Here is a 55,833-nt window from a genome sequence, read left to right on the forward strand (position 1 = left end):
CTCTTGCCCGTTTCCGCTTTTGATGGTACGAAAATTGCGCATGGATAGCATTCCCATTTTATGACGCCGAGGCTTCCTCGTCTATGCAGAAAAAAAGAACGACAAAGCGCTGCGGAGCTCGAGCCCCGCGGCGCCTTGTCGTCCTCCTTCGGTTCAGCCGATGACCGGCTCGTGGCCGACTCGGGCCCCTTCGGTCGGGAACCCTTCCCGCTGCCAATACTCGAAGCCGCCGATCATCTCCTTGACCCGAAAGCCGAGCTCGGAGAAGCGGAAGCCGGCCTTGGCCGCTCCGTTGCAGGCGGGACTCCAGCAGTAGAGGACGAGCAGCCGATCCTTCGGCCACCCGGCCGTCGTCTCCGGGCTGATGTCGGCGTACGGCAGGCTGACGGCTCCGGCGGCGTGGCGGTCCGCATAGGCGGAAGCGGCGCGCACGTCGACCAGCAGGAACGAGTCGGCGCCGGCCAGCTGGTCGCGGCGCACGTCGGACGGGTCCGTCTCGACGGACAGCTTGCCGAGGAAATGGCGGCGAGCTTCCTCCGGCGATGCTGCCGGCGTTTCATGGACGAGCGAAATCGGGCTATTCATGGATCATGTCCTCCTTGGATGGTCATCGTGCTCCTTGGGAATGATCCTATCACGATTCAGCCCGCCGCCGTTATCGATCGGTTTCGATGGCGATCATCGGCACGGCCGATGGATCTACGCCTTCGGCGCCTGCTCCGGCGGATCGGCTCGGTCCTGAACGCCGAAGCTCGCCAGGAATGAAGCGAACGCCGGCGACGAACGCCGCTTCGGCAGGTGGATGAGCTGAATCTGAAAATCGAACGTCGGCTCCTCGAGCAAGACGGCGGCAAGCTTTCCCTCTTCGACTTCTTGCCGCACGGCGATCGACGGCAGCAGCGAGACGCCCAGTCCTTGGCGGACGCAGCGCTTGATCGCCTCGATGCTGCCGAGCTCGCAGGCGATCCGCGCTTCCGCTCCGATCTCCCGAAGCCTGCGCAGCAGCGCCGCCCGGTAGGAGCAGCCGTTTTCCGTCAGCACGAGCGTCTCCCCGTCGAGCTCCGTGGCCGCGACTGCCTTCTCCGTCGCCAGCCGATGGCTCGGCCGGCAGACGAGCAGGAGCGGCTCTCGCCGCAGCGGATGCACGTCAAGCTCCGGATCCCGCAGCGGAGGATCGAGGATGAGGGCTGCGTCGAGCGTGCCGGACTTGACGCCGCGGAGCAGCTCGGGCTCGTTGCCGGGCAGCAGCGACAGCGATGCCGCCGGCCGCATTTCCCGGAACGCCTGCAGATGGGGCGGCAGGAAGTAGGAAGCGAGCGATTCGATCGAGCCGATCGTCAGGCTGCCCCCTTGCGCCGCTCCGACCGCCTCCAGCGATTCGGCATGCAGGCGCAGCATCTCCTTGGCATAGACGAGCAGCCGCTCGCCTGCCGTAGTCAGCTCCATCCTCCTGCCTCTGCGCTCCAGCAGCTCGGCTCCGTACGTTTCCTCCAGCTTCTGCAGCTGCGCCGTCACGCTCGACTGGGCGTAGCCGAGCCGTTCGGCGGCCTTTGTGATGCTGCCGCAGGCGGCGACCTCGCGGAAGCTTCGCAGGCAGATCAGGTCCATCGGCGTTCCTCCCCCTTTTGGATGCGATCATGATATGGATGGGATAAAAAAAGAGACCCGCGCAAAAGCGCGAGTCCGACGTTGCGGTCAGTCGGCGTACTCGACGTTGTGGTACACCTGCTGGACATCCTCGAGATCCTCCAGCGTGTCGATGATCTTGTCGAATTGCTTCTGGGCGTCTTCGGGCAGCTCGACGAAATTCTGGGCGAGCATCGTCAGCTCGGCGACGCTGAACTCCTCGATGCCCGATGCGCGAAGCGCCTCCTGCACGGCATGGAACTGATCCGGCTCCGCGTACACGAGCACGTCCTCGTCCTCTTCCACGATGTCGCGCACGTCGACATCCGCCTCCAGCATCAGCTCCATGATCTCGTCGAGCGACCTGCCGGATACGCCGATGACGGCCGTGGCGTCGAACATGTAGGCCACCGAGCCGTTGACGCCCATGTTGCCGCCGTTCTTGCTGAAGGCGGCGCGCACGGCGGACGCGGTGCGGTTGACGTTGTTCGTCAGGGCGTCCACGATGACCATCGAGCCGTTCGGACCGAAGCCCTCGTAGCGCAGCTCCTCGTAAATCTCGTCCGAGCTGCCTTTGGCCTTCTCGATCGCGCGGTCGATGATCGCCTTCGGCACGTTGTACGTCTTGGCGCGCTCGAGCACGACCCGGAGGGCGCGGTTCGATTCGGGATCCGGCTCCCCTTTGCGGGCGGCGACATAGATCTCCAGGCCGAATTTAGCGTAGATACGGCTTGTATTGGCGTCCTTGGACGCTTTCTTTTCCTTGATGTTGTTCCATTTGCGACCCATGCTGAACCAACTTTCCGCTTGAATTACCCTCGGCTTGCATCCACGGCGGAGCAAGGGGGGCGTCATGAACTCTTTCCCTATTATACTAATCGCGGGCCGCGATGGACAAGTCGGAGCCAAGGCGCATCCTGTCGTATGCTCTTGCCGCTATCTCTTGGAAAAGAGGACGCAGCACTCCACATGGCTCGTCTGCGGGAACATGTCCACCGGCTGAGCCCACTCGAGGCGGTAGCCTCCGGCGAGCAGCGCCTTGGCGTCCTTGGCGAGCGTGGCCGGATTGCAGCTCACATAGACGAGCCGCTGCGGCCGGGCGGTCAGCACGGCGTCCAGCAGCTCGCGGCCGCAGCCGGTGCGCGGAGGGTCGACGACGACGACATCCGGGCGCACGCCTTGGCGCACCCACTCCGGCAGCAGCTCCTCCGCCCGTCCCTCGTAGAAGCGGGCGTTGTCGATGCCGCTCGCCCGCGCGTTGTCGCGCGCGTCCAGCACCGCCTCCGGCAGCAGCTCGATGCCGCGCACTTCCCTCGCCCCGGATGCGAGCCAGAGGCCGATCGTGCCGGTGCCGCAATACGCATCGACGACGAGCTCGCCGCCGCTCAGCGCGGCAGCCTCCTGCACCGCTCCGTACAGCTTGACCGTCTGCTCCGGGTTCAGCTGGAAAAACGCGCGCGGAGAAAGCGAGAACCGTAGCCCGCCCAGCGTCTCCTCCAGCTTGTCCTCTCCCCATAGATGAACCGTCTTGTCTCCGAAAACGAGCGGACTGCCGCCCTTGTGGATGTTGTGCGAGATCGAGCCGACCTGCGGCAGCTCGCGCCGCACCGCCTGCACGAACCGCCGCGCGTCCGGAAAGCGGTCCCCGGCGGTGACGAGCGTCAGCTGCAGCTTGCCCGTGCGGCGGCTGACGCGCACGGCGATCGTCTTGACGATGCCTTGGCGCTTCTTCTCCTCGTAAACAGGAAGGTCCAGCTCCTCCAGCACCCGCTTCGTCCGCTCGACCGCCTCGTTCAGCCGCGGGTCATGGACGGCGCAGCCGCTGATGTCCACGAGCTGGCGCGTGCCGAGCGAGTACAGACCGGCGACGAGTCCGCTCTCGCCTCGTCCGGCCTGCAGCTGCGCCTTGTTGCGGTACCCCCAGGGGTCGTCCATGCCGAGGATCGGCCGCAGCGGCAAGCGGTCGATGCCGGCATAGCGCTGGAACGCTTCCCGCACGATCTCCTCCTTGGCCCGCAGCTGCGCTTCGTACGTCATGTGCTGCAGCTGGCAGCCGCCGCAGCTGGCATAGACCGGACATGGCGGCTCCTGACGCTCCGGCGACTTCTTTTCGATCTTGATGGCAGCGGCTTGCAGGTATCCCGGCTCGACCTTCGCCACTTTCGCCTTGACGACCTCGCCCGGCAGCACGCCGTCGACGAAGACCGCTTTGCGCTTGTAATATCCGACGCCCTCGCCGTTGATGCCGATCCGCTTGACGGTGACGACGATGTCGTCTCCGGCACGCACGTCCTCGGCCGTGGCGGGACGCGCAGGGCGCTGCCGGGGCTTTTCCTCCTGGCTCCACCCTCCCCGCTTCGTATCTTTCCGGCTTGGGCCGGTTTGCCGGCCCGGATGATCGGCTCCGCGCCGATTCGTTTCGCTTTTCATGCGGTTTCCCTCGTTCCTGCCTTCATTCTTCATTCTCGCATTATAGCATATCCGCCACGTCCCGCTCCTCTCCCAGCCTGGGCTCGAGCCGCTTCCGCATAGAAAAAAATGGATTGCCCATACTATACCCGATTTAGGGAGAGAAAGCGGGTGCCAATTGGGATGAGTCGAGTGATGAACGTTTTTCAGGCTTTCCTCCTCCTCCTGCTCTCGAACGGGCTGGCCTGCCACGTCATCGTCAATCCGATGCTGCTCGACGCATCCGGACGGGATGCCTGGATTACCGCGCTCGTCACCGGGAGCATCTTCATTCCCTGGAGCCTCCTGATCGTATACGTCATGAAAAAAAGCGGGCAGCAGCATTGGCGGGAATGGCTCGGCAAGCATACGCATCCGGCCTTCTCCTGGATTCTCGTCGCTCCGGTGCTGCTGCTGCTGTTCCTGCAGGCGATGGAGACCGTCACGCAGACGGTGAGCTGGCACATCACGAATTATCTTCCTGCCAGCAGTCCGCTGCAGCTCGGTTTCCTGCTTCTCCTCATCTGCCTCATGCTCTGCTGGTGGGGCTTCCGCGCCGTCGCCGTCGCCGCCGGAATTCTGCTGCCCATCGTCGTGGCTCTCGGCATATTCGTCGCCACGGGCAACAGCGAGATCAAGGACATGTCGCTGCTCATGCCCGTGCTCGAGCATGGCTGGGACCCGGTGCTGCGAGGCATGATCTATGCCGGGTCCGCCTACGTGGAGGTCATCCTCATCCTGCTCCTCCAGCACCGCATCCGCGGGCAGGTGAAGACTTGGCACATGCTCGTCTACTCCTGCTTCGTCGTCGTCATCATGGTCGGGCCGATCATCGGAGCGATCACCGAGTTCGGCCCGGAAGAAGCCGCCAACCAGATCACCTCGCCCTACGAGCAGTGGAGGATGCTCCGCATCGGGCAATACATCGAGCATGTCGACTTCTTCTCGATCTTCCAGTGGCTGTCCGGCGCCTCCGTGCGGATCGCGCTGCCGGTGCTCGTGCTGGCCGAGACGTTCGCCAGCCGGAGCGAGAACGCCAGGCGCATCTTCATCCTGGCGCTGCTGCTCCTGTACGGAGCGGCGACACTCGTCCCGCTGGACGAATACGACATGTACGTGTTCATGTATGTCTACTTCATGCCGGGGGCTCTGCTCGTCGTGCTTCCGACTTCGCTGATCTGGTTCGTCGTAGCCGCATGCATCAAGCCGGATAGGAGGAACGATACCGATGGAGGACAACCGCAAGACGGATCGGCCGGACCAGCCGGCGGAGCCCGAGCAGCAGGAGGCCAAGGACCAGCCGGGGAAAAACCGCAATCCGAACGAAGATCCGCAGGCGCCTCCGAGTCCGGACGGCCCGCCGGACAGCCCCAATCCACGGGAGGAAACGCCTCGACCGGGTCCGGCAGCGCAGGAGGCGCCAGCTAAGGGCTGGTCGAAGGAGGAGCTGACGCGCGTTTTCGAGCATTCGGCCGACGTCATTCTCAAAAGCTCGTACTTCGGACCGGACCATGCCAAGGAAGTCGTGCTCGCTTACTCCGTCGGCCTCTGCGATACGATGATGATCAATCGCCACGTCCTGCCGTCGCTCAGCGTCCACTATGCCCAGAACGGCGCCTTGAACCGGCCGCTGCTCCGCCTGTCGGACGCCTTGACGATCGAAGGCTTCGACAAGACCCCGACCCCGTCCGAGCTGGAGGAGGCCGTCTATTCGGGCTCGCTGCTGCTCTTTTTCGTCCGGGAGGGACTGCTGGCCACCGTCGATCTGTGCAATTCGCCTAGGCGGACTCCGGACGAATCCAGCACGGAGATTTCGATCAAGGGCCCGCGCGACTGCTTCATCGAGGACCTGGACACGAACATCGCGCTGATCCGCAAGCGGATGCGCTCCAGCTCGCTCTATGTCGAGAACTTTACGGTCGGCCGGCGGACGCGCACGAGGGTCTCCCTGCTCTACATCCACGATATCGCCGATCCCAAGCCGATCGAGGACGTGCGCAAGCGGCTGAACGAGATCGATATCGATGGCCTGTACTCGATCAACCAGCTGGAAGACCTGCTGCTTCAGAACCGGTTCAAAATCCTGCCGCTCATCGATTTCACCGGCCGGCCCGATTATGTCATCAGCAGCCTGCTGGCGGGACGGTTCACGATCATCGTGGACGGGAACCCGATGGTGCTGATCGCGCCGGCTACGCTTTCGTTCATCATGAAGTCGCCGGAGGACGTCCATTTCAACTACTCGTATGTATCGTTTTCCCGAATCATCCGCATTCTCAGCCTGTTCCTCTCCATATTCCTGCCGGGCATCTGGATCGCGCTGATGGCATTCCATCAGGACCAGATTCCGTTCCGGCTGATGGCTACGATCTCCGTCTCACGGCTCGGCCTGCCGCTGTCCGCGCAGATGGAAATGCTGCTGCTGCTGCTCTTGCTGGAAATATTCAAGGAGGCGGGCGTTCGGCTGCCGAACCCGATCGGTCAGACGCTGACCTCGATCGGCGGCCTCATCATCGGCGACGCGGCCATTCGGGCCGGCCTGGTCTCGCCGTCGGTCGTCGTGGTCGGAGCGATCACCGCCGTGTCCGGCGTCACGCTGGTCAATCAGATGCTCAGCACGGTCATCAGCATCTTCCGCATGTTCTTCTTTTTCCTGGCTTCATTTTTCGGCATGTACGGGGTCATCCTCGGCATCGTGCTGATGGTCGCCTACATGGCGAGGCTGCAGTCGTTCGGGGTGAACTATTTGGTTCCGCTGTCGCCGCTGATGCCGAAGGACGCGCTCATGTCCTACCTGCGGCTGCCCTTCGCCTATATCCGCAAGCGGCCGGACAGCATTACCAAAGCCGGACAGGATGCGGACCATGAGGGAGGCGACATGGCATGAGGAGGCTGCTCCTCGCCGCGATGGCGGCGCTGCTGCTGACCGTCCAAGGCTGCGGCAACTCGAAGGACATCCAGTCGCTCGCGTATGTGACGGCGATCGGGCTGGATTTCAAGGATGGAAAATACATCGCTTACGTGCAGGTGCTCAACTTCATCAATATTGCCCGCAGCGATGCCGTCGAGCTGGGCAAGCCGGTCCCGATCTGGATCGGCCGCGGGGACGGCGAGACGATTTCGGGGGCGATCGCCGAGACGAACGCCACCTCTCAGTCCCGGCTCTTTTGGGGCCATGTGAAAGCGGTCGTCGTCACCGAGGCCGTCATGAAGCGAGGGCTGTCCGGGTTGAGCTCCTCCCTCCTGCGGGATCGGCAAGCCCGCTATACCCTGCTCGTTTATGGAACGAAGGAACGGATGGAGGACATCCTCACCCAGAAGTCGATCTTCAATCTGTCCCCGCTGGATACGATGATGTATACGGCGGTGCAGCTCAATACGCAGAAGGCCTATCTCCTGCCGGTCTACGCCAACAAGGCGTTCGCCTACCTGAACGAGCCTGGAGCCGGAGGCATGATTCCGGAGATCGGCATTCAGAACCGGACCTGGCACGAGGATTACAAAAAGAAGCCGATGTTCATCATCCGGGGCGCCTTTTTCTTTGACGGCTATAAATACAAGAACCATATGGCCATGGAGCCGCTCAAAGGCATGCGCTGGAGGGACGAGAAGCTCGACCTCACCCCGCTCAAGCTGCTTCGGAACGATCGCCCCTCCGCCGTCGTCATGCTGGGACATCCCAAGTTCGCCATCAAAACCCGCTTCGAGCAGGGCAAGCCGCGCTTCGACGTGTCGATCAGGACGACGGGCTTTATCGCGGAGCAGATCCAGCCGGCATCGATCCAGCAGCTGCAGAAGGAAGCCGCTCTTGCCGTCGTCAAGGAGGTGCAGAATACGTATCGCCTCGCGGCCGCGGAGAAGACGGACTGCTACCGGCTGCAGCTCGAGCTGTACCGCAAGCATCCGCGCCCGTTCCGCCAGCTCGCGGAGGCCGGCTCCTTTTTCCTCGACGAGGATTCCCTCGCTTCGGTCAAGGTGAAGGTATATATTAGGACGACGGGCAAGTTCAAAGGCAGCGTGTATTCGGAAAAGCAAGACGGAAAGGAAACGTAACGTAACGTAATCGGGGCCCTGACGGGCCCTTTTACAAGAATTTTTTAATATGCGCTCTTATTGGTTTACATAATTATCTATACAAATTAAAATGCTCGAAAGACGGCTGGCCGCGAAGGGAGCTTCCCTCCAAGCTAGCCGCGCTGGCCTCCCTCTTCCTCCTCGACCGGCTTGAAGCGCTGCTTTGCAAAAAAGTAGCCGAACAGCAGCGCGATCAGCGTGTAGATGACGGCGGTTACCGTGAACGCTCTCGCATAGCCGTGATAAGCTCCATATCGCGCCACGAGCCCCGTGCTGATCGGCGCGGCGATGAACCAGCCCAGATTGAACATCGCCTCCCCCGAGCTCGCCGCAAGCCCCCGCAGAGACCGATGGACGTACCGCATCTTGATCGTGCTGTAGAACGGGTTGGCGGCGTTCATGAGCGCCTGCCGGAACAGGTAGCCGACGCTCGCCAGCCAGAACTGATGCGTATAGGCGGTCAGCACGAGGAACGGGATCGAGCTGAGCTGCAGCCATACGACCGCCCTCACCTCTCCCATCCTGCGGGCGATGGCCGGCCCCAGCAGGAACGCGATCGCCGTCGCCCCCTGTCCGAGCGCCACGACAAGCCCGATGCTCGAATGCGAGGCCTGGAAGCGGTCCTCGAAATAGACGTTCAAATAAGGCACGACCATGCCGCCCGCCATCGAGGACAGCAGGCTGAGCAGCGTGAAGGCCGCGATCGCCGCATAGGAGGAGCGATGGAGCCGAAAGCGCTCGCGAAAGCTCCGCTTGGGCTCGGGCAGCGCGGACGGCTGCCCACCGCCGAGGGCGGACGGACCGCCGAACTTCAGGATCGGCACGAGCCCCGCCGCCGCGATCGCCACCCCGACGAGCAGCGTCGCCCTCAGGCTGGCGATCTCGCTCCATCCCGCAAGCGCTCTCAATGCGTCGCTGACCAGCCCTCCGCCGAGATTGCCTGCGACGTTCGCCGCCATCACGAGCGCCATGTTGAAGCTGAACAGGTGGACGCGCTCCCGGGGCGACGAGTTGTCGGCCATGAACGGCAGAATCGTGGCGGAAACGATCGCCTGAGCCATCCCGGCGACGAAGGCGAGCGAGGTCAGCTGCCCGCTGCCGACCGCCCAGGTGCGGGCGGCGAGCACGGCGACGACGGCGACGGCGCCGATGCCGATCATCCGCTTGGCGCCGAACCGGTCGTTGGCGAGGCCGGCCGGGATGAGGATGAGCGCGGCGGCAAGCGCCGTCGCCCCGACGATGTCTCCGACCATCGTCGGCGGATGGCCGAGCGCCTTGACATAAAGATTGTAGATCAGGCTGTACATGCCGAGTCCGATGTTCCACAACAGGTTGAACACGAAGAACAGCCGGATGTTGCGGCTGTAGCCGCCCAGCTGCTCGCGCCACTCTTGGATGAAGGTAGACATGTTCCCCATCGTATCGCAAAAAAAGAATTCCTACAACGGCAGCCGCCGCAAAAATCGGGCCGTCAGCGGATATCGGCTCCGAGGCAGCTCCGGAAATGCTGCAGCGCCCAGTCATGGCCCGCGGCGTTGAAGCTCGCCACCGCCCGTTCATGGATGACGAGCCGGTAGCCGAGATTGTAAGCGTCGACGGCCGTATGCAGGATGCAGATATCCGTGCAGTCGCCGACGAGATGCAGCTCCCGGACGCCTCGCTCGCGAAGCCGGAGATCCAGATCCGTGCCGGCGAACGCCGAATAGCGGGTCTTGTCCCGATACAGCACGTTCGGCAGTCCGCGGATCCGCTCGTACAGCTCGCCGAGCTTGCCGTACAGCTCCCTGCCCTTGGTGCCCCGCAGATTATGCGGCGGAAACAGCTTCGTCTCCGGATGATGCGCGTCCTCCGGCTCATGCACGTCGACGGCGAAGACGACCCAGTCGCCCGCCTCGGCGAACTGCTGCGTCAAGCGCACGATTTCCCCTTCGATCGCCCGGCCGGGCTCGCCGCAGCTCAGCGCGCCGTCTTCCGCGATGAAATCGTTCGTATAGTCGATGTTGAGGAGAGCTCTTGCCATCGTTCATCCCTCCGGATTCGTATTTCCCCCATCCTACCGAATCGAGGCGTTCTCTGCAAATCGGGTCGGGGATTGACGGAAGCGCTCGCGGCCGCTAGCATACGGAAGTGGAAGGAGCGTGTCCCCATGCAAACCGCTTTTGTGCTCGGAGCGGCATTTCTGTTTCTCGGCGTCGCGGTCGGAGCGTTCGGCGCGCATGCGCTGAAAGCCCGGCTGGCCGGCGATGCCGGCAAGAACTATCAGACCGGCGTGCTCTACCATCTGCTGCACGGCGTCGGCATCGTCGCCGTAGGCGCTACGCCGCTGGCCGCAACGTCGTCGCTGCTGCAGGCCGCGGTATGGCTATTCGCCGCCGGCATCGTGCTGTTCTCCGGCAGCCTGTACGCGCTCAGCCTGAGCGGAGTGAAAAAGCTCGGCGCGATTACGCCGCTCGGCGGCCTCGCCTTTCTCGCCGGCTGGGCGCTCGTGGCGATCGCCTATATCGGGTAGCCGACGGCCGCTTCCGTGCCGTTCCGACGGAACGAGCCGGGATCGGCTACCGGACGGCGGACTGCCGCTCGTCCATCGCCGCGCAGCAAAAAGGCTTCCCCCTCCGACGGACGTCGGTTCGGGAAGCCTTTTTTTTGCTTGTCACGTGGTCCTCATGGAACCCCGCGTCCGCTCAAGGCTGAAGCATCCCGAGCATCGGCGACAGCTCCAGCGGAAGCACGCGATGCGCCGGCACGAGCTCTCCCGACGCCTTCAGGCCGAACAGGCTGACGGCGACCTCCGACAGGTCGTCGACATTGTTGACCTGCACCTCGTATGCCGTGTTGCCGCCGACATAGTACGTCTGCGAGATGGCGGAATCGGGCGGAACGATAAAGCCCGATACGTAGATCGGCACGAGACCCGTCCCGCTCCAAGGCACGCCGAACAGCTGTACGATGATAAGCGCCTGATCCGGTCCGAGATTGCGGGCGTTGACCGCCACGTTCACCGCCTGTTCCTCTTCGTTCTGGGGATTGGTCATCAATCCCGATGTGTAGGTCGACATGTTGCCGTCACCTCTCCTCTCTCGCTTGTCCTCCATCCTATGCCGCTGTTGAGGCGAGCGCGAGGGACAGCGGCGGAGATGCGGACAGGCCGGGGCTAGAGGCGGTCGAGCTTGCGGGAGCTGAGCTTCGGCTTGCAGGCTTTGCAGACGCCGAGGACTTGTCCGTTCTCATCGGCGTAAAAGGCGAGCCGCGCGGACGGCTGCCGGCAGAGCGAGCAAGGCTGCGTCTTGCCGCGGCCATCGGCGCGGCTCGGCTTGCCCTTGCGTCGGCGCGCCTCATCCAGAGCCACGACATTCGAACGCGGACGCGAGCCTGTCTGGCGGCGATGAAGCCAGAAGGCGATCGCGCAGGCCGCGGCCGCCGCCAAGATCAGAACCGGCACGAGCATGGGCCTCTCTCCTTTCGGGGCAGCATGGCTTTCGTCCTCCTTATTCTGCCTCTTCCGGCCGCTTTCGCGCAAGTGCCCGCAGATGGCGGCCGAACAGCCGCATCACGAGCAGATGGGCCTTGGCTTGGCCGTACTTGTACAGAAACCACGGCAAGGCCGGCCTGTAGTCGTGGATCGCCGCCAGACAGTCGCGGGACTCCGGCAGCTGCAGGAATTCGAGCCGCCCGTCGTCTCCCTCCTCCGCATGCGCGAAGCGTCCGCCCGCGATCCGGTAGGTGGAGCGATGCGGCGTGCTGCGGGCTTCGGCGTGACGCAGCTCCAGCAGCGGTCGCCGCAAGGGGAACAGCCGCATGCTCACTTCTCCCCTCTCTCCCCGCTCGGCCCGGATGAGCGGCTGGAACGCGCTCCCCAGCCATGTCAGGTAATGCTCTCCGGCCCAATGGGCATCCTGTCCGGGCTGCAGCCGGAACCGCTGCACGGAGCGGACGTCGGCTTTCGCAGCCGGCTTTCGGCTGGCGCCGCTCTTGCCCGCGCCCTTCCCCTTCTGCCGCTTGAGCTCCTCCTCCTGCCTCAGCGCGTCGGCCGCCGCCTCGCGGTAGGAGATCCGGCCGTCGCTCAGTCCCGCGATCTCATGCCGCCGCTGCGACACCATCGGATGGGCGAGGCTCTCCACGAGCGGATAGGCGATCTCCTTGGGAGCGCCGGCAACGAGCGATATCCAGAGGCGCGAGAGCTTGACGGTCGGGAACGGAAACGGAATCATCCAGCGCCGGAGGCCCATCACCGCCGCGGTCTCGCGCAGCAGGTCCTGGTAGCTCATCCGGTCCGGGCCCCCGGCATCGACGGCTCGCCCCATCGCCTCCGGCTTGCCGATGGCCGCCGTGATCGAGTTCAGGATGTCGGACAAGGCGATCGGGTGGGTCGGCGTGCGCGTCCAGCTCGGCAGGATCATGACCGGCAGCCGGCGCACGAGCTTGGAGAGGATCGGGAACGACGAGCCTTCCGGCCCGACGATCAGCCCCGCGCGGATCGTCGTCACCGGCACGCCGTACGAGCCGAGGATGCGCTCCACCTCGAGGCGGCTGCGCAGATGCCGGGAGAGCTTCTCCGGCGGCACGTCCGGCGGAATCATTCCGCTCAGATAGACGATCTGCCGCACGCCGCAGCCGGCGGCCGCGCGCGCGAAGTGAACGGCCAATATCGCATCCATGTCCTCGAAGCTGCCCTGGGTCAGCTTGGCCGAAGGCATCATGGAGTGGATGAGGTAGATCGCGACATCCGCGCCGCGAAGCGCTTCTGCCGCCTGCTCTTGGGAGAAGAAGTCGCCGCGCCGCCATTCGACGCCGGGCTCGCTGCGGGACGGATCCGCTTGGCGGGATAACGCGATCAAGCTGAAGTCAGGCCGCAGCTTCTCCAGCAGGTGTCTTCCGATATAACCGCTCGCCCCGGTCAGCGCGACGACGGGCCGCGAGCGGGACGCTTGCAAGCCGGTTTGCTCGGCAGTTGTCATGGCAGTTCCAGTCTCCTTCCGAATCTCGCCCTCGTTCAGAGTTCCATACCCGCTGCGCGCGGGAGGCAAGCAGTCCGTCCGGGAAAGCCGCCTTGCGGATGCCCGGGCGGATATGCGATGATAGGGCGAGCAAGAACATTTGACCCCTAAAGGAGTGGCCTTCCATGCGCAGGCAAATGGAACGTTTCAAGCAGCAGCTGAGCGACCAGGGAAAGCTGCAGGGGCGCGAATCGGTGCTGATCGCCTTCGACCATCTGCTCGATCTGCTCGATGAGCATGAGGAAAAGCACCGGCTGGAAATCGGCGCCCGCAGCACGAACGGCGAGAAGTCCAACGGCGAGGTCGAAGCGGCGATCCGGGCCGAGACGGAGTTTTTCCGCGATGCCGTCCGGACGGTCATCGAGCGCACGATCGCGGATCTCGTCCATCGGGGCGACAAGGAATGGAAAAAGTTCTACGACCGCATCGATTAGCTCTCCGTCCGCCCCTCTTGCCGAGGGGCGTTTTTCTTCTTCATTGCGCGCGGAAGCTTCTTGGGACGCGGAGAATGGCCGCATCCGCCCTTCGTCGGCGGCGGCCCACCCCCCTCGTCCACCGGCTGAATACTCTATTCTATCTTAGTCCGCAAAGGAGTGATAGATAGATGGCGATCGCAAAAACCTCGATCCTCGGCCAGCCGGCCGTGTCCGCGGAGGTGATGACCGCTTACGTCCGAACGGTCAATCCATCGTTCAATCCGGATATTGCCCGCCAGTTCCGGCTCGTCGGCAGCCGTCTCGGCATCCGGGGCGAAATCGCGCTGTGCCAGTCGATCCATGAGACGAACTGGTTCCGCTTCGGCGGAGACGTCAAGCCCGAGCAGAACAACTTCGCCGGCATCGGCGCTACCGGAGGCGGCAATCCCGGCGCCAGCTTCGCCACGATCGCGGAGGGCGTGACCGCTCAGATCCAGCATCTGTACGCCTACGCGACGACGGCGCCGCTGCCTGCCGGCGAAACGGTCGTCGATCCGCGCTTCGCGCTCGTCGCCCGCGGCAGCGCCCCCGCCTGGGAGGATCTCGCCGGCAAATGGGCCGTGCCCGGCTACGATCGGACGAAGTATGCTTCGCTGCAAGCCGCGCTCGAGGCCGGCGATACGTACGGCCAAAAAATCGTGCGGCTGTACGGAACGATGGCGGCGACCGTGCCCGCAGCAGTGCCGCAAGCGCCGCTGCCGATCGTGGCGCTCGACGCCGGGCATGGCGGCACGGACCCCGGCGCCCAAGGCTTCGGCATCGTCGAGAAGGACAGCGCGCTTGAGCTGGCGCTGCGCGTCGCATCGCTGCTGCGCGCCGGATACAGCGTCGACGTGCGGCTTACGCGCAGCACGGACGTCTTCGTCCCGCTCGGCGAACGGGCAACGATGGCGAACGGCTGGAAGGCGGATTATTTCGTCTCCCTGCATCACAACGCGGCCGGCGGCGAAGGCTTCGAGTCGTATGTCTACCCCGGCACGCGCTCCGGCGCGTCGGGCGTCCGCCAGGATGCCGTGCATGCGGCGATCATGAAGGTCCTCGCTCCGCTCGGCGTGGCGGACCGGGGCAAGAAGGAAGCCAACTTCGCTGTGCTGCGCCAGACGACGATGCCGGCGGTGCTGCTGGAGAACCTGTTCGTCGACCAAGCGCTCGACGCCGGCTTGCTCAAGGACTCTGCCGTGCGCCAGAACCTGGCGGCGGCGATCGCGGAAGGAGTGGCAAAAGCGATGGCATTGACCCCGAACTATCCGGCAGGCACGCCGGACTACAAGATTCAGGCGATCGAATGGCTGTACGCGCAAGGTTATCTCACCGATCCGATCTGGAAGCAGCAGCCGGACGCGCCCCTGCCCCTGTGGGCGGAAGCGCTCATCCTGCAGCGGATGTACGAGCAGCTCCAGGGCTCTTAAACGATGCGAAAGGCAGCTCCCGAGGCCATCTGCCGGCCTTGAGAGCTGCCTTTTTTCCGGTTCCGCCTGCCGTCGCGCCGCCTAGGCTAGGCGTCCAGGCTCCCCACGTACTCCTGGATGTAGTCCATGAACCGCTTCGCCGCAGGCGAAAGCAGCTTGAACGAGGCGGCGGCGATGCCGAGCGTCCGGTACCGCCCGTCCTCGAGCTCCACCATGCTCGCCCGGTGGTCGCGCCCCCGTAGGACTAGCTCGGGCAGGATGCTGATGCCGAGCCCGTGCTCCACCATCGCGATGATGGCATAATCGTCATGCGTCTCGTATTTGATGCGCGGACGGCGGATCGACTCTTCGAGAATGCGCCGGACGTCGTAGTCCGAGCCTTCCTTCGGAATGATGAACACCTCGTCCTCGAGCTGGCTGAGGGACAGCCTGGGCTCTGCGGCCAGAGGATGGTCCGGCGGGAGCACGAACAGCATCCGGTCCTTCTTGAGCGGCAGCGTGTCGAGTCCTTCGCGCGACGGCAAGGAAAGGAAGCCGAGATCCATGCTGCCGTCCGCGATGCCTTCCTCGATGTCGCGGTAGTCGCCCTCGATCAGCTTGAGCTCGATGCCGGGATAGTCGCGGTCGAACGCCTTGATCATGGCCGGCAGCCAGTGCACGGAGACGCTCGTGAACGTGCCGAGCCGGACGGTGCCGGACTGCAGCCCTTTGAGCAGCGCGATCTCCTGCTTGAGCTGCTCCTGGGCGGCCAGCAGCTCGCGCATCGGACGGAGCAGCCGCTCGCCGCTTTCGGTCAGCCGGATGCCGGAGCGGCTGCGGGTAAGGAGCGCGAGCCCGAACTCCTTTTCCAGGCTGCTGATCGCATGGCTGACGCCCGACTGCGTAAGGCCCAGCGTCTCTCCTGCGCGCGTCAGGCTGCCGAGCTCGACGACCGTGCTCAGCACCTCGTATTTGAACAGGCTCATGGCCGATCTCCCCCGCCGTTTTCATTCATTTTTCTCATATTGTCCATGACAAACATTCAATTCCCTTATGCTTCGGTCATTAGTATACTTTACCACGGATGATAGCTTCAAGAAGGAATGGAGAATGGAACGAAGATGAAGAAATCGGAATGGCTGCTGCTTGTCGTCACGTTGTGCTGGGGGTCCGCCTACCTGCTGCTGAAGGCGGCGATGGAGGCGGTCGAGCCGCTCATGCTGATCGGACTGCGCTTTATGATCGGCTTCCTGATCGCCGGCGCGATCCTGTATCCCCGTCTGAGGAAGGCCACACGCCGGACGGTCGCGCTCGCCGCGACGCAAGGCGCGCTGCTGTTCCTCATCTCCGTGACGGTCACCTTCGCGCTCAAGTCGACGTCGACCGCGAACGCCAGCTTCCTGCTCAGCCTGACGGTCATCTTCGTCCCGCTCCTGTCCGCGCTGTTCCTGCGTCAGAAGCTGACGCCGCAGCTGACGGCGGGCATCGGCTTCGCGATCGCCGGCATCGGCCTGATGACGCTGAAGATGCCGCTGTCGATGCAGCCCGGAGACCTGCTCTGCATGCTCGCCGCTCTCATCAACGCAACATACGTGCTGCTGACGTCCAGGGCGGCCAAGGAAGTGGACACGATCAATCTCGGCGTCCTGCAGCTCGGCTTCGCCGGCTTGTTCGGACTGATCTTCGCCGGCTTCATGGGCCAGCTGTCGCTCCCGTCGACCGGCGGCGGCTGGGGAGCGATCCTCGCGCTCGCAGTCGTCTGCAGCGCCTTCTGCTACATCGCCCAGCCGGCCGCGCAAAAGTTCACGACCGCCTCGCGAGCGGGTCTCATCTTCTCGATGGAGCCGGTGTTCGCGGCGATGTTCGGCTTCCTCTTCGCCCGGGAGATGCTCTCCCCGCAAGGCTATGCCGGCGCCGCGCTCGTCCTCTGCGGCGTGCTCGTCTCGGAGTATGGAGCCCGCTGGCTGCATGCGCTGCGCCGCCGCAGCCGCCCGCAGGCGCAGCCGGACCCCGGCATGCTGCCCTAAGCGCGCAGCAGATCCGGCCGCGATGAGCCGCGCGCGGCGAGCTTGACCGCATGGCGCATCGCGGCGGCGCGTACCCGCTCGGGCCCGTAGGCGCCGTCCTCGCTGCGGAACAGCTCGCACAGCGCTTGCTGCGCCGCTTGCACGGCGAGCTGCTCGTCGCCAAGCAGGTAATAGCAGACGGAGTAGCATTCCTGCTCCGACTGCCGCAGCCTCAGGATTCTCTCCTCGGTTCGCTTGCTCATGCCGCACTCTCCCTTGCCTCGTTCTCTATCTAAGACGGATTATACCTGCTAATTGTATCCGGAGTATGTCCAAGGATAAGTATAGTGGGCTTTGACCTGAAAAAAAGAAACAAAACCATAGCAATTGCTGAAGATTTTCTTAAACGAGCAAGCCTCCCTTTTCCCTGTCCGGGAATCGGGAGGCTTGCTTGTTTGTCGCTGAGGGCGGTTCAGGCATCCGCGCGGCGCAGCGATTCGACCGGCGTTCCCCGCAGCGCGGAACGGGCAGGGCCTGCCTGCAGCAGTACGGCGAGCACGGCGAGCGTCAGCAGGATGCCGCCGAGCAGCAGGCCGTCGAAGTCGACCGGCAGCGGCTTTTCCAACGGGCGCAAATCCGATTGCAGGACACGGGCGAACGCGATCGCGCCGCTCCAGCCGGCCGCCACGCCGGCGAGCAGGCCGAGCAGGCCGAGCAGGCTTCCTTCGAGCATGAGCGCCCGCTTCAGCGCCTTGGCGGACACGCCGGCGCAGCGGAGCATCGCGAGCTCGCGCTCGCGGTCAAGCATCGACCGCCGCTGAAGGACGGCAAGGCCAAGCAGCCCGATTGCCGCCGACAGCGCCGTGAACCCCAGGAAACCGTTCACGAGCCGCGTCGAGGACGCATGCTCCTTTACCGTATCAAGATAAGGAATGGCAGCGGCGGAGGCCCCTCCGGAGAGGAGACGGGAGACGATCTCCTCGTCCCGCTTGAGGTCGGAAGGGTCGAGCTGCAGCAGGATGAGCCCTTGGAATTTCTGCGTATCCCACGGCCGATGGTAGCCCTCGCGCAGCTGCCTCCAAATGTCGGGATGCACGTAGGTCGTGTCGTACACGTACGCGGCATTCAAGCTGTTCGACGTATTCGGCTCGGCGAAGCCCGCGATCGTGAACGACAGCTTCAGATCGGGCGGCTGCCCCGCGGGCAGGAACGCGTCCCGGTAGAAGCCGAGCTCGATCGTATCCCCGACACGGTAGCGCTTCTCCGGATAGGCGAACGTTCCGGACGGCTCGACGCCGTAGTCCTTGAAGCTGCGCGGCAGGATGATGGACCGCTTGTCCGCCATGACCTTGGCCCAAGCCTCTTGATCGGAGGCGAACGCCGAGGCGCGCTCCAGCAGCTTCCAGTCTCCTCCCTGGACGAGCTCGGGGCGGACCGGTACGAACGTTTGGCCGCTTCTCGCCGAGCTATCGGACAGAGTGGCGGAGGCCATCGCAGGCTGGACGAGGACATGCCCGTCTACCGCCTCCCGCAGCGTCTCGTCGGTTCGCAGCAGCTCCAGCATGTCCTGCTTCTCGCGCTCGCTCTCGTACGCGGCGAAGCCGCTGTAGCCGAGAAGACCCTGCGGACCGTTCGCCGGACTCGTATTGGACAGGATCAGGCTCGACAGCCCCGAGGTGAAGGTAATCGTCATCATGGCGACCGCGAACAGCAGCATGACCGCGAACGTGCGTCCCGGCCGCTGGCCGGAGTAGCGCAAGGCGAGCAGCACGCTCGTGCCGGCGCGCGGTCCAAGCCGCGCGCCGGCCGCCTGCAGCAGCAGCTGCAGAAGAAGCGTGAGCGCAGCGGCGGAGGCGATCCAGACGATCGCCAGGCGCAGCATGACCAGCCCATCCGGAGCCGCCGGCTCCCAGCTCCACGTCTGGTGCGCTTGCAGCGCGAGGATGACGCAAGCCGCCGCGCCGGCCAGGGCTCGGCGGACAGAGCGGCCGGCCTTCCCGCTTGCGGCCGCGCCCTCCCGCGCCGAGCCCCGCATCGCGCCGACGATCGGGCCCGAGCCGGCCAGCCGGCTCGCCGCCAGGACGAGCAGCATCTGAAGCAGCAGCACCGACGCCGCTCCGACAAGCAGCACCGGCAGCGGCAGATGGGGCTCGATCGGGATGCCCGCCGCTTCGGCCGTCCGGCCAAGCTCCGAGCCGTAGATCGCCTTCACCAGCCCCCAGCCCGCAGCCAGTCCTGCCGCGATGCCGGTCAAGCCCGACAGCAGCCCGAGCAGCAGCGCCTCCGCCCGGAACAGGCTGCGCGCCTGCTTGCGGCTGAGGCCGATGGCGCGCAGCACGCCGTACAGCTCTGCCCGCGAGTCGGCGAGCATGAGCACGATCTGCCGCAGCAGGAACGCGCTGGAGAAGATCGCCGTCAGGCTGATGACGCCGATCAGCACGACGAGATTGCTGCGCGTCATGCCGAGCGCTTCCTGCTTCACGTGGCGCGTCTGATACCAGCCATCCTGCCCGGAAGGCATGCTCATGCCGAGCACCGAGTCCGCCGGATTCATCCGCGTGGCGAGGATCGCCGAGAAGCTGCCTTCGGGCAGTCCCGCGAGCCGCCGCGCGTCATCCGGATGGAGCACGAGCGTCCCGCTCTGGCGGGCCGCCTCGCCCCGGTAGCCGGACAAGCCGGACGGAGGAGGCGCATCGCGCAGCTTGAAGCCGTGGCGCGTGCCGTCCGGAGCGTCCGCATACACGACATCGCCGGCCACTAGTCCGAGCGCTTCCGCCGCTTCCGCGTCAAGCAGCGCCTCGCCCGGCCGCAGCGGATCGTCCCACAGCCGCGATCCCGGCTCGAACGAGGCGGCCGCAGCCGTCTCGAAGCCGATGGCGAGCGCCTGCGGCAGCGAAGCGGATTGCGCGTCGTTTGCCGGGGAAGCGAACAGCGTCGCCGGGACCGATGCGACGGGCAAGTACCGATAAGGCATCGCCCCGGCGCCGCCCCCCTCGGCCGCTATGGCCTGGGCCCGCTCCGCCGTAAAGCCGTTTCCCTTGCCCGACGGCGCGAGCGCAAAGTCGACCGGCCCGAAATGCCGGCTCAGCCATTGCTGCCCGCTTTCCCGGACGGAGCCGTAATGGAACATCGACATCGCCAGCAGCATCGCGCCGATCGCTCCCGCCAGCACGGCAAGCGCCGTCTGCCGCCCCTGGCGGCGCAAGTAGCGCGCGCCCATCGTCCAGGAGATGCCGCGCTTCAGCATGTCGCGCCCTCCCGATCCTCGACGATGCGGCCGTTGAACATGCGGATCTGGCGCGGCAGGCGCTGCGCCAAGCGGTCGTCATGCGTGACGAGCAGCAGCGTCATGCCGTACTGGCGGTTCATCAGCTCCAGCAGTCCCATCACCTGGTCGGCGGCTTCGGAATCGAGCGCTCCGGTCGGCTCGTCGGCGAACAGGATGTCCGGCTTGCCGGCGACCGCACGGGCGATCGCCACGCGCTGGCTCTGTCCGCCGGACAGCGCCGACGGCCGCGAGCGGCGCTTGCCGGCGAGGCCGACCAGCTCAAGCGCCTCGAGCGCCTTGCGCTCCGCCTCGCGGCGGGTCATGCCGGCGGCGAGCAGCGGCAGCTGCACGTTCTCCTCCGCGCTCAGCACCGGCACGAGATGATACGCCTGGAATACGAAGCCCATGCGCTTCAGCCGCAGTGCCGCGAGCTCCTTCTCGCGCCGCCGGTGGACCGCCTCGTCCCCGATCCAGATTTCCCCGCCGTCGGCCGGCTCGAGGCCGCCCAGCACATGCAGCAGCGTCGACTTGCCGCAGCCGGACGGTCCCGTCACCGCCGCCATCTCTCCTTTGCCCAGCGTCAATCCGACCTCGCGGAGCGCTCGCGTCGCTTCGTTCCCGGTTCCATAGGTCTTGCTCAGTTGGCTCGCTCTCAACATCGACTGCCGTCTCCTTTCGCATCCCGCGCTTTCGGGGATGCCTTCACCTTAGCAGGCCGGGATGCAGTCTTCGCCGAGATGATGTGCAGAACCCGTGCAGGCGTCCCAGGTCCGGATGCCCGAAGCTCACTCGCGAAACAGCGGGAGACGCGCCGTGAATGCCGCTCCCTCGCCGACGCGGCTCTCCACCTCGACCGAGCCGTCATGCGCCTGGGCGATGCCCCGGACGACAGCCAGGCCGAGACCCAGGCCGCGCGGCGCAGGGCTCCCGTCGGCGTACGTCGGCTTGCGGTAGTAGCGCTGAAACAGCTGCTCCGCTTCCTCCGGCTCGAACCCCCAGCCGTCGTCGCGGACGCGCAGCACGAGCTCCGCTCCGCTGGCGGAAGCGCTGACCGTCACGCGGCTGCGGGCATGGCGGATCGCGTTGCCGAGCAGGTTGAGCAGCAGCTGCGAGAATCGCTTCTCGTCTCCGTACAGCAGCAGCTTGACGTCGAGCTCGGCGACGAGCTCGACGCCCCGATCGTCGGCTTCCGGCTGCAGCAGCTCGATCGCCGACGCCGCTGCGGCCGCCGGCTCGAACCATTCCTTCTCGATCCGCAGGCGACCGCTCTCGGACAAGCTCAAATCCTGCAGATCCTGCACGAGCCGGCTCATCGCGGCGGCTTGCTCGGACAGCACGGCCAGCCGCTCGGGCGGAAGGGGGCGCTGCTCGTACAGCGCATTGTCCAGGGAAGCGCGGATGACGGCGAGCGGCGAGCGCAGCTCATGCGCGACCTCAGCGACCATCAGGCGCCGAGTCGTCCGCAGCTGACGAATCATCCCGGCGCCGCGCCGGAGCGCGTCCGCCATCAATTGCTCCTCGAGCGTGGCGGGACTGCGGTCCGGCCCAGGCGCTGCGCTCGCCGCCTCCGGGCCTTCTTCCTCCCGCTCCGGCCCCTCCGCCAGCTTGCCGGCCTGGACAATCCACGCCGACACGCGCCGACGCCAGCGCCGCCGCTCCAGCCACGCCCCGCCTGCCGCCAGCGCCGCCGCTCCCGCTCCGGCCAGCAGGCAGCGCGCCAGCTCGGCGGCTCCCGCATCCTGATCGGAGCCGGGCCACAGCGCCGCGAGCAGCGCCGCCGCTGCCCCGCCTGCTAGCGGCAGCGCCGCAGCGGCTGCGATCCGCTTGATCCGATCCGCGGCGGCAGGGGCGCTCATCGGCCTCCTCCTGCATCCGGATTGAATTTATAGCCGACCCCATAGACAGTCAGCACGAAGCGCGGGTCGGCCGGATCGTCGCCGAGCTTGCGCCGCAGGTTGCGGATATGGCTGTCGATCGTCCGCTCATAGCCCGCAAAGGCGTCGCCGAGCGCCTCCTCCAGCAGATGCGTGCGCGTGAATACGCGCCCCGGCCGCGAAGCGAGCCGCAGCAGCAGGGCGAACTCGGTCCGAGTCAGGTCGAGCGCGCGTCCCTCGAGCTCCGCCTCATGCGACTGCGGGCGGATCGTCAGCGCCCCTCGCTCCAGGACCGCAGCCTCCTCGTCCGCGGCATGCTGACCGCTTGCGCCTACCGCCTGCCTCCCCGTCCGCCTGAGCACCGCCTTCATGCGGGCGTGCAGCTCGCGCAGGCTGAACGGCTTTTGGATGAAATCATCCGCGCCGAGCTCCAGCGCGAGCACGCGGTCGAACTCGTCTCCTTTGGCCGTCACCATGAGCAGCGGCAGCTGCCAGCTGCGGTCGTTGAGCCGACATAGGTCCAGCCCCGTCCTGCCGCCTTCGAGCGTCCAGTCGACGAGCAGCAGGTCGGGCTTTTCCCGCCCGATGAGCGCCTCCGCCACCTCCGCCGATGCCGCTCCCGCCACTTCCCAGCCCTCCTGCCGCAAGAAACGCGCTCCCTCCTCCAGCAGCTCCCGCTCATCCTCGACCCACACGACCTTCATCCCGCATCCCCCCGTACCGTTCGTTGCGATGATTCGCCTTGGCTCCCTATTATATCGATCTCCGCTCCGCACGGACAAGCTCCCCGCCCGGCTCGGCTTCCGGAAGAGCGTTCAGCCGCTTTTGCCCGGACGCGCCAAAAAGGACGCGGCGAACCGAAGTTCGCAAGCGTCCTTTTTGGGCATGCAAGGAGCCGCCGGCTGACGCGGCGCGCCGCGTCAGCCGGGCTAGCGGGCTCGTCCGGACCGATCAGCCGACCTGGAACTCGTTGCGCTTGATGATGTGGATGTCGTCGCCGGAATAAATATGAATGTAGATCACGTACTTGCCCGGAGCGGGGAACTCGTGCTCCACCTCGAATTCCTTGTCCGACTTCTGCGTCGAGGTAAGCAGCACCGGAAGCTCCTGCTCCGTCTCCTCGCGGATGTCGAAGTCGATCTTGAGATCGTCCTTCTGCAAGAGCTCCTCAATGCCTTCGATCTCCACCGTCAGCTTGAGCGGCGTGGCGGCGACCGCTGCCGGCTCGCTCGTGATGCGCGCCTCGATGGCGGACTCGTCCACGCCGCCGCTGCGCGAGGAACAGCCGACAACTGCGAGCAGCAGCGCGGCCATAAGAATCAGTCCGAATTTCTTCACGTCGTTCAGCCTCCTTGGCGTCTTCCCTATCCTTTCCCATTATACCCGCTTGTCCCGGCTTTGGCTCCGCCGAACCATGAACTTTTCTTGTCGAGCGCTGCCGAATTGTGCTACAATTCGGTCTAACTGAATCTGAACCTTCGGGGCAGGGTGGAATTCCCTACCGGCGGTGACGGCGCCTGCATGGCGCCGAAGCCCGCGACTCCCGCTGCCGCTTCGCGGCGGCGGGACTGACTTGGTGCGAGTCCAAGGCCGACGGTATAGTCCGGATGAGAGAAGGTCAAACCCTGCTTGGCGCCATTTGGCGGCAGGCGGGTTCTTCATGCCCCCGTCCTGATCCTTCAGGCGGGGGCATGCTGCTTCTAACGAGGTTCAATTCAAATTCCGTTTCATGGGGGTTTTTGAATTGAGTACGACCGCTGCCGCATCGAGTCCGCTTCAAGCGGACCGCGGCGGACTGCTTTCCCGCGGGCGTGGCATCTGGTATGTCGCGCTCGGAGCGACGCTCTGGGGAGTCGATCCGCTGTTCCGCATCCTGCTTCTCCAGCACTTCACGTCCGCGCAGATCGTCTTTCTCGAGCATCTGCTGCTGGCGCTGTATTCCGTTCCCGTCCTGATCCATTATCGTCATCAGCTGTCCGGCAAGCTGACGCTCGGCATCGTCGGCGCGATGCTGTTCATCTCCTGGGGAGGCTCGGCGATCGCCACCGTCCTGTTCACCGCGGCGTTCAGCTACGGCAACTTCAACGCCGTCCTGCTGCTGCAGAAGCTTCAGCCTCTGTTCGCCATCGTGCTCGCCCGAATCGTGCTCCGCGAAGCTCTCCCGCGCCGATTCGGCTGGTTCCTGCTGCTGGCGCTGGCCGGCACCTACCTGCTCACGTTCGGCTTCGCCTCGCCGGCGCTCGGCCTGCATGACCTGGCTACGCTGGGCTGCCTGCTCTCCATCGGAGCGGCGGCGCTGTGGGGCGGCTCCACCGTCATGGGCAAGTACCTGCTCACCAAGGGCATGGGCTTCCACTTCGTGACGGCGCTGCGCTTCCTGCTCGCCATCCCGCTGCTCGGCCTGCTCGTCCTCGCCGCAGGCGACGGCTGGCAGGCGATCGGCGGCGGCGGCGCAGCGGCGCTCGTGCTCGTGAACCTGCTGTTCCAGGCGTTCATTCCGGGCCTGCTGAGCATGCTTCTCTATTACAAGGGGCTGTCCGGCACCAAAGCCTCGCTCGCCACGCTGGCGGAGCTGGCCTTTCCCGCCGTCGGCGTGCTCATCAACTGGATCGTCTTCGACGAGGCGCTCACCGCCGGCCAAGTCGCCGGCTTCGTCCTCATCTGGACCGTGCTCGTGCTGCTGAGCCGCAGCGCAGCCCGCTCCCCTCAGCCCGCCGCTCCCGCGAGCTGACTCTCCCTTCGCCCATGACGCCAAAAGGACGGCTGCCCGGATCATCCCCTTCGGAGGATCCGGTCAACCGTCCTTTTTTGCCGCTCTAGGCTCTCGCCTGATCGGCGCGCATGAACCGAGATTCGTCGAAGCATCCGTCCAGCCCCGGCTCCGTGCCCTCCGCGGCCAGCAGCGCCAGCTGCAGCTCGCCCCCGTCGCCGGGCAGGCTGATACGGCGCCCGGCGTTCATGACCCGGTGCCAGGGCAAGCCGCGGGACTCGCCCATGCTGTGCAGCACCCGCACGACTTGCCGGGCCGCGCGTGGCTGTCCGGCTGCCGCCGCCACCGCGCCGTATGTCATCAGCTTCCCCTCGGGGATGGAACGAACGACTTCGACGATGCTTGCCGTGAACGGCGTCATCGCCCTCGCCTCCTTCTTCCCGACACGATCAGGCGTTTTCGGCCTCGCCCGCATGGGCGGCGCAGAACGCCGCCGCCTCCGCCAGCTCGTCCTCCTCCAGCTCGAAGTCGAGCAGCTGGTCGGTGCCGCGCTCGCGGATCTCGTGCGAGACGACGCGGCCTTCCCCGCCTGGCGCGAGCGCATAGACGACGCGCACGTACAGGCCCGCCGGCCGGTAAAGCTCGTCCTCCTCGTCGACCTCGATCAGCAGCGTGAACTCGTACCGCTCGCCGTTCAGGATGCCGAACGGATCCTTGAGCTTATCGACCGTGTATTCGCTGATTTCCAAAAGCTCCAGCTCCATCAGATTCCCTCCTCTCCTCGAAGCGTGCCCTCCGGCACGAGCTCCAGCACCGCTTGCCGCACGGCCGGCTCGTCCAGCCGGTCCGACATCACGACGATCTCGCCGCGGTCCTCGCGCGTCCGGATGAGCCGTCCGAATCCTTGCCGCAGCCGCAGCTGCATGAACGGCTTCTCCACCTCGGCGAAAGCGTCCTGCGCTTCCGACCGCCGGGCGTTGTAGACCGGATCGGCGGGCGGCCACGGCAGCTCCCAGACGACGACGAGCGACAGCGAAGGCCCCGGTATGTCCAGTCCTTCCCACAGCGTCGCGGCGGCCAGCACGCTTTCCTCGTCGTTTTGGAAGCGCCCGATCAGATGGCTGATCTCCGCGTCGCCTTCGTACAGCATCCGGTAGCCGTCCAGCTCCCCGTCCGCCGCCCAGGCGCGGAATTCCGCCAGCTGCCGGCGGTCCGGGAACAGCAGCAGCGCGCGGCCGCCGCTGCGCCGGAGCGCCTCCAGCACGGCGGCGCGCTTGTCGGCGAGCCCGGCCGTGCGCACCGTCCGCACCTGCATCTGCTCGGCGTAGTCGTACGGGCTCGGCGTGCTGAACTGCAGGTAGTCCCGGATGCCGAGCGAATCGGCCACGTACTGGAACGAGCCGCCCGCCGACAGCGTCGCCGACGAGAAGATGACCGGCATCGGACGGGCGAACACACGCTCGGCCAGCACCTCCTTGACGAGCCGCGGCATGAGCACGAGCGACAGGCCGTCCGCTTCCTCGGCCAGCCAGGCGATCAGCCCGTCCGGACGGTCGAACAGCGCGAGCGCGGTGCCGATCATGTCCAGATGCTCCTCGACGATCGTCCGATGATAGGCGTCAAGGGTGAACAAGCCGCTTTCAAAAACGAGCTGCTCCTCGATCTCCTCCAGCTGCGAGCGGAAAGCGCGAACCTCGCGGGCCAGCTCCGGCGTCACGCGGAATTCGAGCCGGTCCGAGCCGGCCACCGGCCTCGCCTCGCGCCGCAGCAGCCGGAACAGCGACTCGCTGCGCGCGATCGCGTCCTCGATGCCGTAGGCGAGCGATTCGCGGATGTCGTTCTGCAGCAGGCGGCTGACGATCGACTCGAACATCGCGTGCTGCAGCTTGTAGGTGAGCGCGTTCTGCGCGGCCGCCTCCAGCAGATGGCCCTCGTCGAAGACGACCGAGCTGTGCTCCGGCAGCAGCGGCAGCTGCCCTTCGCGCTTGCGCGCCTCCGCCGTCCAAACATGCTCCATATAGAAGTCATGCGAGCAGATGAGCACGTCCGGCGCCTTGCGGTAATGGTCGCGCGAGAGCGTCATGCCGCAGCGATGCCGCTGCGGGCAGATCAGGCAGTCCTGGAACACGTCCCAGCCGATGCGGGACCAGTCGGCGTCGCCGAGCTCGGGATAGTCCTTGCGGCTGCCGTAGGGATGGAACGCCTGCATCGTCGCGGGTCGATGGACGAACTCCGGCAGCGAGCGGTGAAGCTCGTCGAACCGCTCCCCGTCCTCGCCGCCGCGAGCCGCGTCGAGCTTGTTCAGGCATAGATACTGGCCTTGCGTCTTGGCGACGCGCGCGTCGACGGCAAGGCCGAGATGGCGGGCGATCTTGGCCAGGTCGCCCTCCGGCTTCGTCAACTGCTCGATGAGCGACTCGTCGGCGCAGGCGATGACGGCCGGTTTTTGCGTGTATCGGGCATAAGCAGCGGCGTACAGCAGGTAGACGAGCGTCTTGCCGGTGCCGACGCCGGCTTCGGCGAACAGCGTCTTGCGCTCCTGATAGGCGCGCTCGAGCTGGAACGCCATGAAAATCTGCTCGTCCCGCACCTCGAAGCCGGCCTCGGGAAGAATGTCGTAGAACACGTCGGCGATCCAATCGCTCGCCTGGCCGATGAACGGCAGCGACGGATCGTAGACGAACGGATAGCGGGTCTGGGTCAAGCGGGTATAGCCTCCCCTTGCAGGTTGAAGATCAGGAGAGCGAACGGGCTCGAGGCGTCGCCTCGCAGCCGTCCGCTGCCCATGTCGAAGTTTCATCATAATCCGCCGGGTAGTCCATGTAAAGGGGTCATGCGTCCATCCGGCGTCCGCTCAATGTCCGCCGGCTACCTTTACGAAGGGATGCGGTTAGCTCCGCTGCTTCAGCTTGCGCGCCTCCGCCGGGAGCGCCTCCGACTCCAGCACCGTCCGTCCGTCGGGCGCATGCAAGGCAGCGGCCAGCATCGCGGACGCGATCACGCCCGCCTCGATCGGCCGGTAGCGGGCAAGCGGCCCTCGCATCAGCGGGCCGAACGCCTTGCCTACCGCCCCGGCGACATGTTCGAGCGGGCGCTTTTCGGCACGTTCGCCCAAAATCTGGGACGGCCGCACCAAGACGAGCTTACGCAGCCCGAGCTTGCCGAGCTCCTGCTCCAGCTCGCCCTTGACGCGCAAGTAAAACGCGCCTGACGACGCGGAGGCGCCGATCGACGAGACGATGACGAGCGCTGCGGCGCCCTCCGCAGCGGCCTGGCGGGCGAGCCGCAGCGGCAGCTCGTAGTCGACCTCCCGGAAAGCCGCCTGGCTGCCGGCCTTGCGGATCGTCGTGCCGGTCGCGATGAACAGGTCGGCCCCTTTCAGCCGGCCCGCAAGTGAAGCTTCCGGCTGCTCCTGGTCCCAGACTAGCTGCTGCAGCTTGGGATGCGCCGCCCCTGTGCTCCTGCGTCCTGCGGCGATCACCTCGTCGTAGGCTCCGCTTTCCAGCAGCCGCTTCAGCAGCTCTCCGCCGACGAGTCCGGTCGCACCGGCGATGACGGCCGTTCGAGTCATGCCCATCTCCTCCTTCGCTTCTCTGTCTTCCATTATTCCATGCCGGAGAGAACATGGCAAAACGGACGAGGGCAAGCGGGGCCGCAGCGGCCCGCTTCGCGGAGCGGGGATTCGTTCCGATCTCCCTGGAGCCCAGATTCCTTTGATCCGCGCAACTCCCTCCATTCAGCCGCCTGCCTACCAGAGTTGCTCGGTTTTTCCGCGCAACTCTCCCCGTTCCGCCGCCTGCCTACCAGGGTTGCTCGGGTTTTCCGCGCAACTCGCCCCGTTCCGCACCCGCCAACCGAAATTACTCGGTTTTTCCGCGCAACTCCCTCCGTTCCGCCGCCTGCCTACCGGAGTTGCTCGGTTTTTCCGCGCAACTCTCCCCGTTCATCCACCTGCCTACCGGAGTTGCTCGGGTTTTCCGCGCAACTCCCTCCGTTCCGCACCCGCCAACCAAAGTTACTCGGTTTTTCCGCGCAACTCTCCCCGTTCCGCCGCCTGCCTACCGGAGTTGCTCGGTTTTTCCGCGCAACTCCCTCCGTTCTCGCACCCGCCAACCAAAGTTACTCGGTTTTTCCGCGCAACTCTCCCCGTACCGCCGCTTGCCTACGGAAGTTGCTCGGTTTTTCCGCGCAACTCCATTTGTTCCGCCTGACAGCACAAGTTAAGTAACTCGATTTTTTCGACTTAATGCCTCAACTTCGTGCCCCCAGCCACCCCGTAACTCGATTTTTTCGACTTAGCGCTCAACTTCGGGCCTCCAGCCACCCTGTAACTCGATTTTTTCGACTTAATGCCGCAACTTCGGGCCTCCAGCCACCCCGTAACTCGATTTTTTCGACTTAATGCCTCAACTTCGGGCCTCCAGCCACCCTGTAACTCGATTTTTTCGACTTAATGCCTCAACTTCGGGCCTCCAGCGACCCTGTAACTCGATTTTTTCGACTTAATGCCTCAACTTCGGGCCTCCAGCCACCCTGTAACTCGATTTTTTCGACTTAGCGCTCAACTTCGGGCCTCCAATCACCTCGTAACTCGATTTTTTCGACTTAGCGCTCAACTCCGTGCCTCTAAAGCGATCAAGTTCAAGCTAGAACAAGGAACGTCAGCTCCGATTCTTCCGGACGGGATAGGAGAACATATCTGCCGTCTCCGAAGCGATTCCTTGTGGGACACTACCTGCATCTACGGCTTACCCCAGGAACGCTCGGCTCGCGCAGCGGGCTCCTTAGCGGACCCAGCCTGCTTCTCCGGCTCGTTCCGGAGACGAAAAGCAAAAAGCCGTCTCCCGAAACGGCCCGAAAGCCTACCGGGAAACGGCTTGAAGCGCGCGCATGCTTGGCATCCATCCAGACCGCGCTATGAAGCCTCGCGTCCTCCGCATGCCAGCGCCGCGCCGCGCTCCGCTCCGCTAGGAGCCGAGCACGCGGAACGTGCCCGTGCCGAAGGCGCACAGCTCGCCCGACTCGGTGCGGGCATACGACTGCGTGCTCACCATCTTGCGCGACTGATGGACGATCTCGGCGCTGACGATCAGCCGTCCCTCCTTGATCGGAGAGACGTAGTTGAGGTTCAGGTTCGTCGTCACGACAGCCCGGTCGGGATGGGCAGCCATCGCCACGAGGCCCATCGCGGAGTCGATCAGCGTCGCGTAGACGCCGCCGTGCAGGATGCCGATCAGGTTCATGTGATGCGGCTTGATGTCGAGGTACACCTCCGCGTAGCCGTCGCGGATAACCTTCATCTCCGCTCCGAGGAAGCCCCAGAACGACTGGTCGGCGGCGGCGGACCACTGCTCCAGCAGCTTTTTGCCTTCTTCGGATGAATCCGCTTCCAAGTTCAGGTTCATTTCGTCTCCTCCTGCTTCTGCAGCTCCTCGTCCAGCAGCTTGCGGCGCAGCACCTTGCCGACGAGCGTCTTGGGCAAGCTGTCGCGGAATTCATACGCCTTGGGCACCTTGTAGGCGGCCAGCCTTTCCTTGCACCACGCCTTCAGCTCCGCGGCATCCGGCTCGGCGCCGCTGCGCAGCACGATGAACGCCTTCACCGTCTCGCCCCGGTACGGATCGTTGACGCCGGCGACGATCGCCTCCTCGACGTCGGGATGCTCGAACAGCACCTCCTCCACCTCGCGCGGATAGATGTTGTACCCGCCGGCGATGATGAGGTCCTTGCGGCGGTCAAGGATGTAGAAGAAGCCGTCGGCGTCCATGCGCCCGAGGTCGCCGGTGTAGAGCCAGCCGTCCTTCAGCGTCTGCGCCGTCTCCTCCGGCCGCTTCCAGTAGCCGGCCATCACCTGCGGCCCGCGCACGATCAGCTCGCCGATCTCGCCCGGCCGCACGTCCTCGCCCGATTCCGGATGCACGATCCGGGCCTCGGTGTCGGGGAACGGGATGCCGATCGAACCGCTCTTGCGCTGCTCCCAGATATTGTTCGCATGCGTCACCGGCGACGCCTCCGTGAGGCCGTAGCCCTCGATGAGCTTGCCGCCCGTCAGCCGCTCGAAGCGCTCCTGCACCTCCAGCGGCAGCGCGGCCGCGCCGCTGATGCACACATTGATCGAGCTGAGGTCGTACTTGCCGACGTCCGGATGGTTGATGATCGCGATATACATCGTCGGCGCTCCCGGGAACACGGTCGGCTTGTGCTTGTGGATCGCCTTCAGCACGGCGTTGATCTCGAAGCGCGGCATCAGATAGAGCGTCGCTCCGAGCCGGATGCCCTGGTTGAGCAGCACCGTCATGCCGAAAACATGGAAAAAGGGCAGAGCGGCGAAATACCGCTCCTTGCTGCCCTCGTTGCGATAGTTCCACAGCTGGCTCTGGATCGTGTTGGCGATCAGGTTGCGATGCGTCAGCATGACCCCTTTGGCGAAGCCCGTCGTGCCCCCGGTGTACTGGATGAGCGCCAGATCATGCCGGGACTCGACCGGCGCGCGGCAAGGATCGGACATCGACTCGCGCAGCAGCTTGACGAAGCTCAGCAGCTGGCGGTCGCCGTAGTCGAGCTTCGGCAGCGGCGTGCCGTCCTTTTTCGCCTTGATCGGGTAGAGCAGGTTTTTGGGAAAAGGCAGGTAGTCGGCGACGGAGGCGACGATGATCCGCTCCATCGGCTGCTCTCGGGTCGCCTGCCGCACCCTTCCGACGAGCAGGTCGAGCGCCACGATGAAGCGGGCTCCCGCGTCGAGCAGCTGATGCTCCAGCTCCCGCGGCATGTAGAGCGGATTCGTCATGACGACGACGCCCCCGGCGAGCAGCGTGCCGTAGTAGGCGATGACCGCCTGCGGGCAGTTGGGCAGCATGACCGCGACCCGGTCTCCTTTGCGGAGACCGAGGCTGATCATGGCGTTGGCGTAGCGGTAGGCCGAATCGAGCAGCGTGCCGTAGGACATGCGGGCGCCCATGAACTCGAGCGCCGTCTGGTTCGGACTTCTCTCCGCCGTACGGACGAGGAACTCGGCCAGGTTCTGGTCGGGATAATCGTATGTCGGCGGTACTTCATGCGGGTAGTGACTGAGCCAAGGTCTGTTCGACATGCCGTCCACCCCAATCTGTGCTTATGGCACGTATCGTTCGGCCTCGATGACGCGGGAGGCGATGCGGCGCTTGAGCTTCACCGTATCGAGGGCGCCGTTTTTCGTCAGCTTCTTGAGCACGGACAGCTGCGTCTTGAGCATGTCGCCCGTCTCCATCGCCGCCAGCGTCTCCTTCGCCAGCTCGGCGATGCGGCTGAACTCCTCCTGCACGAACACGCTCGTCATGTCGACGCCGAGCTGCGCCTTCGCCCCGCCTTGCAGGGAGATGCGCTTCTGCGTCCGCAGCAGCGCGCTTTCCATCGCGAACACGCCGATCATGATGTCCGCGAGGTTGCTCAGCACCTCCTGCTCCTGCTCGAGCTTCGTCTGGTACTTCTGCACGGCCGACGCGCCGGCCATGAGGAAGATTTTCTTGGCGCTGGCGAGCAGATGCGCCTCCAGCTCCAGCGGCTGCTCGAACTGCAGGTTCGAGGCGCGCAGCTCCATGAGCTCCGTCTGCAGCTTCATCGCCTTTTGCAGCAGAGGCAGCTCGCCCTTCATCGCGCGCTTGATGAGCGTGCCCGGGATGAGCAGGCGGTTGATCTCGTTCGTGCCCTCGAAAATGCGGTTGATGCGCGAGTCGCGGTAGATGCGCTCGATGCGGTATTCCTGCGTGAAGCCGTAGCCGCCGTGGATCTGCACGCCTTCGTCGGCGACGAAGTCGAGCCCCTCGGAGGCGAACACCTTGTTGATCGAGCATTCGAGCTGGTACTCCGCGATCGCCTTGGCGGACTGGTAGCCGACGTCCGCCGCGGCATAGTCCACGTCGGCGAGGCCGACGTCGAACAGGCCGGCGGTGCGGTACACCATGCTCTCCATGACGTAAGTGCGGATGTTCATCTCGGCCAGCTTCTTGCCGACGAGCGGGAAGCTGCTGATCGGACGGCCGAACTGCGTGCGCTCGTTGGCGTACTTGGCGGAATACTCGATCGCGTCCTTGGCGGAGCCGACGCAGCCGACGGCGAGCTTGTAGCGGCCGATGTTGAGGATGTTGAAGGCGATCAGATGGCCCTTGCCGACTTCCCACAGCAGGTTCTCGACCGGCACCTTGACGTCCTCGAGGATGAGCGGGCAGGTCGACGAGCCCTTGATGCCCATCTTCTTCTCCTCCGGCCCGATGCTCACGCCGTCCATCGTACGCTCGACGATGAACGTGCTGAAGTCGGTGCCGTTCACCTTGGCGTAGACGATGAACACGTCGGCGAAGCCGGCGTTCGTGATGAACTGCTTCGTGCCGTTCAGCACGTAGTGGCTGCCGTCCTCGCTCAGCACCGCCGTCGCCTTCGCGCCGAGCGCGTCGGAGCCGGAGGACGGCTCGGTCAGGCAGTACGCCGCGATCAGCTCGGCGCTCGCCAGCTTCGGCAGGTACTTCTGCTTCTGCGCCTCGTTGCCAAAATAGACGATCGGCAGCGTGCCGATGCCGACATGCGCGCCGGCCGACAAGGCGAACGCGCTCGCCTTCGTCATCTTCTCGCTGATGAGCGTGCTGCTCACCTTGTCGAGGCCGAGGCCGCCGTAGGCCTCCGGCACGTCAGCGCCGAGCAGGCCGAGCTCGCCGGCCTTGCGCAGCTTCTCGACCGTCAGCTCATAGTTCAGCTTCTCGATCTTCTCGTCGGCCGGCTCGATCTCGCCGGCGACGAAGTCCTCGGTCGTCTCGGCGATCATGCGCTGCTCCTCGGTCAGCTCCTCCGGAATGACGATGGAGTTGAAGTCCAGGTCGTCGATGATGAAGCTGCCTCCGAGCACTTTGCTTTTTGTTGTCATAGTTCGTCGCTCCTTTGAATGGTGGACTCGAGATTCGGAATCTGGATCGTGACGCCATCCCGCCGTCAGGCCGGATGGACCTCGAACACGCCGGCGGCTCCCATGCCGCCGCCGATGCACATGCTGACGACGCCGTAGCCGCCGCCTCGACGCTGAAGCTCGTTGATGAGCGAGACGCTGATCTTCGTGCCGGTGCAGCCGAGCGGATGGCCGAGCGCGATCGCGCCGCCGTTGACGTTGACCTTCTCCTCGTCGAGGCCGAGCTCGCGGATGATATGCAGGCACTGGGACGCGAACGCCTCGTTGATCTCGTACAGATCGACCTGGTCCTGGTGGATGCCGGCGCGCTGCAGCGCCTTGGGAATCGCTTGGACCGGTCCGACGCCCATGATTTCCGGCTCGACGCCCGCCAGGGCGAACGAGCGGAACGTCGCCAGCGGCTTCAGGCCGAGCTCGTCGGCTTTCTCGCGGCTCATGATGACGACCGCCGCCGCTCCGTCGCTCACCTGCGACGAGTTGCCCGCCGTCACCGAGCCGCCCAGCTTGAACGCCGGGCGCAGCTTCGCCAGCGTCTCGACCGTCGTCTCCGCGCGCACGCCTTCGTCCGTGCGGAACGTGAACCGCTCCGTCTTGACCTTGCCGTTCTCGCCGAGCTCCTTGAGCTCCGCCTCGACCGGCACGATCTCGTCGTCGAACTTGCCGGCCGCGATCGCGGCCGCCGCCTTTTCATGCGAGCGGGTGGCGAACCGGTCCTGATCCTCGCGGGAGACCCCGAACCGCTCGGCGACGCGCTCGGCCGTATGGCCCATGCCGATGTACACCTCCGGCATCTCGTCGACGATGCGCGGGTTCGGCGAAATCTTGAATCCCGTCATCGGCACATGGCTCATGCTCTCGACGCCGCCGGCGATCAGCACGTCCGCGCCGCCGGTCATGATGCGCTCCGCGGCGAAGGCGATCGACTGCAGCCCCGACGAGCAGAACCGGTTGATCGTCAGCGCCGGCACCGTCACCGGGAAGCCCGCGTACAGCGACATGATGCGGGCGAAGTTCAGCCCCTGCTCGCCCTCCGGCATCGCGCAGCCGATGATGATGTCCTCGACATCCTCCTTGTTCAAGCCCGGCGCGCGGCGGACGACCTCGTCCAGCACGATGCGCCCGAGGTCGTCGGCGCGCGTCTGCCGCAGGCTGCCCTTCTTGCCCCGGCCAATCGCCGTTCTAGCCATCGATACGATTACCGCTTCTCTCATCTCTATGCTCACGCTCCTCTTCGCTTGGAACCTCGATTCGACTAATTGCGCAGCGGACGGCCCTTGGACAGCATGTGCTGCATGCGCGCCTGCGTCTTGGGCTCGCCGGTCAGGCTCAGGAACGCCTCGCGCTCCAGATCGAGCATGTACTGCTCGGTCACGAGCGTGCCGGCCGGCAGATCGCCGCCCGCCAGCACGTGGGCGAGCTTCTTGGCGATGAGCAGGTCGTGGTCGCTGATGTAGCCCCCCTCGTGCATGCCGATCGCCGCCAGCTGCAGCGCCGCCTTGCCCTCGGAGCCGGCGATGCGGATCTTCTCCTCGGCCGGCAGCCGGTAGCCGTCCGCCGCGAGCTGAAGCACGGCCTGCTTGGCCTCGTAGATGAGATGGTCCTGATTCGGTACGATCCGGTCGACGCCGCGCAGGTAGCCCAGACGCTTGGCGTCATGGCCGCTCGACGACACCTTGGCCTGCCCGACCGTCTCGAACACGCGGCCCAGCTGCGGCAGCAGGTCCGCCTCCGGGTGGCCGGCCTGCTGGCTGACGCGCAGCGCGAACTCCTTGCAGCCGCCGCCTGCCGGGATGAGGCCGACGCCGACCTCGACCAGCCCGTAGTACGTCTCCGCCGCCGCGACGACCTGATCGGCCGGCATGCACGCCTCGACGCCCCCGCCGAGCGTCATCCGATGCGGCGCCGCCACGACCGGCTTGTCGAGCCGCTTGAGCTTCAGCATGCTCTGCTGGAACAGATGGATGATGTCGTCGACTTCATCCCACTCCTCGTCCTGCGCCTCCATCAGCAGCAGCATCAGGTTCGCGCCGACGCAGAAATTCCGGCCCTGGTTGGCCACGACGAGTCCGGTCCAGTTCTGACGCACCTCCTGCACGCTCTGCTGGATCATCGTCAGGATGTCTCCGCCGATCGCATTGTTCGGAGAGTGGAACTCCAGGCAGGCGACGCCGTCGCCGAGATCGATCAGGCTGGCTCCGCTGTTGCCCTGGATCACCTTGTTCTGCTCCTTGAGGGCGCGCAGGTCGATCAGCTCCGGTGCCTGATCGACCTGCCGGAACTCGCCGCGACTCGCGTAGAAGCGCTTGCCGTCCTCCTTGCGGTAGAAGCTGGCGTTGCCTGCGGCGATCCATTCCTTGACCCAGTCCGGCACCGCCGTGCCTTCCTTCTCCATGCGCTCGACCGAGCGCGAGAGGCCGATCGCGTCCCAGGTCTCGAACGGGCCGAGCTCCCAGTTGAAGCCCCATTTCATCGCCTCGTCGATCTCTTGGATCGAGTCCGCGATCTCGCCGACCTTTTCGGCGGCGTAGACGAGCACCTGCTTGAGCACGTTCCAGGCGAGCTCGGAGTAGCGGTCGCCGGCGCCGATCAGCGCCTTCGTCTTCTCGCGCGCGCCTTTGGCGAGCTTTGCCGCTTCGAGCGAGCTGGAGGCCGCTTTTTTCTGCGGGCCGTACTCCATCGTCTTCAGGTCGAGCGAGAGGATCTCACTTTTGCCGCCCGCTCCCTTGACCTTCTTGTAGAAGCCTTGGCCGCTCTTCTCCCCGAGCCAGCCGCGCTCGACGAGCCCCGTGAGCGCCGCCGGCGGCGTGAACGCCTGCCGCTCGGCCTCGCTCCCTGCGTTCAGGCGGACGTTGTCGGCGACATGGAGGAACGTGTCGAGGCCGACGAGGTCGAGCGTGCGGAACGTCGCGCTTTTCGGCCGTCCGAGCGTTGGGCCCGTCGCGGCGTCCACCTCTTCGACCGTGTAGCCGCCCCGCTCCATCTCCTGGAGCGTGACGAGCAGCCCGTACGTGCCGATCCGATTGGCGATGAAGTTCGGCGTATCCTTGGCGATGACGACGCCCTTGCCGAGTACCGATTCGCCGAACTGCTTCATGTCCTGCACGAGCTGCGGATCGGTGCCTTCCGCCGGGATGATCTCGAGCAGCTTCATGTAGCGCGGCGGATTGAAGAAATGCGTGCCCATGAAGCTGCGGCGGAACGCCTCGCTGCGGCCTTCGGCCATCGCGTTGATCGAGATGCCCGACGTGTTGGAGCTGACGATCGTGCCGGGCTTCCAGACCGACTCGATGCGCTCCAGCAGGCTGCGCTTGGCGTCGAGGTTCTCGACGATGACCTCGATGATCCAGTCGACGTCCGCGAGGCCGTCCAGATGATCCTCCAGGTTGCCGGGGGTGATGCGCTCCGCGAATGCGGGATCGTAGAGCGGAGCCGGATTCGTCTTGGCGAGCTTGGCGACGGCGCCTGCGGCCAGGCGGCTGCGCACGGCGGGATGGTCGAGCGACCGGCCCTTCTTCTCTTCCTCTGCGGTCAGCTGCTTCGGCACGATGTCGAGCAGCAGCGTCGGGATGCCGACGTTGGCCAGATGGGCGGCGATGCCGGAGCCCATGATGCCGGAGCCGATGACGGCTGCCTTGCGGATCGTTATGCTCATCGTAATGTTGCCTCCTTGGACATGGTTGGACCTGCATCAGTGACGGCGGTTCGGTGCTTCGGTCGATAAAGCCGCTGCCTCGGACCGGGGCGCTAAGGCGCCCGGGCCATCCGGACGGCTCGGGATGGAACGCTCATGTCAGCTGGCCGCTCCTTCCGGGCGGCCGGCGGAGGCGGCCGGTCCGAAGACGGCCTGCTCGAGAATCTCGGCGATGTCGCGCGCCTTGACCTGCTCGTCGACCTCCTTGAGCTTGGTGCCGTCCTCCAGCATCGTCAGGCAGTACGGGCAGGCGCTGCTGATGAGCGTCGGATTCACCTCGAGCGCCTGCTCCGTGCGGGCGAGGTTCACGCGCTTGCCGCTCGTCTCCTCCATCCACATCAGGCCGCCGCCTGCGCCGCAGCACATGCCGTTCTCGCGGCTGCGCTCCATCTCGACGAGCTCGACGCCGGGAATCGCGCGCAGCACGTCCCGCGGCTCGTCGTACACGTTGTTGTAGCGGCCGAGATAGCAGGAATCATGGTACGTGATGCGCTCCCGCACCTCATGGACGGGGTTCAGCCTTCCGTCCTTCAAAAGCTCGGCGAACAGCTGCGTGTGGTGCAGCACCTCGACGCCTTCGAGGCCGAAGTCCGGGTACTCGTTCTTGAGCGTATTGAATGTATGCGGGCAGGCCGTGACGATCCGCTTGACGCCGTAGCGCTGGAACGTCTCGATGTTCTCCTGGCACAGCTGCTGGAACAGCATCTCGTTGCCGAGGCGGCGCGGCGTGTCGCCGGAATTGCGCTCCTCGTTGCCGAGGATGGCGAAGCTGATGCCGGACTCGCGCAGCAGCCTTGCGACGGCGCGCGAGATCTTGCGGCTGCGCAGGTCGTAGGAGCCCATCGAGCCGACGAAGAACAGCAGCTCGAAGTCCGGGTTCTCCTTGACCGTCGGGACCGACACGCCCTCGACGTCGCCGGTCCATTTGACGCGGTCGCTGCGGCTGATTCCCCACGGGTTGCCCTGGCGCTCGATGTTCTGCATCGCGCGCTGGCCTTCATGCGGCATGCTGCCCTCCATGAGCACGAGATGGCGGCGCAGGTCGATGATCTTGTCGACATGCTCGTTGCCGACCGGACACTGGTCCTCGCAGTTGCGGCAGGTCGTGCAGGCCCAGATCTCGTCCTCGGTCATGACCTCGCCGATCAGCTGGACCTCCTCGGGCTTGCGCTCCTGCACCGTCCAGCCGGCCTTCTGCCAGGCGAGCGTCGGGCGGATGTCGGTGATCGACCGGCCGGGATCGGCCCACGGCACGCCGGCGGACGCTTCCGCTGCCGCCGCCACCTCCTGCTTGCCCGCGCCGCCGGCGAGATCGAGCAGCGATGGACCGTGGTCGAGGCTGCGCGGCTCGAACAGATGGGCCTTGCCCGGGTCCGGAGCGCCGAAGGCGAACGCCGGCACCCACGGGGATCGTCCGGTGACGGCCGCGCCTTTGTCGATCAGATGGTCGCGCAGCTTGACGATCAGATGCATCGGCGAGAGCGCCTTGCCGGTGCTGGCCGCCGGACAGACATTCGTGCAGCGCCCGCATTCGACGCAGGCGTAGAAGTCGAGCATCTGCTTCTGCGTGAACTCCTCGATCCGGCCGACGCCGAACGACTCCGCCTCCTCGTCCTCCAGGTCGAGCTTGGCGAGCCGCCCTGCCGGCTCCTGCCGGCGCAGATAGATGTTCACCGGCGCCGTGATGATGTGGAAGTGCTTCGACTGCGGCACATAGACGAGGAAAGCGAGCAGGATGACCAGATGCGCCCACCACGAGATGAGGAACAGGACGTGGGCCGCCGGCTCGGACAGTCCGCCCATCGCCGCCGCGAGCAGCGAGGAGATCGGCGCGTAGCCCGACGGCTCCATGCCGAGCCACACGCGCTCGAAGGCGAGGGAGAGGACGACCGAGAGCATGAGGCCGAAGATGAAGAACACGACGATGCTCGGCTTGAGGCCCCGCTTCAGGCGGGCCAGCTTCTCTCCGTAGCGGCGGTAGGCCGCGTAGCCCATGGCGATCAGGATGAGCGCGACCGTGATCTCCTGCACGAGGCTGAACAGGTCGTAGCCGGGGATCGGCAGATGGCCGCCGCCGGTCAGGCCTTTGATGATGAGGTCCAGCGCGCCGAGCTGCAGGATGACGAAGCCATAGAAGATGACGATGTGCATGATGCCGCTCTTCACGTCCTTGAGCAGCTTCGTCTGGCCGAACACCTGGGCGAGGAACTCCTTCATCCTCCCCGGCGCCTGCTCCGGCAGCTTGGCCGGACGCCCGAGCTTCAAATAAAGGTAGCGGTGGTAGACCGCGCGGTAGAACAGATAGACGCCGTAGCCGGTGACGGCGAGGAACAGCGCGAATTGAATCCACATTCCGATCATGATGGTCATCCTTTCCTCTCGGTGGCTTCCAGGCTCCCCCATATGAAGCGCTTACATATAGGAGACAAAAAAATCTTAGCGGAACTCGGAGCGTTTCGTTGACAATCCGTGTTCGATCCCCTAAGATGAAGAAAATGAATGAGCATTCATTCACCATACGTAAATACTACCACCGAGGTGCAGCCCATGACAAGTAGGAAGCAGGAAAAATATGAATTGATCTTGGAGGCCGCCCTGAAAGTCATTGCGGAGAACGGCTACCACGGCTCCCAAGTGTCGAAAATCGCCAAGGAGGCCGGCGTCGCCGACGGTACGATCTATCTGTATTTCAAAAAGAAAGAGGATATCCTCATTTCTTTGTTCCAAGAAAAGCTGGGGAGCCTTGTCGAACGGTTCAACGCCCGCGTGCGGGAGACGTCCTCCGCCGAGGAGGCGCTGCGCGCCGTCTGCGAGATCCACTATTCCGAGCTGGAGAACAACGTGAATCTGGCCTATGTCACACAGATCGAGCTGCGCCAAAGCTCGCTGGAGCTGCGCAAGGCGATCGGGCTGGCCGTCAAGCCGTATATCGAGCTGATCGAGCATATTCTGGATAAAGGGGTGAAAGAGGGAGAATTCCGTCAGGACCTGGATTTGAAGCTGACGCGCCTGCTGCTGTTCGGCGCGATGGACGAGGTCGTCACGTCCTGGCTCATTTCCGGCATGAAGTATTCGCTGACGGCGCAAGTGGGCAAGACCGTCGAGTTTTTCCTGCGCGGCCTCAAATAGCCGCCGCATGGATCCATTCCAATCGCGACCTACCAAGGAGGAGCTGAGCGCATGAATATCTATGTCCTGCTGAAGCAAACGTTCGATACCGAGGAGAAGATCGTCATCGAGGACGGCCGCGTGTCGGACGACGGCGTCAAGTTCGTCATCAATCCGTACGACGAGTACGCGGTCGAGGAAGCGCTGCAGCAGCGCGACCAGCACGGCGGCAAGGTGACCGTCGTCTCCGTCGGTCCGGACCGCGCGGCCGAGGCGCTGCGCCAGGCGCTCGCCATGGGCGCCGACGACGCGGTGCTGCTGAGCGACGAGCGGATCGGCGCCGACGAAGGCGCGGCCGCGGCCGCGCTGGAGAAGTATCTGTCCGGCCAGTCCGTCGATCTCGTGCTCGGCGGCAACTTCTCGGTCGACAGCGGCGGCGGCCAGGTCGCGGTCCGGCTGGCGAGCCGGCTCGGCCTGCCCCATGTCTCCTCGATCACCTCGCTGCAGGTCGACGGCGCTTCGGCGACCGCCAAGCGGGACGCCGAAGGCGACACGGAAACGCTTGAAGTGACGCTGCCGGCCCTGTTCACCGCGCAGCAAGGACTCAACGAGCCGCGCTATCCTTCCCTGCCGAACATCATGAAGGCGAAGAAAAAGCCCTTCCAGACCCTGTCGCTGGACGATCTCGGCCTCAGCGCTGCGGAAGCGCTTACCGAGCGCGTCTCCCTCTCCCTGCCGCCGGAGCGCGGCGCCGGCCAGCTGATCTCGGGATCGCCGGCCGAGCAGGCCGCGCGCCTGGTCGAGCTGCTCCGCACGGAAGCCAAAGCCATTTGACCTAGAGGAGGAATCACGATGAGCCAACCTGTACTCGTCATCGCCGAAGTCCGCGGAGGCAAGCTCCGTCAAGTCTCTCTGGAAGCGCTTCAAGCCGCACGCATCGCCTGCGGGGAAGCCGCAGGCGTCCAAGCCGTCGTCATCGGCAGCGGAATCACCGCGCTTGCCGCCGAACTGGCCGGCTATGTCGGCGGCAAGGTGCACGCGGTCGACCATCCCGATCTGGCCAGCTACAACGCTCCCGCCTATCTGCAGGCGGTCAAGGGGCTGCTCGAGGAGCTGCAGCCGGCGCGCGTCTATCTCGGCCATACCGCCGAAGGCCGCGACCTCGCGCCGCAGATCGCCGCGCTGCTCGGCGCCGGCCAGATTTCCGACGTCGTCTCGATCGGCGAAGGCGAGCTCTACAAGCGTCCGGTCTACGCCGGCAAGGCGTTCGAGGAGAAGCGCTTCCTCTCCGACTCCGGCGTCGTCACCGTGCGGCCGAACAACATTCCGCCGGCCGAGCCTGCCGCCGCGCCGGGCGAAGTCGTCGACCGCGACTATGCCGCTCCGGCCGACCTCCGCTCGGTCGTCCGCGACGTCGTGCGCAAGGCCGGCGGCAAGGTCGATCTCGCCGAAGCGAAGATCGTCATCTCCGGAGGACGCGGCGTGAAGAGCGCGGACGGCTTCAAGCCGCTCGAGGAGCTCGCCGACGTGCTCGGCGCCGCCGTCGGCGCTTCCCGCGGCGCTTGCGACGCCGGCTACTGCGACTACGCGCTGCAGATCGGCCAGACCGGCAAGGTCGTGACGCCCGAGGTGTACATCGCCTGCGGCATCAGCGGCGCGATCCAGCATCTGGCCGGCATGAGCCAGTCGCGCGTCATCATCGCGATCAACAAGGACCCCGAGGCCCCGATCTTCAAGGTGGCCGATTACGGCATCGTCGGCGACCTGTTCGACGTCGTGCCGCTGCTGACGGAGGAATTCCGCAAGGTGCTGGCCTGATGGAAGCCGAGCCGCAGCGGCAAGCCGGCGCCGGCTCTCCGTCCGGACCGGGCTCGAACGCAGGTGCGTCCGGTCCGTTCCGGGCCGACCTGCTGGCGGACAAGACGATCCTCGTCACCGGCGGCGCGACGGGTCTCGGGCGGGCGATGGCCGAGGGCTTCGGCCAGCTCGGGGCGCGCGTGGCGCTTGCCGGACGGCGGGAGGAGAAGCTGCGCGAAGCCGAGGCCGCCCTCTCCGCCGCCGGCTGCGAAGTGTTCGTCCATGCGTGCGACGTCCGCGATCCCGAGGCGGTAGCCAAGCTCGCGGACGCACTGGAGACCCGCTTCGGCGGCATCGACGTGCTCGTCAACAACGCCGCGGGCAACTTCATCAGTCCGACCGAGCGGCTCTCGCATCGCGCCGTCGACGCCGTGCTGAACATCGTGCTGCACGGCACGTTCTACGCGACGCTGGAGTTCGGCAAGCGCTGGATCGCCGCCGGCCGCCCCGCCACGGTGCTGAACATCGTGACGACGTATGCCGAGACCGGCTCCGCCTACGTCGTGCCCTCGGCCGCCGCCAAGGCCGGCGTGCTGGCGATGACGCGCTCGCTGGCCGTCGAGTGGGCGCGCTACGGCATCCGCCATGTGGCGATCGCGCCGGGGCCGTTCCCGACCGAAGGCGCTTGGTCAAGACTGCTGCCCACGCCGGAGCTGGCGCAGGGCATGATCGACCGCATTCCGCTCCAGCGTGTCGGCAGCAAGGAGGAGCTGGCCGACCTGGCCGCCTACCTCGTCTCCGACTACGCCGCCTATCTGAACGGCGAGTGCGTGACGATCGACGGCGGCGAGTGGCTGCAGGGGGCCGGGCAGTTCAACGGCCTGCTGGAGGTCACCGGGCCGCAATGGGATCAGCTTGCGGAGCTGAGCCGCAAGGGCGGAAAATAAGACGGCTCGCCGCTTGCTCGAAACGACGTCCATCGAACCGCTCGAAGATGATTCCTGTCCTGGCAGGAGTCATCTTTTTTCGTGCGGACGGTTGCCGATGCGAGGACGAACAAAGCAAAAAGACACCCGCATGCAGCCCGCCTTGGAAACAAAGCGGCCTGCATTCGGGTGTCCTTTCGGTGAAAAAACGACATGCTTGAGGCTCAACGCTTCGGATGCGCCTTCAGCCAAGCGAGCATGTCGTCCAGCGTGGCGACCGGAACGATGTTCAAGCGTTCCGCTCCTTTGCGGGCGTCCGCCTCCTGCCCGACCGGAACGAAAAAGACATCTGCGCCCGCGCGCTGCACGGCAAACGCCTTTTGCTCGATGCCGCCGATGCGTCCGATTCGGCCCGCCGCGTCGATCGTGCCGGTGCCCGCGACACGGTTGCCGCCGGCGATGCCGCCGGGCGTGAGCTGGTCGATGACGGTCAGCGCAAGCATCGCGCCATGCGAAGGGCCGCCTTGGTAGGCGAGATAGCTGCGGTACTCCATCCCCCGCGTCAGATCCGCCTTGGTCCGGTCCTGGACCTGGATGCCGAGCACGGCGCGCCGCGAGTCGTCCGCGGATGCCTTGGAGCGGATGACGGCGACGGCCTTGCCGCCGCCGCGCTCATAGCCGATCTGGACGTCCTCCCCCGGCGCGACATCGGCCATCCTCTCCGCCAGCTCGCCCGTCGTGCGCGCCAGCCGGCCGTCCACGGACAGCAGCAGGTCGCCCGGCTTCAGCCGGTTCTCCGCCGGACCGCCTTCCTGCACCGCCAGCACCTGCACGCCCTGGGGCAGGACGCCCTGGCCGAGACCAAGCTTCTGCAGCGCCACCGCCGTGCCGATCTCGTTGGCTCCGGCACGCTGGACATGGACCTGGCGCTGGATCTCCGAGATCGGAATGCTCGTGTCGCGCTTCTCCAGCTTCACGCGGGGGAACAGCGCGGCCACGAGCCAATCGACAGGAAAGGCGGGCCGCTCGATGACGAGCACGCCTGCGAGCGAGCCCTGCGGCTGTCCTCCCTCTACGTGCGCATAGCGGTTCATGTTCAAGGTGAACCCCGGCGTGAGCGCCGAATACGGCGTCGGGTAGAGCAGCGCCGCCCCGAGAAGCAGCACGATTGCCGCGAAGCCCAGCGTGCCGAACGGGACTTTGCGCCGGGCGCGCTCCTCCAGCCCCGCATCAAGCAGCACAATCACGGCCGTCAGGCCGCAGGTCCAGGCCAAAAAGCCGAGCCGCTCCGGCTGCGCCAGCAGCAGGCCCGACGCGAGCAGGCCGCCGGCCGCGATCGGCAGCCGCAGCCAGCCGAGCCGCCGGCGGCCCGTGCGGCTCCACGCCCGGTACGCCCCGACCGTCCAGCAGAGCGGAATCAGCGCGCAAGCGCGGGCGAGCGCCTCCAGCAGGTCGATCCAATACCATCCGCCTGCCCGGACCGGATCGGCCAGCCAGACGAGCGGCCCGATCGCCGCCGCGGCCAGCGCCGCCGCGAACGAGGCGACATACCAACGATTGTTCAAGCCCACCACGCCCCGCTTTCCGCGTCATTTCCTGATGTTTCCCATTTCTTAGCATACAGGAGACGCCGAGCCGATTTCAAACTCGCGGGAGGCGCGTGGTACAATGAAGCCAAGCACCGCATAAGAAAGGTTGAGCCGACCATGAACGAACTGAATTGGAGCGCCATCAAATCCGGGCTGCCCGGATGGATGGAGGATGCCCGCGGGATCGCGCCGCTCGGCAAAGTCGCCTCTTACATTCCCGAGCTGTCCAAGGCCGATCCGCAATCGCTCGGCTTTCATCTTCTTTCCTCGGACGGAACGGCCCTCTCCGCAGGAGACTGCGGACGCCGGTTCACGATGCAGAGCATCTCCAAGGTGTTCACGCTCATGCTCGCGCTGATGGACATCGGCGAGGAGCGCGTCTTCAGCAAGGTCGGCATGGAGCCGACCGGGGACAGCTTCAACAGCATGCTCAAGCTCGAGCTCGTGCAGCCGGGCATCCCGTTCAATCCGCTTATCAATGCCGGCGCGATCGTCGTCAGCTCGCTCATCGCCGGCTCGTCGAACGAGGAGAAATCGGACCGGATCGCCGCCTTCCTCGGCCGCCTCGCCGGCGGCGGGCCGCTCGAGCTGGACGAGCCGACCTACCGCTCCGAATCGCAGTCCGGCCATCTGAACCGCTCCATGGCGTATTTTTTGACCGATAACGGCGTTCTCGAGAGCGGCGTAGAGGACGTGCTCGAGGTGTACTTCAAGCATTGCTCGCTGCTCGTCGACTGCGGCCAGCTCGCCCGCATGGCGCTCGTGCTGTCGCTGGACGGCCTCGATCCGGACAGCGGCGATCGGCTGATTCCGCGGCGCTACGTGCAGATCGCCAAGACATTCATGGTCACCTGCGGCATGTACAACGGCTCCGGCGAGTTCGCGATCGACGTCGGCCTGCCGGCCAAATCCGGCGTCTCCGGCGGCATCCTGGCGCTGCTGCCCGGGCGCGCGGGCATCGGCCTGGTCGGGCCTTCGCTGAACCGCCACGGCAACAGCATCGCCGGCGTCCATCTGCTCGAGACGCTGTCCAAGGAGTTCGACTGGAGCCTGTTCTGACGCTGCGGATGCCGGCGCTAGCCGGCGCTCCGCACCTGGAACGTCATGTTCAGTCCCCAGCCGGCTTCGCCTTGCTGCTCCCACAACTCTCCGCCGTTGAGCTCGACGAGCCGCTTCGCCTCGCTCTGCCAGGCGCGCGAGCCTGCAGCGCCTCCGTCCGGCTGATCCAGCAGCAGCTGGATCAACAGATCGAGCTTGCCGTCCTCCGAATTGACCGAGTTGACATGGATGTTGAGCCGCGTGCTGCCGGCATCGGACGCTTCCCCCGCTATTTGCAGCAGGAGTCCGAGCAGCTCGGACAGCTGGTCCCTTCGGCCGTGCACCTGATGCGGCACCTCCGCGGACACCCAGCAGATCAGCCGGCTCGGCGATTCGGATTCGCCATGCTTGTCCGCCAGGTCCTTGGACAGATCTAGGATGGAGAACGGGAGCTCGTCAAAGCCCTCCCAGCCGTCCTCCTCGTCCGCATGCAGCATCAGCGACTGGACCAGCGACGCAAGATGCTCCGCGTTCATGCGCAGCTCCTCGAGCATGTCGAGCTGGCCCTGGTCGAGCGGCGTGTCCGCCAGCAGCTGCGCCATTCCATCGATGCTGGTCACTCCATTCATCATTTCAAAGGCGAGCGAGCGCAGCCGTTCTCCTTTTTGGGCCATGGACGGGTCCGAGCCGGCTTCGCCGCTGTCCTGCGATCGAAGCGAGCCGCCCTCCGAAGGCAGGGCGACGGACTGCGAGTCGGCGGCGCGGAGCAGGACATCCTTGTCCTCGCTGCTGAACGGCCGCTCTTTGCGCAGCATGCCGACCTTCTTGAGGCCGGACGGCCTTGCGGCGATGCGGGCCTGAATGCGATGGAAGCGGAGCACGACATCCTCGTCCGCTTCCGGAGCCTCCGGAGGCGGCAGGACCATGCCCAGATGAAGCACCGGCTCTCCGCTGTGGCAGAGGGCGACGACGCAGTCCCCCTCGCCCGTCTCGTCCGCTATGTAGTAAGCATCCGCCTGCACGGCTGCGCTCAGCTCCTGCAGGACGAGCTGGAGCTCGTCCTGCATCCTCCGCATCTGCGCGCGCGGCACGCTCTGCTCCTCGTTGTTGCCTGTTTTCCCCATCATGCTCTCCTACTTTCTCTCCTTTCCTTGTCCGAAAAATAAAAAGAGCCTCGGAACCAAGCCGCCATGGGGCAGCTGTCTCCTCGGCTCATGTTCAGCGTGGCAATGGCCATCTGTTCATTAAGTCGATGTTTCGGATGGAAAAGTGAATACGATGATGCTCTGGTCCTGATCGAACTTCCAGTCCAGGTAGATCCCGTCCGGCGTCCGTCCGAGCGCTTGGTTCATATCGACCTCCGTCACCAGCAGCGACTTCTCGAGCGCCCGCTTGGCGACCCGCAGAGCGGGCTCGTAGCCTGCCCTCAACAGCTCCTTCTCGAGCTTGATGAGGATGCCGGATCGGACGATGACGAGCGTGCGCGCGTTCGTCCAGAACGAATGCATGGCGTCGGGCATCTTCTCCGCCTCGGCCGAGATGCGCTCGACCTGGCGATGGATATACTCCTTGCCGCGATACGATTCCTGGTACCGGTCGAACAGCGAGCTGTCCACGAGGCCGATCATGATTCCGGAATGGTTGTCCAGATTCCAGTCGTAATAAATGTGCTGAAGCTCGAGACCAAGCGTGCGGAGGATCAAAGCCTTGAACTCCGGCACAAGCAGGTCCATCACCAGCTGCCGCGTATCCCGTACGGCCTCGTCCTTGTTCTGCTGGAGCATTATTTTCTCCACGACGCTGACGAACTGGCGGAAATGCATGCTTACGCATACCTCGTTGGCGGAAACGTAAATCGACTCCGGCCCTTTGCCGAAGCGGTCCCGGAGCAGCTTCCCCATCTGGCTCGTAAGCTGAGTCATAGCCATGCGGTTCTCCAAGACTGAACTCATCCTTCTTCCCCGACTCTCCTATTTAACCACGAAAATAAGTTCCGCTTACGTTGTGGAACGAATCGTATTATAGCACAAGCCAAATGTTTCCGTCATCTGTTTGCTTCTCCTTGTTCGCGATCGGCAGGACATGATACGATACGGATTATGGACACCAATACCTCTCCCCTGAAATGGATCTTTTTCGACGTCGGCGAGACGCTGGTCGACGAATCCGAGCCGATCGAGGACATCACCCGTCAGCTCATCGCCGCCGCCGGACGCCGAGGCATCGCCGTCCAGCGCGAGCAGGTGCGCGAGCTGTGGATGGAAGCGCATCGCCGCTTTTCCCCGTTCCCGATGGCGGACATCCTGCAGGCGCTGTTCCCGGGCGACGAGCTGCGCCGTGCGATCTGGTCCGAGATGAAGTACCGCAAGGAGCTTGACCGGCCGTTTCCGGGCGCGCTCGGCCTCTTGCAGCGGCTGCGCGCCTCCTATCGGATCGGCATCATCGCCAATCAGAGCGCCGGAACGGCGGACCGGCTGCGCTCCTACGGCCTGCTGGAGCATATCGACGAGGTGTTCGCCTCCGCCGAGCTGGGCCTCGCCAAGCCCGACCCCAAGCTCTACGAATACGCGCTGCAGGCGACAGGCTGTCCGCCCGCCCAGTCGCTCATGGTCGGAGACCGCATCGACAACGACATCGTGCCGGCCAAGCATCTCGGCATGCGGGCGGTCTGGGTCCGCCAAGGACTGGCGCTGCGCCAGTACAGCCCGTCCCGGACCAGCCGTCCGGACGGGATCATCGACGCGATCGGCGAGCTCGAGGGCTGGCTCGCCGCCTGGCCGTCCGCGCCGCCGCCCCTATGACAAAGACCGCTCCTAGGAGCGGTCTTTGTCATAGGACAGCGATGCGCCGCTGTCGCCCGTCGCAGGTGCGGCCGGTCGGCCGTCGCCGAAGTCTTCGTCTTCCTCGTCGGAGTCGTCGAGCTTCTTGAAGCCGATCCAGAACAAAACGAGCATGCCGATCATAAGGACGGCGAATAAGCTTAAATAAAACCAGTCTACCGGAGTCGAGGATTCTGCGTGCATCGTTCAAAGCCACTCCTTCCTGCTCCTAGTGTAACGGATCGGATCAGGGCGATGATGGCTCTTTTGGGCTATAAATGTGACAAATCACGTACCCTTGCGGATCGGCTCCTTGACCGCCGCCAGCTCGTAGCGGGAAACCTCCGTATCCAGCACGTACTCCGGCTTTTCCTGCCCGCGGCTGTTGCGATGGCCCTGGATATGGACGTCGCTCTTCTCCCAGTTTTTCCAAGCCTGCTCCGATTCCCAGCGGATCTGGACGATGACCTCCTCCTCGCCGCGCCCCACGACCTTCTGAAGGATCTGAATATCGACGAACCCGTCGAATTCCTGCACCGGACCCGGCTTGCTGAACCGCTCGACGACTTGTCCGGCGTGTCCTTCCTTCACTTTGATCCTTCGTTGGATGACCAGCATCTGCATTCCTTCTTTCTTCGCTTGAAGTCCCGCATATGTCCAGTCTAATTGATAATAATTATCACTGTCAAACAATCGAGCCGAAGCTTGATCGAGACTGGAGCGGATCGTACAATGGACGTTATGGCCCTTACAACTAGACCTCGATTTCCGCTTGTCGTCCCGTTGCTCGTCGGCATGGCCGCGATCTCCTTCGCCCCGATCCTCGTGCGCTACTCGGATGCGCCGGTATCCGTGCAAGGTCAGTACCGCATGCTGCTCACGTTCCTGCTTCTGCTTCCGTTCGCGTGGAAGCAGCTGCCCGCGATCCGCAGGCTGACGCTCCGGGACTGGGCGCTGCTCGCCGGCGCCGGCTTCTTCCTGGCGCTGCATTTCCTGCTTTGGATGGCGTCGCTCTCCTATACGTCGATCGCCAGCTCGACCATCATGCTGACGCTGGAGCCCGCTTTCGTGGCGGCTCTCGCCTTCTTTTTCCTGCGGGACCGGCTGGGCAAGCTGGCCATCGTCGGCATGGCGATCTCCATCGGAGGCGCCGTGCTCGTCAGCTCCGGCGACTTCGGCCTCTCTCGCACGGCCTTCTTCGGCGACGCCCTGTCGCTGCTGTCGACCGTCGCGATCGCCTTCAACATGATCCTCGCCAAACGGCTCCTCGAGCGGATGCCGGCATTCGTCTACAGCCTGGTCGTCTTCGGCGTGACGACGGTGCTGTTCGCCGGCTACAACGGCGCCTTGGGCTATTCCATGACCGATTACCCGCCTCGCGAATGGATGATCTTCCTGCTGCTTGCCGTCATCCCGACCGTCTTCGGCCATCTGCTCTTCAACTGGCTGCTGCAGCATCTGCGGGCGACGACCGTCTCGATGACCGTGCTTGCCGAGCCGATCGGCGCCAGCCTGCTTGCCTTGATGCTGTTCGGCGAGACCTTCGGCGCGCTCCAGCTTATCGGCGGAGCCGTCATGATGGGCGGATTTGCCGTCTATTTGCGCGGCGAACGCTCCGCAGAACCGCCGGCAGCCGTCGCTGCCCAAGCGGCCGGCGACATGGAGCCGGCTCCGCCTGGCGGCGCCTGCGCCTCGTCCGCTTCGGCTTCGACCGCGCCTTAGCCCGCCCTCCCGCAGCCGGCTATTCCTTCTCGAGCGCGTCCAGCATGGCGGCGAACGCCTCTTCCTCGTCTTTTCCGCGCACGCGCAGGAACACTTCGGTCCCTCGGCGGATCGGCAGGAGCAGCATGCCGAGCAGGCTTTTGACATCGACGATGTTGATGTTGTCGCCGCTAGCGAATTCCAACTTGATGTCGGACTGGAACGTCGCCGCCTCCGCCGACAGGCGCGTCAGGTCTTCACGGCCGAAATCGGCCTGGATGATGAATTCATGCACTCTCATGCTCCTCTGACCTTCCTTGACGATGAGATGGGCTTGCTTTCCTCTTCTTTCTGTATGGATATTCGGCCAGCCGCCAAAGGTTCCTGCGTTCGGAAGGAAGCGAGGCTTAAAGCCGGCCGGATGGGGTAAAGATGAAAAAGAGGAACGGAGGCGAAGCGACATGATGATGACCCCATTCGAGGACAGGCTGTACGCCATTCTGTTCTATGTGCTGGCAGCGGCCGTAGTCGCCGGCGTCGGCATCTGGGTGCTGCGGCTCAGCCGCAAGGCCAAGCGCGACAAGAACCGGGGCGGCTGACGCGCCCGAGCCCGATCATCGCGAAAAAGCCTCCGCAAGCCCGCCTTCTGGGCGGCTTGCGGAGGCTTTTTCCGTGCCTTTTGAACGTATTGCCTGGCGCGATGCGTCGAGCGATGGAGCGATGGGGCGATGGAGCGTCCGGCTACGCTTCTTCCTGCTTCTGCTCCGCGAAGGCGGCCTTGTAGCACTTGCGGCATACCGGTTTGTAGTCCTCGTTGCCGCCGATCTGGATCTGCTCGCCTTCGTTCGCCGGCAGGCCGTCCACATAGCGGATGACCATCGTCGCCTTGCGGTCGCAGAACCAGCAGATCGTTTTGATTTCCTCGATCTTGTCCGCCTGGGCGAGCAGGTAGTAGCTGCCCTCGAACAGCTCGTTGCGAAAATCGTTCTTGAGGCCGAACGCCATGACGGGAACGCCCAGCTCGTCGACGACGCGCGTCAGCTGGTCGATATGCTTGCGGCTGAGGAACTGCGCTTCGTCCACGAGCACGCAGTAGATCCGCTTCTCGGCTCCCGGCGGCTGATGCGCCGCGACCTGCCGGTACAGATCCGTGTCCTCGCCGACAGGGATCGCCTTGCGCTTGAAGCCGACCCGCGAGCCGACCTCGTCCTTGCCGGTGCGAGTGTCGATCGCCGGCGAGAAGATGAGCACCGCCTTGCCCTGCTCCTCGTAGTTGTGCGCGACCTTGATGATTTCGAACGACTTTCCGCTGTTCATCGTGCCGTACTTGAAGTAAAGCTGCGCCAATCCGGCTCCCTCCTGCTTCCGCTTCGAAAGCTGCCGGCCGCTTGCGCGGCCACTGCTTCCATTAGTCCATGATGTATGCCAGCAGCAGCGCGGCCGTTCCGAGCACCGCCTCGGCATGGGTGCGCTCCATGCCGTGGGAGGCGTGCACGCCCGGGCCGATGAGCGCGGCGCGGATGTTCGCGCCTCCCCGCAGCGCGGCGCTAGCATCCGAGCCGTAGAACGGATAGATGTCGACGGCATGCGGAATCGATTGGGCGCCGGCGAGTGCGATCAGGCGAGAGGTCATGTCGTAGTCGTACGGACCGGAGGAGTCCTTCGCGCAGATCGACACATCCTTCTCGGTGGCGCTGAGGTCGTCGCCCATCGCCCCCATGTCGACGGCGATCATCTCGACCGTATCGGCCGGCACCCAGGAGCTGCCGTGGCCGACCTCTTCATAGGTCGAGACGAGCAGCTTGACCGGCCGCTTCAGCTGCAGCCCGCCGCGGCGCACCGCTTCCATGAGCGCCAGCAGCGCGGCGACGCTCGCCTTGTCGTCGAGATGGCGCGACTTGATCCAGCCGCTGCCGATTATCCGCACGCGCGGATCCCAGGAGACGAAGTCACCAGGCGCGATGCCGAGCGCGAGCGTCTCGGCGCGGCTCGAGCTGTCGGCGTCGAGGCGCACCTCCATGCTTGCCTCGTCCCGCTTCTGCGCGCGCGATTCGGGATAGACGTGGACCGAAGGCATCGTCGAGAGCACCGTGCCCTCGTAGACGCGGCCGTCGCGCGTGTGGACGAGGCAGTACTCGCCCTCCACGGTCGACATGTCGTAGCCGCCGATCGGCGTCATGCGCAGCTTGCCGTCGGACTTGACCGAGCGCACCATCGCGCCGAGCGTATCGACATGCGCCGTCAGCAGCAGCGGCTCACCGTCCTCGCCCCCCAGGTCGATCAGGCCGTTTCCTTTGGGCGTGCGCTCGAACGGGAATCCGAGCCGGCGCGCCTCCGCCTCGATCTTGTCCATGATGGCGGCGCAGAACCCGCTCGGGCTCGGCGTCTCCAGCAGCAGCTTCAGCTGGTCGAGCAGGTAGGCCGGGTCCAGCTTGTCTTTCCAGATCGTTCTCGTCAACGCCTCTCGCCTCTCTTTCCGATGAATCCGATCATTCCGTTACGATGCCGCGCACGAGCACCGGAGACTGCGCCGACGGCGCGATGTCGATCGCCGCGTAGAGGCGCTCGAGAACGTCGCCGACCTGCTCCGTCGCGGCATGGATCGTCGCCAAGGATTCGCCGGCCTGCACGGCGTCGCCGACCTTCTTGCGCAGCACGATGCCGACCGACAGGTCGATCTCCGACTCCTTGGTCGCCCGTCCGGCGCCGAGGATCATCGCCGCCGTGCCGATCGCGTCCGCCGTCATGCCGGAGACGAAGCCGCTCTCGCGGGCAGGCAGCTCGATCCGGTACGGCGCTGCCGGGAGCCGGTCCGGATCGTCCACGACGGATGGATCGCCGCCCTGGTTCGCGATGAACTCCTTGAACTTGTCCAGCGCCTTGCCGCTCGCGAGCAGGTCTTTAAGCAGCGCCTCGGCCTCCTCGATGGAGCCGGCGGCGCCGCCGAGATAGACCATCTGGCTGCCGAGCGCCAGGCACAGCTCCAGCAGGTCGTCCGGACCTTCGCCGCGCAGCGTGTCGATCGCCTCCCGCACCTCAAGCGCGTTGCCGATCGCAAGCCCAAGCGGCTGGCTCATGTCCGAGATGACGGCCATCGTCTTGCGTCCGACCTGGTTGCCGATGGCGACCATCGCCGCGGCGAGGCGGCGGGCATCCTGCTCGTCCTTCATGAACGCGCCGGCGCCGGTCTTCACGTCAAGCACGATCGCGTCGGCGCCGGCGGCGATCTTCTTGCTCATGATCGAGCTGGCGATGAGCGGGATCGACTCGACGGTGGCCGTGACGTCCCGCAGCGCGTACAGCTTCTTGTCGGCGGGGGTCAGATTGCCGCTCTGGCCGATGACGGCGATCGACGACTCGTTGACGCGGGCGGCGAACTCCTCGCGGGTCAGCTCGACATGGAAGCCCGGAATCGCCTCCAGCTTGTCGATCGTGCCGCCGGTATGGCCGAGGCCGCGACCGGACATCTTCGCTACGGGCACGCCCGCAGCGGCGACGAGCGGAGCGAGCACGAGCGTCGTCGTGTCGCCGACTCCGCCGGTCGAATGCTTGTCCACCTTGACGCCCTCGATGTCCGACAGATCGATCGTCTCTCCCGACTCGACCATCGCCATCGTCAGGTCGGCCCGCTCGCGATCGGTCATGTCGCGGAAAAAGACCGCCATCGCCCATGCGCTCACCTGGTAGTCCGGGATGCGGCCGTCCGTGTAGCCATCGACGATGAAGCGGATCTCCTCCGTCGTCAGCTCTCCGCCGTCTCTTTTCTTCTCGATCAGCTCGACCATTCTCACGGGCGCTCCCCCTTCGTTAACCTGGTTTTTATTTTACATCATTAATCATCTTTCGGTTGGCCAATGGCTGGCGAAATCCTTGTCGGAGCCGCCTCTTCAGGCGGCTTGATTTAGTTCATGACATTTAATAAACCTGTGGATTCGCGCCGTCGTTTCATGTCATTAAAGATCGAACCGCCTGCCGCGCCGAATCGGCATCGGCTCAAAGTCCGGCCGCAGTCTCCAAAGCCGCCACCATCATGTCATTGAAGGTCGACTGGCGCTCCTCGGCGGTCGTCTCCTCGCCGGTCAGCAGATGGTCGCTCACCGTCAGCACGGTCAGCGCCTGCGCGCCATGGCGGGCCGCGATCGTGTACAAGGCGGTCGTCTCCATCTCGACGCCGAGCACGCCGTGGTCCATGAGCCGCTGCACGGCCGTCGTATCTTCCTTGTAAAAGACGTCGGTGCTGTAGACGTTGCCGACATGCACGTTCATGCCGGCCGCCGTCGCATGCTCGTAGGCGGACTTGAGCAGGCCGAAGCTGGCGATCGGCGCGAAGTCGTAGCCGAGGAACTGGTTGCGGTTCATGCTGGAGTCGGTGCAGCTCGCTTGTGCGAGAATCACGTCCCGCACCCGGACGCCTGGCTGCATCGCGCCGCAGGTGCCGACGCGGATCAGGTTGCGCACGCCGTAGCTGCGGATGAGCTCGTTCGCGTAGATGCTGATCGACGGCAAGCCCATGCCCGAGCCTTGCACGGAGATCCGTTTTCCTTTGTACGTGCCCGTGTAGCCGAGCATGCCGCGCACCTCGTTGTACAGCTCGATCTCGCTCAGATACGTCTCGGCGATATATTTGGCGCGCAGCGGATCGCCCGGCAGCAGCACCGTTTCCGCGATCTGTCCTTCTTTGGCTCCGATATGGACGCTCATGGGGTCATCTCCTGTTCGTAGGTTGGATAGCCGTCGGCTTAGCGAAGCTCGCCGAGGAAGCTCTTGCCGTGCTCCGGAGCGGCGACGCCGAAATTGTCCGCGACGGTCGCGCCGACATCGGCGAACGTGAGGCGCAGCGGCAGCTCGCGTCCGCCCGCGAAGCGCGGCGAATAGACGAGCAGCGGCACGTACTCGCGCGTGTGGTCGGTGCCGGGGTAGGTCGGATCGTTGCCGTGATCGGCCGTCACGAGGAGCAGATCGTCGCCGTTCAGCCGCTCGATCACCGCCGGCAGCTGGGCGTCGAAGGCCTCCAGCGCCCGCCCGTAGCCCGCAGGATCGCGGCGATGGCCGTACAGCGCGTCGAAATCGACCAGGTTGAGGAAGCTGATGCCGGTGAAGTCTTCCCCGCAAACCTCCGTCAGCCTCGCCATGCCCTCCGCGTTGGACGCGGTGCGGATGCTGCGCGTCACGCCTTCGCCGTCGAAAATGTCGGAAATCTTACCGATCGCGACGACGTCCCGGCCGGCATCCTGAAGCGCATTCATGACCGTCGGCTGGAACGGCTTGAGCGCGTAGTCGTGGCGTCCCGCCGTCCGCTTGAACGTGCCGGGACCGCCGACGAACGGACGGGCGATGATCCGTCCGAGCATGTACGGGTCCTCGAGCG

53 protein-coding genes and 1 riboswitch (1 of these 54 running past the window's edge) are annotated in these 55,833 nt (G+C 65.1%); of the genes, 16 read left to right on the top strand and 37 right to left on the bottom strand.

The window, feature by feature from the left end; translation table 11 throughout:
• Positions 1-153: 153 nt before the first annotated feature.
• The 4 genes from HGI30_RS11395 to rlmD all read right to left on the bottom strand — a co-directional run bounded on the left by HGI30_RS11395 (position 154) and on the right by rlmD (position 4,056).
• Positions 154-585 (bottom strand): rhodanese-like domain-containing protein, encoded by a 432-nt coding sequence (locus tag HGI30_RS11395; RefSeq protein WP_235680101.1) that lies wholly within the window; start codon positions 583-585, stop codon positions 154-156.
• A gap of 114 nt (positions 586-699) precedes the next feature.
• Positions 700-1,608 (bottom strand): LysR family transcriptional regulator, encoded by a 909-nt coding sequence (locus HGI30_RS11400; protein ID WP_168907674.1) that lies wholly within the window; start codon positions 1,606-1,608, stop codon positions 700-702.
• Positions 1,609-1,695: 87 nt separating this feature from the next.
• Positions 1,696-2,415 carry a YebC/PmpR family DNA-binding transcriptional regulator gene (locus HGI30_RS11405; RefSeq protein WP_168907675.1) on the bottom strand — a complete coding sequence of 240 codons (720 nt, stop codon included), beginning with the start codon at positions 2,413-2,415 and terminating at the stop codon, positions 1,696-1,698.
• Positions 2,416-2,562: 147 nt separating this feature from the next.
• Positions 2,563-4,056 carry a 23S rRNA (uracil(1939)-C(5))-methyltransferase RlmD gene (gene rlmD, locus HGI30_RS11410; RefSeq protein ID WP_235680102.1) on the bottom strand — a complete coding sequence of 498 codons (1,494 nt, stop codon included), beginning with the start codon at positions 4,054-4,056 and terminating at the stop codon, positions 2,563-2,565.
• A 174-nt stretch (positions 4,057-4,230) separates the two neighbouring features.
• Here rlmD and HGI30_RS23240 point away from each other — a divergent pair, with 174 nt between their 5' ends.
• From HGI30_RS23240 to HGI30_RS11420, 3 genes are read left to right on the top strand one after another with little or no spacing between them, the layout of a single operon-like run.
• Positions 4,231-5,502, top strand: coding sequence for an endospore germination permease (locus tag HGI30_RS23240; RefSeq protein WP_235680103.1), 1,272 nt, complete (start codon positions 4,231-4,233; stop codon positions 5,500-5,502).
• Between the two features lie 19 nt (positions 5,503-5,521).
• Positions 5,522-6,961, top strand: coding sequence for a spore germination protein (locus tag HGI30_RS11415; RefSeq protein ID WP_235680435.1), 1,440 nt, complete (start codon positions 5,522-5,524; stop codon positions 6,959-6,961).
• Positions 6,958-8,127 (top strand): Ger(x)C family spore germination protein, encoded by a 1,170-nt coding sequence (locus HGI30_RS11420; RefSeq protein WP_168907678.1) that lies wholly within the window; start codon positions 6,958-6,960, stop codon positions 8,125-8,127. Before HGI30_RS11415 ends, HGI30_RS11420 begins: the two co-directional genes overlap by 4 nt.
• 134 nt (positions 8,128-8,261) lie before the next feature.
• Here the strand turns inward: HGI30_RS11420 and HGI30_RS11425 are convergent, their stop codons facing one another.
• A complete protein-coding gene (locus tag HGI30_RS11425; RefSeq protein WP_168907679.1) occupies positions 8,262-9,557 on the bottom strand; it encodes an MFS transporter in 1,296 nt (431 codons plus the stop codon).
• 62 nt (positions 9,558-9,619) lie between these two features.
• Entirely contained in the window at positions 9,620-10,168 is a 549-nt protein-coding gene (locus tag HGI30_RS11430) for a cysteine hydrolase family protein (RefSeq protein ID WP_168907680.1), read from the bottom strand.
• 126 nt (positions 10,169-10,294) lie between these two features.
• Here HGI30_RS11430 and HGI30_RS11435 point away from each other — a divergent pair, with 126 nt between their 5' ends.
• Positions 10,295-10,657 (top strand): DUF423 domain-containing protein, encoded by a 363-nt coding sequence (locus HGI30_RS11435; RefSeq protein WP_168907681.1) that lies wholly within the window; start codon positions 10,295-10,297, stop codon positions 10,655-10,657.
• 172 nt (positions 10,658-10,829) lie between these two features.
• Here the strand turns inward: HGI30_RS11435 and HGI30_RS11440 are convergent, their stop codons facing one another.
• From HGI30_RS11440 to HGI30_RS11450, 3 genes are all read right to left on the bottom strand, one after another.
• Positions 10,830-11,204, bottom strand: coding sequence for a hypothetical protein (locus HGI30_RS11440; RefSeq protein WP_168907682.1), 375 nt, complete (start codon positions 11,202-11,204; stop codon positions 10,830-10,832).
• 95 nt (positions 11,205-11,299) lie between these two features.
• Entirely contained in the window at positions 11,300-11,593 is a 294-nt protein-coding gene (locus HGI30_RS11445; protein WP_168907683.1) for a hypothetical protein, read from the bottom strand.
• Between the two features lie 40 nt (positions 11,594-11,633).
• On the bottom strand, positions 11,634-13,103 hold the full coding sequence (locus tag HGI30_RS11450) for an NAD(P)H-binding protein (RefSeq protein WP_168907684.1): 1,470 nt from the start codon (positions 13,101-13,103) through the stop codon (positions 11,634-11,636).
• Between the two features lie 164 nt (positions 13,104-13,267).
• Between HGI30_RS11450 and HGI30_RS11455 the strand changes: the two genes are divergently transcribed.
• Both HGI30_RS11455 and HGI30_RS11460 read left to right on the top strand, forming a co-directional pair.
• On the top strand, positions 13,268-13,576 hold the full coding sequence (locus HGI30_RS11455) for a hypothetical protein (RefSeq protein WP_168907685.1): 309 nt from the start codon (positions 13,268-13,270) through the stop codon (positions 13,574-13,576).
• Positions 13,577-13,746: 170 nt separating this feature from the next.
• The gene (locus tag HGI30_RS11460; protein ID WP_168907686.1) at positions 13,747-15,027 is read left to right on the top strand and encodes an N-acetylmuramoyl-L-alanine amidase; all 1,281 of its coding nucleotides are present in this window, start codon (positions 13,747-13,749) and stop codon (positions 15,025-15,027) included.
• Positions 15,028-15,113: 86 nt separating this feature from the next.
• Here the strand turns inward: HGI30_RS11460 and HGI30_RS11465 are convergent, their stop codons facing one another.
• Positions 15,114-15,992, bottom strand: coding sequence for a LysR family transcriptional regulator (locus HGI30_RS11465; RefSeq protein WP_168907687.1), 879 nt, complete (start codon positions 15,990-15,992; stop codon positions 15,114-15,116).
• Between the two features lie 135 nt (positions 15,993-16,127).
• On the opposite strand from HGI30_RS11465, the gene HGI30_RS11470 reads away from it, so the two are divergent.
• On the top strand, positions 16,128-17,033 hold the full coding sequence (locus HGI30_RS11470; RefSeq protein WP_168907688.1) for a DMT family transporter: 906 nt from the start codon (positions 16,128-16,130) through the stop codon (positions 17,031-17,033).
• On the opposite strand, the gene HGI30_RS11475 is transcribed toward HGI30_RS11470, so the two are convergent.
• From HGI30_RS11475 to HGI30_RS11500, 6 genes are all read right to left on the bottom strand, one after another.
• The gene (locus HGI30_RS11475; protein WP_168907689.1) at positions 17,030-17,275 is read right to left on the bottom strand and encodes a hypothetical protein; all 246 of its coding nucleotides are present in this window, start codon (positions 17,273-17,275) and stop codon (positions 17,030-17,032) included. The two genes, HGI30_RS11470 and HGI30_RS11475, sit on opposite strands and share 4 nt — an antisense overlap.
• 209 nt (positions 17,276-17,484) lie before the next feature.
• The gene (locus tag HGI30_RS11480) at positions 17,485-20,259 is read right to left on the bottom strand and encodes an FtsX-like permease family protein (RefSeq protein WP_168907690.1); all 2,775 of its coding nucleotides are present in this window, start codon (positions 20,257-20,259) and stop codon (positions 17,485-17,487) included.
• The gene (locus tag HGI30_RS11485; RefSeq protein ID WP_168907691.1) at positions 20,253-20,939 is read right to left on the bottom strand and encodes an ABC transporter ATP-binding protein; all 687 of its coding nucleotides are present in this window, start codon (positions 20,937-20,939) and stop codon (positions 20,253-20,255) included. Before HGI30_RS11485 ends, HGI30_RS11480 begins: the two co-directional genes overlap by 7 nt.
• A 126-nt stretch (positions 20,940-21,065) precedes the next feature.
• Positions 21,066-22,136, bottom strand: coding sequence for a sensor histidine kinase (locus HGI30_RS11490; protein ID WP_168907692.1), 1,071 nt, complete (start codon positions 22,134-22,136; stop codon positions 21,066-21,068).
• Positions 22,133-22,858, bottom strand: a complete 726-nt coding sequence (locus HGI30_RS11495) for a response regulator transcription factor (RefSeq protein ID WP_168907693.1) — start codon at positions 22,856-22,858, stop codon at positions 22,133-22,135. The genes HGI30_RS11490 and HGI30_RS11495 overlap by 4 nt, the downstream gene beginning before the upstream one ends.
• A gap of 247 nt (positions 22,859-23,105) precedes the next feature.
• A complete protein-coding gene (locus HGI30_RS11500) occupies positions 23,106-23,492 on the bottom strand; it encodes a hypothetical protein (RefSeq protein ID WP_168907694.1) in 387 nt (128 codons plus the stop codon).
• 132 nt (positions 23,493-23,624) lie between these two features.
• Positions 23,625-23,777, top strand: a riboswitch (FMN riboswitch).
• A 172-nt stretch (positions 23,778-23,949) separates the two neighbouring features.
• Between HGI30_RS11500 and HGI30_RS11505 the strand changes: the two genes are divergently transcribed.
• On the top strand, positions 23,950-24,885 hold the full coding sequence (locus tag HGI30_RS11505) for a DMT family transporter (RefSeq protein ID WP_235680436.1): 936 nt from the start codon (positions 23,950-23,952) through the stop codon (positions 24,883-24,885).
• Positions 24,886-24,970: 85 nt separating this feature from the next.
• Here the strand turns inward: HGI30_RS11505 and HGI30_RS11510 are convergent, their stop codons facing one another.
• The 10 genes from HGI30_RS11510 to HGI30_RS11555 form a co-directional block, all read right to left on the bottom strand.
• Positions 24,971-25,285 (bottom strand): MGMT family protein, encoded by a 315-nt coding sequence (locus HGI30_RS11510; protein ID WP_168907696.1) that lies wholly within the window; start codon positions 25,283-25,285, stop codon positions 24,971-24,973.
• A 28-nt stretch (positions 25,286-25,313) separates the two neighbouring features.
• On the bottom strand, positions 25,314-25,628 hold the full coding sequence (locus HGI30_RS11515; RefSeq protein ID WP_168907697.1) for a DUF6509 family protein: 315 nt from the start codon (positions 25,626-25,628) through the stop codon (positions 25,314-25,316).
• A complete protein-coding gene (locus HGI30_RS11520; RefSeq protein ID WP_235680104.1) occupies positions 25,628-27,568 on the bottom strand; it encodes an ATP-dependent DNA helicase in 1,941 nt (646 codons plus the stop codon). The genes HGI30_RS11515 and HGI30_RS11520 overlap by 1 nt, the downstream gene beginning before the upstream one ends.
• 186 nt (positions 27,569-27,754) lie before the next feature.
• Positions 27,755-28,435, bottom strand: coding sequence for an NAD(P)H-binding protein (locus HGI30_RS11525; RefSeq protein WP_168907698.1), 681 nt, complete (start codon positions 28,433-28,435; stop codon positions 27,755-27,757).
• A 1,396-nt stretch (positions 28,436-29,831) separates the two neighbouring features.
• Complete coding sequence (locus HGI30_RS11530; RefSeq protein ID WP_168907699.1) at positions 29,832-30,269, bottom strand: PaaI family thioesterase; 438 nt, start codon at positions 30,267-30,269, stop codon at positions 29,832-29,834.
• Positions 30,266-31,954 (bottom strand): long-chain-fatty-acid--CoA ligase, encoded by a 1,689-nt coding sequence (locus HGI30_RS11535; protein ID WP_206109918.1) that lies wholly within the window; start codon positions 31,952-31,954, stop codon positions 30,266-30,268. The genes HGI30_RS11530 and HGI30_RS11535 overlap by 4 nt, the downstream gene beginning before the upstream one ends.
• 21 nt (positions 31,955-31,975) lie before the next feature.
• Positions 31,976-33,757 (bottom strand): acyl-CoA dehydrogenase FadE, encoded by a 1,782-nt coding sequence (locus HGI30_RS11540; protein WP_168907701.1) that lies wholly within the window; start codon positions 33,755-33,757, stop codon positions 31,976-31,978.
• Positions 33,758-33,822: 65 nt separating this feature from the next.
• Positions 33,823-35,007, bottom strand: a complete 1,185-nt coding sequence (locus HGI30_RS11545; protein ID WP_168907702.1) for an acetyl-CoA C-acetyltransferase — start codon at positions 35,005-35,007, stop codon at positions 33,823-33,825.
• 41 nt (positions 35,008-35,048) lie between these two features.
• Complete coding sequence (locus tag HGI30_RS11550; RefSeq protein ID WP_168907703.1) at positions 35,049-37,448, bottom strand: 3-hydroxyacyl-CoA dehydrogenase/enoyl-CoA hydratase family protein; 2,400 nt, start codon at positions 37,446-37,448, stop codon at positions 35,049-35,051.
• A 138-nt stretch (positions 37,449-37,586) separates the two neighbouring features.
• Positions 37,587-39,848, bottom strand: a complete 2,262-nt coding sequence (locus tag HGI30_RS11555) for a (Fe-S)-binding protein (protein ID WP_168907704.1) — start codon at positions 39,846-39,848, stop codon at positions 37,587-37,589.
• Between the two features lie 186 nt (positions 39,849-40,034).
• Between HGI30_RS11555 and HGI30_RS11560 the strand changes: the two genes are divergently transcribed.
• The 4 genes from HGI30_RS11560 (at position 40,035) to HGI30_RS11575 (ending at position 43,339) form a co-directional block, all read left to right on the top strand.
• Positions 40,035-40,616, top strand: a complete 582-nt coding sequence (locus tag HGI30_RS11560) for a fatty acid metabolism transcriptional regulator FadR (protein WP_168907705.1) — start codon at positions 40,035-40,037, stop codon at positions 40,614-40,616.
• Positions 40,617-40,667: 51 nt separating this feature from the next.
• Positions 40,668-41,429, top strand: coding sequence for an electron transfer flavoprotein subunit beta/FixA family protein (locus HGI30_RS11565; RefSeq protein ID WP_168907706.1), 762 nt, complete (start codon positions 40,668-40,670; stop codon positions 41,427-41,429).
• 18 nt (positions 41,430-41,447) lie between these two features.
• Positions 41,448-42,413, top strand: a complete 966-nt coding sequence (locus HGI30_RS11570; protein WP_168907707.1) for an electron transfer flavoprotein subunit alpha/FixB family protein — start codon at positions 41,448-41,450, stop codon at positions 42,411-42,413.
• A 92-nt stretch (positions 42,414-42,505) separates the two neighbouring features.
• Positions 42,506-43,339, top strand: coding sequence for an SDR family oxidoreductase (locus HGI30_RS11575; RefSeq protein WP_407945040.1), 834 nt, complete (start codon positions 42,506-42,508; stop codon positions 43,337-43,339).
• Positions 43,340-43,542: 203 nt separating this feature from the next.
• Here HGI30_RS11575 and HGI30_RS11580 read toward each other — a convergent pair whose 3' ends face one another.
• Positions 43,543-44,883 (bottom strand): PDZ domain-containing protein, encoded by a 1,341-nt coding sequence (locus HGI30_RS11580; RefSeq protein ID WP_168907709.1) that lies wholly within the window; start codon positions 44,881-44,883, stop codon positions 43,543-43,545.
• A gap of 141 nt (positions 44,884-45,024) precedes the next feature.
• Between HGI30_RS11580 and glsA the strand changes: the two genes are divergently transcribed.
• On the top strand, positions 45,025-45,966 hold the full coding sequence (glsA, locus tag HGI30_RS11585; RefSeq protein ID WP_168907710.1) for a glutaminase A: 942 nt from the start codon (positions 45,025-45,027) through the stop codon (positions 45,964-45,966).
• Between the two features lie 17 nt (positions 45,967-45,983).
• Here glsA and HGI30_RS11590 read toward each other — a convergent pair whose 3' ends face one another.
• Entirely contained in the window at positions 45,984-47,072 is a 1,089-nt protein-coding gene (locus tag HGI30_RS11590) for a HAMP domain-containing histidine kinase (protein ID WP_168907711.1), read from the bottom strand.
• A 117-nt stretch (positions 47,073-47,189) separates the two neighbouring features.
• The gene (locus tag HGI30_RS11595) at positions 47,190-47,867 is read right to left on the bottom strand and encodes a Na-translocating system protein MpsC family protein (protein WP_235680105.1); all 678 of its coding nucleotides are present in this window, start codon (positions 47,865-47,867) and stop codon (positions 47,190-47,192) included.
• 177 nt (positions 47,868-48,044) lie between these two features.
• Here HGI30_RS11595 and HGI30_RS11600 point away from each other — a divergent pair, with 177 nt between their 5' ends.
• Positions 48,045-48,746 carry an HAD family hydrolase gene (locus tag HGI30_RS11600; RefSeq protein ID WP_168907712.1) on the top strand — a complete coding sequence of 234 codons (702 nt, stop codon included), beginning with the start codon at positions 48,045-48,047 and terminating at the stop codon, positions 48,744-48,746.
• Positions 48,747-48,758: 12 nt separating this feature from the next.
• Here the strand turns inward: HGI30_RS11600 and HGI30_RS11605 are convergent, their stop codons facing one another.
• Entirely contained in the window at positions 48,759-48,968 is a 210-nt protein-coding gene (locus tag HGI30_RS11605; RefSeq protein ID WP_168907713.1) for a hypothetical protein, read from the bottom strand.
• 84 nt (positions 48,969-49,052) lie between these two features.
• Positions 49,053-49,382: an antibiotic biosynthesis monooxygenase gene (locus HGI30_RS11610; protein ID WP_168907714.1), complete on the bottom strand. Its 330-nt coding sequence runs from the start codon at positions 49,380-49,382 to the stop codon at positions 49,053-49,055.
• 177 nt (positions 49,383-49,559) lie between these two features.
• On the opposite strand from HGI30_RS11610, the gene HGI30_RS11615 reads away from it, so the two are divergent.
• Positions 49,560-50,486 (top strand): DMT family transporter, encoded by a 927-nt coding sequence (locus tag HGI30_RS11615; RefSeq protein ID WP_235680106.1) that lies wholly within the window; start codon positions 49,560-49,562, stop codon positions 50,484-50,486.
• 19 nt (positions 50,487-50,505) lie between these two features.
• Here the strand turns inward: HGI30_RS11615 and HGI30_RS11620 are convergent, their stop codons facing one another.
• The gene (locus tag HGI30_RS11620; RefSeq protein WP_168907716.1) at positions 50,506-50,766 is read right to left on the bottom strand and encodes an HPr family phosphocarrier protein; all 261 of its coding nucleotides are present in this window, start codon (positions 50,764-50,766) and stop codon (positions 50,506-50,508) included.
• Between the two features lie 160 nt (positions 50,767-50,926).
• Between HGI30_RS11620 and HGI30_RS11625 the strand changes: the two genes are divergently transcribed.
• Complete coding sequence (locus tag HGI30_RS11625) at positions 50,927-51,064, top strand: hypothetical protein (RefSeq protein WP_168907717.1); 138 nt, start codon at positions 50,927-50,929, stop codon at positions 51,062-51,064.
• Positions 51,065-51,206: 142 nt separating this feature from the next.
• Here HGI30_RS11625 and HGI30_RS11630 read toward each other — a convergent pair whose 3' ends face one another.
• The 5 genes from HGI30_RS11630 to deoB all read right to left on the bottom strand — a co-directional run.
• Positions 51,207-51,812 carry a thymidine kinase gene (locus tag HGI30_RS11630; RefSeq protein ID WP_168907718.1) on the bottom strand — a complete coding sequence of 202 codons (606 nt, stop codon included), beginning with the start codon at positions 51,810-51,812 and terminating at the stop codon, positions 51,207-51,209.
• Positions 51,813-51,873: 61 nt separating this feature from the next.
• Positions 51,874-52,923, bottom strand: a complete 1,050-nt coding sequence (locus tag HGI30_RS11635; RefSeq protein WP_235680107.1) for a M42 family metallopeptidase — start codon at positions 52,921-52,923, stop codon at positions 51,874-51,876.
• Between the two features lie 31 nt (positions 52,924-52,954).
• Positions 52,955-54,256 (bottom strand): pyrimidine-nucleoside phosphorylase, encoded by a 1,302-nt coding sequence (locus HGI30_RS11640; protein WP_168907719.1) that lies wholly within the window; start codon positions 54,254-54,256, stop codon positions 52,955-52,957.
• Positions 54,257-54,458: 202 nt separating this feature from the next.
• A complete protein-coding gene (gene deoD, locus HGI30_RS11645) occupies positions 54,459-55,166 on the bottom strand; it encodes a purine-nucleoside phosphorylase (RefSeq protein WP_168907720.1) in 708 nt (235 codons plus the stop codon).
• A gap of 38 nt (positions 55,167-55,204) precedes the next feature.
• Positions 55,205-55,833 carry the 3' portion of a phosphopentomutase gene (gene deoB / locus HGI30_RS11650; RefSeq protein ID WP_168907721.1) on the bottom strand. It continues 544 nt past the right edge of the window, so the window shows 629 of its 1,173 coding nt (coding positions 545-1,173); its start codon lies beyond the right edge, outside the window; it ends in the stop codon at positions 55,205-55,207.

Source organism: Paenibacillus albicereus (assembly GCF_012676905.1).
GTDB lineage: Bacteria > Bacillota > Bacilli > Paenibacillales > Paenibacillaceae > Paenibacillus_O > Paenibacillus_O albicereus.

What these genes read in the sequence shown, in the direction of transcription:
- HGI30_RS11395 (WP_235680101.1), bottom strand. Translation starts at nt 585, where the DNA reads ATGAATAGCCCGATTTCGCTCGTCCATGAAACGCCGGCAGCATCGCCG.
- HGI30_RS11400 (WP_168907674.1), bottom strand. Translation starts at nt 1,608, where the DNA reads ATGGACCTGATCTGCCTGCGAAGCTTCCGCGAGGTCGCCGCCTGCGGC.
- HGI30_RS11405 (WP_168907675.1), bottom strand. Translation starts at nt 2,415, where the DNA reads ATGGGTCGCAAATGGAACAACATCAAGGAAAAGAAAGCGTCCAAGGAC.
- rlmD (WP_235680102.1), bottom strand. Translation starts at nt 4,056, where the DNA reads ATGAAAAGCGAAACGAATCGGCGCGGAGCCGATCATCCGGGCCGGCAA.
- HGI30_RS23240 (WP_235680103.1), top strand. Translation starts at nt 4,231, where the DNA reads ATGAACGTTTTTCAGGCTTTCCTCCTCCTCCTGCTCTCGAACGGGCTG.
- HGI30_RS11420 (WP_168907678.1), top strand. Translation starts at nt 6,958, where the DNA reads ATGAGGAGGCTGCTCCTCGCCGCGATGGCGGCGCTGCTGCTGACCGTC.
- HGI30_RS11425 (WP_168907679.1), bottom strand. Translation starts at nt 9,557, where the DNA reads ATGTCTACCTTCATCCAAGAGTGGCGCGAGCAGCTGGGCGGCTACAGC.
- HGI30_RS11430 (WP_168907680.1), bottom strand. Translation starts at nt 10,168, where the DNA reads ATGGCAAGAGCTCTCCTCAACATCGACTATACGAACGATTTCATCGCG.
- HGI30_RS11435 (WP_168907681.1), top strand. Translation starts at nt 10,295, where the DNA reads ATGCAAACCGCTTTTGTGCTCGGAGCGGCATTTCTGTTTCTCGGCGTC.
- HGI30_RS11440 (WP_168907682.1), bottom strand. Translation starts at nt 11,204, where the DNA reads ATGTCGACCTACACATCGGGATTGATGACCAATCCCCAGAACGAAGAG.
- HGI30_RS11445 (WP_168907683.1), bottom strand. Translation starts at nt 11,593, where the DNA reads ATGCTCGTGCCGGTTCTGATCTTGGCGGCGGCCGCGGCCTGCGCGATC.
- HGI30_RS11450 (WP_168907684.1), bottom strand. Translation starts at nt 13,103, where the DNA reads ATGACAACTGCCGAGCAAACCGGCTTGCAAGCGTCCCGCTCGCGGCCC.
- HGI30_RS11455 (WP_168907685.1), top strand. Translation starts at nt 13,268, where the DNA reads ATGCGCAGGCAAATGGAACGTTTCAAGCAGCAGCTGAGCGACCAGGGA.
- HGI30_RS11460 (WP_168907686.1), top strand. Translation starts at nt 13,747, where the DNA reads ATGGCGATCGCAAAAACCTCGATCCTCGGCCAGCCGGCCGTGTCCGCG.
- HGI30_RS11465 (WP_168907687.1), bottom strand. Translation starts at nt 15,992, where the DNA reads ATGAGCCTGTTCAAATACGAGGTGCTGAGCACGGTCGTCGAGCTCGGC.
- HGI30_RS11470 (WP_168907688.1), top strand. Translation starts at nt 16,128, where the DNA reads ATGAAGAAATCGGAATGGCTGCTGCTTGTCGTCACGTTGTGCTGGGGG.
- HGI30_RS11475 (WP_168907689.1), bottom strand. Translation starts at nt 17,275, where the DNA reads ATGAGCAAGCGAACCGAGGAGAGAATCCTGAGGCTGCGGCAGTCGGAG.
- HGI30_RS11480 (WP_168907690.1), bottom strand. Translation starts at nt 20,259, where the DNA reads ATGCTGAAGCGCGGCATCTCCTGGACGATGGGCGCGCGCTACTTGCGC.
- HGI30_RS11485 (WP_168907691.1), bottom strand. Translation starts at nt 20,939, where the DNA reads ATGTTGAGAGCGAGCCAACTGAGCAAGACCTATGGAACCGGGAACGAA.
- HGI30_RS11490 (WP_168907692.1), bottom strand. Translation starts at nt 22,136, where the DNA reads ATGAGCGCCCCTGCCGCCGCGGATCGGATCAAGCGGATCGCAGCCGCT.
- HGI30_RS11495 (WP_168907693.1), bottom strand. Translation starts at nt 22,858, where the DNA reads ATGAAGGTCGTGTGGGTCGAGGATGAGCGGGAGCTGCTGGAGGAGGGA.
- HGI30_RS11510 (WP_168907696.1), bottom strand. Translation starts at nt 25,285, where the DNA reads ATGACGCCGTTCACGGCAAGCATCGTCGAAGTCGTTCGTTCCATCCCC.
- HGI30_RS11515 (WP_168907697.1), bottom strand. Translation starts at nt 25,628, where the DNA reads ATGGAGCTGGAGCTTTTGGAAATCAGCGAATACACGGTCGATAAGCTC.
- HGI30_RS11525 (WP_168907698.1), bottom strand. Translation starts at nt 28,435, where the DNA reads ATGACTCGAACGGCCGTCATCGCCGGTGCGACCGGACTCGTCGGCGGA.
- HGI30_RS11530 (WP_168907699.1), bottom strand. Translation starts at nt 30,269, where the DNA reads ATGAACCTGAACTTGGAAGCGGATTCATCCGAAGAAGGCAAAAAGCTG.
- HGI30_RS11535 (WP_206109918.1), bottom strand. Translation starts at nt 31,954, where the DNA reads ATGTCGAACAGACCTTGGCTCAGTCACTACCCGCATGAAGTACCGCCG.
- HGI30_RS11540 (WP_168907701.1), bottom strand. Translation starts at nt 33,757, where the DNA reads ATGACAACAAAAAGCAAAGTGCTCGGAGGCAGCTTCATCATCGACGAC.
- HGI30_RS11545 (WP_168907702.1), bottom strand. Translation starts at nt 35,007, where the DNA reads ATGAGAGAAGCGGTAATCGTATCGATGGCTAGAACGGCGATTGGCCGG.
- HGI30_RS11550 (WP_168907703.1), bottom strand. Translation starts at nt 37,448, where the DNA reads ATGAGCATAACGATCCGCAAGGCAGCCGTCATCGGCTCCGGCATCATG.
- HGI30_RS11555 (WP_168907704.1), bottom strand. Translation starts at nt 39,848, where the DNA reads ATGATCGGAATGTGGATTCAATTCGCGCTGTTCCTCGCCGTCACCGGC.
- HGI30_RS11560 (WP_168907705.1), top strand. Translation starts at nt 40,035, where the DNA reads ATGACAAGTAGGAAGCAGGAAAAATATGAATTGATCTTGGAGGCCGCC.
- HGI30_RS11565 (WP_168907706.1), top strand. Translation starts at nt 40,668, where the DNA reads ATGAATATCTATGTCCTGCTGAAGCAAACGTTCGATACCGAGGAGAAG.
- HGI30_RS11570 (WP_168907707.1), top strand. Translation starts at nt 41,448, where the DNA reads ATGAGCCAACCTGTACTCGTCATCGCCGAAGTCCGCGGAGGCAAGCTC.
- glsA (WP_168907710.1), top strand. Translation starts at nt 45,025, where the DNA reads ATGAACGAACTGAATTGGAGCGCCATCAAATCCGGGCTGCCCGGATGG.
- HGI30_RS11590 (WP_168907711.1), bottom strand. Translation starts at nt 47,072, where the DNA reads ATGATGGGGAAAACAGGCAACAACGAGGAGCAGAGCGTGCCGCGCGCG.
- HGI30_RS11595 (WP_235680105.1), bottom strand. Translation starts at nt 47,867, where the DNA reads ATGACTCAGCTTACGAGCCAGATGGGGAAGCTGCTCCGGGACCGCTTC.
- HGI30_RS11600 (WP_168907712.1), top strand. Translation starts at nt 48,045, where the DNA reads ATGGACACCAATACCTCTCCCCTGAAATGGATCTTTTTCGACGTCGGC.
- HGI30_RS11605 (WP_168907713.1), bottom strand. Translation starts at nt 48,968, where the DNA reads ATGCACGCAGAATCCTCGACTCCGGTAGACTGGTTTTATTTAAGCTTA.
- HGI30_RS11610 (WP_168907714.1), bottom strand. Translation starts at nt 49,382, where the DNA reads ATGCTGGTCATCCAACGAAGGATCAAAGTGAAGGAAGGACACGCCGGA.
- HGI30_RS11615 (WP_235680106.1), top strand. Translation starts at nt 49,560, where the DNA reads ATGGCCGCGATCTCCTTCGCCCCGATCCTCGTGCGCTACTCGGATGCG.
- HGI30_RS11620 (WP_168907716.1), bottom strand. Translation starts at nt 50,766, where the DNA reads ATGAGAGTGCATGAATTCATCATCCAGGCCGATTTCGGCCGTGAAGAC.
- HGI30_RS11625 (WP_168907717.1), top strand. Translation starts at nt 50,927, where the DNA reads ATGATGATGACCCCATTCGAGGACAGGCTGTACGCCATTCTGTTCTAT.
- deoD (WP_168907720.1), bottom strand. Translation starts at nt 55,166, where the DNA reads ATGAGCGTCCATATCGGAGCCAAAGAAGGACAGATCGCGGAAACGGTG.